This is a genomic window from Streptomyces fumanus (genome assembly GCF_014655295.1).
Classification (GTDB): Bacteria; Actinomycetota; Actinomycetes; order Streptomycetales; family Streptomycetaceae; genus Streptomyces; species Streptomyces fumanus.
The window spans coordinates 344,504-402,174 of the sequence record NZ_BNBI01000007.1 but is presented as its reverse complement, the minus strand read 5'-3'; the positions used below and the strand labels follow the sequence as shown (position 1 = coordinate 402,174).

At 73.0% G+C, this 57,671-nt stretch carries 34 protein-coding genes and 1 pseudogene (2 of these 35 running past the window's edge); 11 read left to right on the top strand and 24 right to left on the bottom strand.

Annotated features, from left to right (window positions below):
• The 7 genes and pseudogenes from IE316_RS17920 to IE316_RS17890 all read left to right on the top strand — a co-directional run.
• Positions 1-2,597, top strand: the end of a protein-coding gene (locus IE316_RS17920) for a type I polyketide synthase (RefSeq protein WP_444545390.1). It extends 3,982 nt beyond the left edge of the window; only the last 2,597 of its 6,579 coding nucleotides appear in the window; its start codon lies off the left edge, out of view; it ends in the stop codon at positions 2,595-2,597.
• Positions 2,598-2,702: 105 nt separating this feature from the next.
• Complete coding sequence (locus IE316_RS17915) at positions 2,703-8,279, top strand: type I polyketide synthase (protein WP_190205361.1); 5,577 nt, start codon at positions 2,703-2,705, stop codon at positions 8,277-8,279.
• Positions 8,280-8,315: 36 nt separating this feature from the next.
• Positions 8,316-20,356, top strand: a pseudogene (locus tag IE316_RS36400) (SDR family NAD(P)-dependent oxidoreductase); the annotation flags it as partial.
• A gap of 165 nt (positions 20,357-20,521) precedes the next feature.
• Positions 20,522-23,077, top strand: coding sequence for a type I polyketide synthase (locus tag IE316_RS36395; RefSeq protein ID WP_444545391.1), 2,556 nt, complete (start codon positions 20,522-20,524; stop codon positions 23,075-23,077).
• A 109-nt stretch (positions 23,078-23,186) separates the two neighbouring features.
• Positions 23,187-23,945, top strand: coding sequence for an arylamine N-acetyltransferase family protein (locus IE316_RS17900; protein ID WP_190205358.1), 759 nt, complete (start codon positions 23,187-23,189; stop codon positions 23,943-23,945).
• An 83-nt stretch (positions 23,946-24,028) separates the two neighbouring features.
• On the top strand, positions 24,029-25,264 hold the full coding sequence (locus IE316_RS17895) for an LLM class flavin-dependent oxidoreductase (RefSeq protein WP_190205357.1): 1,236 nt from the start codon (positions 24,029-24,031) through the stop codon (positions 25,262-25,264).
• A gap of 94 nt (positions 25,265-25,358) precedes the next feature.
• Positions 25,359-26,507: a cytochrome P450 gene (locus IE316_RS17890; RefSeq protein ID WP_190205356.1), complete on the top strand. Its 1,149-nt coding sequence runs from the start codon at positions 25,359-25,361 to the stop codon at positions 26,505-26,507.
• 209 nt (positions 26,508-26,716) lie between these two features.
• Here IE316_RS17890 and IE316_RS17885 read toward each other — a convergent pair whose 3' ends face one another.
• From IE316_RS17885 to IE316_RS17875, 3 genes are read right to left on the bottom strand one after another with little or no spacing between them, the layout of a single operon-like run.
• Positions 26,717-27,400: an HAD-IA family hydrolase gene (locus IE316_RS17885; RefSeq protein ID WP_190205355.1), complete on the bottom strand. Its 684-nt coding sequence runs from the start codon at positions 27,398-27,400 to the stop codon at positions 26,717-26,719.
• A 43-nt stretch (positions 27,401-27,443) separates the two neighbouring features.
• Positions 27,444-28,622: a Gfo/Idh/MocA family protein gene (locus IE316_RS17880; protein WP_190205354.1), complete on the bottom strand. Its 1,179-nt coding sequence runs from the start codon at positions 28,620-28,622 to the stop codon at positions 27,444-27,446.
• Complete coding sequence (locus IE316_RS17875) at positions 28,619-29,785, bottom strand: DegT/DnrJ/EryC1/StrS family aminotransferase (RefSeq protein WP_190205353.1); 1,167 nt, start codon at positions 29,783-29,785, stop codon at positions 28,619-28,621. The genes IE316_RS17880 and IE316_RS17875 overlap by 4 nt, the downstream gene beginning before the upstream one ends.
• Positions 29,786-29,991: 206 nt before the next feature.
• Between IE316_RS17875 and IE316_RS17870 the strand changes: the two genes are divergently transcribed.
• Both IE316_RS17870 and IE316_RS17865 read left to right on the top strand, forming a co-directional pair.
• Positions 29,992-30,426 (top strand): type II 3-dehydroquinate dehydratase, encoded by a 435-nt coding sequence (locus IE316_RS17870; protein ID WP_190205352.1) that lies wholly within the window; start codon positions 29,992-29,994, stop codon positions 30,424-30,426.
• Positions 30,381-31,337, top strand: a complete 957-nt coding sequence (locus IE316_RS17865; protein WP_308438931.1) for an ROK family protein — start codon at positions 30,381-30,383, stop codon at positions 31,335-31,337. The genes IE316_RS17870 and IE316_RS17865 overlap by 46 nt, the downstream gene beginning before the upstream one ends.
• A gap of 61 nt (positions 31,338-31,398) precedes the next feature.
• On the opposite strand, the gene IE316_RS17860 is transcribed toward IE316_RS17865, so the two are convergent.
• From IE316_RS17860 to IE316_RS17850, 3 genes are all read right to left on the bottom strand, one after another.
• Complete coding sequence (locus IE316_RS17860; RefSeq protein ID WP_190205351.1) at positions 31,399-32,436, bottom strand: 3-dehydroquinate synthase family protein; 1,038 nt, start codon at positions 32,434-32,436, stop codon at positions 31,399-31,401.
• A gap of 141 nt (positions 32,437-32,577) precedes the next feature.
• A complete protein-coding gene (locus IE316_RS17855) occupies positions 32,578-33,240 on the bottom strand; it encodes a response regulator transcription factor (protein WP_190205350.1) in 663 nt (220 codons plus the stop codon).
• Complete coding sequence (locus IE316_RS17850; RefSeq protein WP_190205349.1) at positions 33,237-34,502, bottom strand: sensor histidine kinase; 1,266 nt, start codon at positions 34,500-34,502, stop codon at positions 33,237-33,239. The genes IE316_RS17855 and IE316_RS17850 overlap by 4 nt, the downstream gene beginning before the upstream one ends.
• 326 nt (positions 34,503-34,828) lie before the next feature.
• On the opposite strand from IE316_RS17850, the gene IE316_RS17845 reads away from it, so the two are divergent.
• On the top strand, positions 34,829-36,304 hold the full coding sequence (locus tag IE316_RS17845) for an alpha/beta hydrolase family protein (RefSeq protein ID WP_373311223.1): 1,476 nt from the start codon (positions 34,829-34,831) through the stop codon (positions 36,302-36,304).
• Here the strand turns inward: IE316_RS17845 and IE316_RS17840 are convergent.
• Both IE316_RS17840 and IE316_RS17835 read right to left on the bottom strand, forming a co-directional pair.
• On the bottom strand, positions 36,294-37,895 hold the full coding sequence (locus IE316_RS17840) for a M48 family metalloprotease (RefSeq protein WP_190205347.1): 1,602 nt from the start codon (positions 37,893-37,895) through the stop codon (positions 36,294-36,296). The two genes, IE316_RS17845 and IE316_RS17840, sit on opposite strands and share 11 nt — an antisense overlap.
• Positions 37,896-38,017: 122 nt before the next feature.
• A complete protein-coding gene (locus tag IE316_RS17835; RefSeq protein WP_190205346.1) occupies positions 38,018-39,916 on the bottom strand; it encodes a CASTOR/POLLUX-related putative ion channel in 1,899 nt (632 codons plus the stop codon).
• Positions 39,917-40,179: 263 nt separating this feature from the next.
• Between IE316_RS17835 and lgoX the strand changes: the two genes are divergently transcribed.
• Positions 40,180-42,210: an L-glutamate oxidase LgoX gene (lgoX, locus tag IE316_RS17830; protein ID WP_190205345.1), complete on the top strand. Its 2,031-nt coding sequence runs from the start codon at positions 40,180-40,182 to the stop codon at positions 42,208-42,210.
• 166 nt (positions 42,211-42,376) lie between these two features.
• Here the strand turns inward: lgoX and IE316_RS17825 are convergent, their stop codons facing one another.
• The 16 genes from IE316_RS17825 to IE316_RS17750 form a co-directional block, all read right to left on the bottom strand.
• Positions 42,377-43,600, bottom strand: coding sequence for a S8 family serine peptidase (locus IE316_RS17825; RefSeq protein ID WP_190205344.1), 1,224 nt, complete (start codon positions 43,598-43,600; stop codon positions 42,377-42,379).
• Between the two features lie 30 nt (positions 43,601-43,630).
• Positions 43,631-44,356 carry a radical SAM/SPASM domain-containing protein gene (locus IE316_RS17820; protein ID WP_190205343.1) on the bottom strand — a complete coding sequence of 242 codons (726 nt, stop codon included), beginning with the start codon at positions 44,354-44,356 and terminating at the stop codon, positions 43,631-43,633.
• A 271-nt stretch (positions 44,357-44,627) separates the two neighbouring features.
• The gene (locus IE316_RS17815) at positions 44,628-46,070 is read right to left on the bottom strand and encodes a radical SAM/SPASM domain-containing protein (protein ID WP_190205342.1); all 1,443 of its coding nucleotides are present in this window, start codon (positions 46,068-46,070) and stop codon (positions 44,628-44,630) included.
• Entirely contained in the window at positions 46,057-46,542 is a 486-nt protein-coding gene (locus IE316_RS17810) for a hypothetical protein (RefSeq protein WP_190205341.1), read from the bottom strand. The genes IE316_RS17815 and IE316_RS17810 overlap by 14 nt, the downstream gene beginning before the upstream one ends.
• A complete protein-coding gene (locus IE316_RS17805; RefSeq protein ID WP_190205340.1) occupies positions 46,532-47,338 on the bottom strand; it encodes a glycosyltransferase family protein in 807 nt (268 codons plus the stop codon). The genes IE316_RS17810 and IE316_RS17805 overlap by 11 nt, the downstream gene beginning before the upstream one ends.
• A 249-nt stretch (positions 47,339-47,587) precedes the next feature.
• A complete protein-coding gene (locus IE316_RS17800) occupies positions 47,588-48,862 on the bottom strand; it encodes a lytic transglycosylase domain-containing protein (RefSeq protein ID WP_190205339.1) in 1,275 nt (424 codons plus the stop codon).
• Between the two features lie 37 nt (positions 48,863-48,899).
• Positions 48,900-49,640: a hypothetical protein gene (locus IE316_RS17795; protein ID WP_190205338.1), complete on the bottom strand. Its 741-nt coding sequence runs from the start codon at positions 49,638-49,640 to the stop codon at positions 48,900-48,902.
• Positions 49,641-49,667: 27 nt separating this feature from the next.
• Positions 49,668-50,216, bottom strand: a complete 549-nt coding sequence (locus tag IE316_RS17790) for an Rv1363c family protein (protein WP_190205337.1) — start codon at positions 50,214-50,216, stop codon at positions 49,668-49,670.
• 26 nt (positions 50,217-50,242) lie between these two features.
• A complete protein-coding gene (locus IE316_RS17785; protein WP_190205336.1) occupies positions 50,243-50,989 on the bottom strand; it encodes a nuclear transport factor 2 family protein in 747 nt (248 codons plus the stop codon).
• Entirely contained in the window at positions 50,986-51,504 is a 519-nt protein-coding gene (locus IE316_RS17780) for a hypothetical protein (protein ID WP_190205335.1), read from the bottom strand. The genes IE316_RS17785 and IE316_RS17780 overlap by 4 nt, the downstream gene beginning before the upstream one ends.
• Complete coding sequence (locus IE316_RS17775) at positions 51,501-52,790, bottom strand: MCE family protein (protein ID WP_190205334.1); 1,290 nt, start codon at positions 52,788-52,790, stop codon at positions 51,501-51,503. Before IE316_RS17775 ends, IE316_RS17780 begins: the two co-directional genes overlap by 4 nt.
• Positions 52,787-53,962 (bottom strand): MCE family protein, encoded by a 1,176-nt coding sequence (locus tag IE316_RS17770; RefSeq protein ID WP_190205429.1) that lies wholly within the window; start codon positions 53,960-53,962, stop codon positions 52,787-52,789. Before IE316_RS17770 ends, IE316_RS17775 begins: the two co-directional genes overlap by 4 nt.
• 152 nt (positions 53,963-54,114) lie before the next feature.
• On the bottom strand, positions 54,115-55,140 hold the full coding sequence (locus tag IE316_RS17765; RefSeq protein WP_190205333.1) for an MCE family protein: 1,026 nt from the start codon (positions 55,138-55,140) through the stop codon (positions 54,115-54,117).
• Between the two features lies 1 nt (position 55,141).
• Positions 55,142-56,236 carry an MCE family protein gene (locus IE316_RS17760; protein ID WP_190205332.1) on the bottom strand — a complete coding sequence of 365 codons (1,095 nt, stop codon included), beginning with the start codon at positions 56,234-56,236 and terminating at the stop codon, positions 55,142-55,144.
• Positions 56,233-57,309: an MCE family protein gene (locus tag IE316_RS17755; RefSeq protein ID WP_190205331.1), complete on the bottom strand. Its 1,077-nt coding sequence runs from the start codon at positions 57,307-57,309 to the stop codon at positions 56,233-56,235. Before IE316_RS17755 ends, IE316_RS17760 begins: the two co-directional genes overlap by 4 nt.
• Positions 57,306-57,671: the end of an MCE family protein gene (locus IE316_RS17750; RefSeq protein ID WP_190205330.1), read on the bottom strand. 897 nt of this gene lie beyond the right edge of the window; 366 of the gene's 1,263 nt are visible here — the last part of the coding sequence; its start codon lies beyond the right edge, outside the window — the gene reads right to left on this strand; it ends in the stop codon at positions 57,306-57,308. The genes IE316_RS17755 and IE316_RS17750 overlap by 4 nt, the downstream gene beginning before the upstream one ends.

Below are 57,671 nucleotides of genomic sequence, written 5' to 3'. Positions count from 1 at the left end.
ACACCCGGCTGCTGGTGCTCACCCACGGCGCGGTCGCCGTGCACCACGACCGCGAACTCACCGACCCCGCCGCCGCGGCCGCCCTCGGCCTGCTGCGGTCCGCGCAGGCCGAGAACCCCGACCGGATCACCCTCGTGGACACCGACGGCACCCCGGCGTCCCGCGCCCTGCTGCCCGCCGTCCTCACCGGCACCGAACCCCAGCTCGCCCTCCGCGACGGCGTGCGCTTCGCCCGCCGGCTCACCCGCGCCGACACCACCGGCACGCTCACCGCCCCCGCGGACACCACGGCGTGGCGGCTGGAGCCCGGCGGTGACGGCACCCTCGAAGGACTGGCGCTGCGCCCCTCCCCCGCCGCGCTGGAACCGCTCGCCGCCGGGCAGGTCCGCGTCGAGGTACGGGCCGCGGGCCTGAACTTCCTGGACGTCCTGGTGGCGCTCGGCATGAACAAGGTCGACGCCACCCTCGGCAACGAGGGCGCGGGCATCGTCACCGAGACCGGCCCCGGCGTCACCGCACTCGCCGTGGGCGACCGGGTGATGGGCCTGTTCCCCGACGCCGTCGGCCCGGTCGCCGTCGCCGACCAGCGCACCGTCACCAAGGTCCCGGACGGCTGGACCTTTCCGCAGGCCGCCTCCGTACCCATGGCCTTCCTCACCGCCTACTACGCCCTGCGCGACCTCGCCGGGCTGCGCGCGGGCGAGACGGTGCTCGTGCACGCCGCCGCCGGCGGGGTCGGCATGGCCGCCGTGCAGCTCGCCCGGCACTGGGGCGCCGAGGTCCTCGCCACCGCGTCCCCCGCCAAGTGGGACACGGTGCGCGCCACCGGCGTCCCCGCCGACCGCATCGCCGGCTCCCGCACCACCGAGTTCGAGCGCCGCTTCCTCGACGTCACACGGGGCCGGGGCGCCGACATCGTCCTCGATTCGCTCGCCGGTGACCTGGTCGACGCCTCCCTGCGGCTGCTGCCGCGCGGCGGGCGGTTCCTGGAGATGGGCAAGAGCGACCTGCGCGACCCCGCCGAGGTGGCGGCCGCCCACCCCGGCGTCGCCTACCGGGCGTTCTCCCTCCACGAGGCGGGCGACGACCGCATCGGGGAGATGCTGCGGGACCTGGCCGTCCTCTTCGCACAGGGCGTCCTGCGTCCGCTCCCGCTGCACACCTGGGACGTCCGGGAGGCCCCGGCCGCCTTCCGGTTCATGAGCCAGGGCCGGCACACCGGGAAGAACGTCTTCACCCTGCCCCGCCCCCTCGACCCCGACGGCACCGTACTGGTCACCGGCGGCACCGGCACCCTGGGCCGCCTGGTGGCCCGGCGCATGGTCACCGAGCACGGTGTACGCCACGTCGTGCTGGCCGGGCGGCGCGGCCGGGCCGCCGACGGCGTGCCCGAACTGGAGGACGAGCTGCGTGCCCTGGGCGCCGCCACCGTCCGCACCGTCGCCTGCGACGTGGCCGACCGGGACGCGGCGGCCGCCCTGCTCGCCTCGATCCCGCCGGAGGCCCCGCTGACCGCCGTGGTGCACGCCGCCGGCCTCCTGGACGACGGTGTGATCACCGCCCTGACCCCGGAGCGGCTGGCCGCGGCGTTCCGGCCCAAGGTGGACGCCGCGCTCAACCTGCACGAGCTGACGGCCGGGCTGCCGTTGAGCGCCTTCGTCCTCTTCTCCTCCGGAGCCGGCACCTTCGACTCCCCGGGCCAGGGCAACTACTCCGCCGCCAACGCCTTCCTCGACGCGCTCGCCCGCCACCGGCACGCCGCCGGGCTGCCCGCCACCTCCCTCGCCTGGGGGCTGTGGGGCCAGGTCACCGACATGAGCGCCCACCTCGACGACGCCGACCAGCGGCGCATGGCCAAGGGCGGCATGCTCGCCCTGTCCGTGCCCGAGGGCATGGAGTTGTTCGACGCCGCCCTGCGCACCCCCGCCGCCGTCCTGGTGCCCGCCCGCATGGACTTCGCCGCCCTGCGCGAGCTGGCCGGCACCGGCACCCTGCCCGCGCTGCTCGCCTCCCTCGTGCGGGCCCCGCGCCGGGCCGTCGACAACACGGCGGCGGGCACCGGCGACCTGACCGGCCATCTGGCCAGGGCGACCGCGGGACAGCGGCAGAAGATCCTGCTCGACCTGGTGCAGCAGGAGGCCGCCGCCGTCCTCGGCCACTCCTCCGCCGACGCCATCGACCCCCACCAGCCCTTCCGGGAGATCGGCTTCGACTCGCTCACCGCGGTCGAGCTGCGCAACCGGCTCGCCCGCCGGGCCGGCCTCCGGCTGCCCGCCACGCTCGTCTTCGACCACCCCGCGCCCACCGCCCTGGCCCGCTTCCTCCTCGCCGAGCTGGGCCAGGAGACCGACCCGGCCGAGCTGCTGCTGAGCGAACTCGACGCCGTGGCCGCGACCCTGGCCGGCACCAGCCCCGACGCGTCCACCCACGCCACCGTCCTGACCCGCCTGAACGCGCTCGTCGAGCAGTGGCGGACGGCCGCGGCACCGGCTCCCACCGGTACCGGCACTGAGGCCGATGTCGACGATTTCGACGTGGACACCGCGACCGACGAGGACATGTTCGACCTCATCGACCGGGAGTTCGGCACCCCCTGACCACCCGACCGCCCACGACCACCGCCCACGACCACCGACCCCCCACCCCGGCCCAGGCCCCGGCCCGGCGGACCTCCGACGCGTTTCCACCAGGAGCGAACTCTCATGGCAGATGACGGGAAGCTGCGCGACTACCTCAAGCGCGTGCTGGCGGACGCCCGCCGTTCCCAGCAGCGGGTCCGCGAACTGGAGGCCGCACGGTCCGAGCCGATCGCCGTGGTGGCGATGGCCTGCCGCCTCCCGGGCGGCGTCACCTCCCCCGAGGACCTGTGGGACCTGGTACGCCGCGGCCATGACGGCATCACGCCCTTCCCCGAGAACCGCGGCTGGGACCTGGCCGGCCTCTTCCACCCCGACCCCGACCACCACGGCACCAGCTACGTCCGCGAGGGCGGCTTCCTGCACGACGCGGGCGACTTCGACGCCGCCTTCTTCGGCATCTCCCCGCGCGAAGCGGTCACCATGGACCCGCAGCAGCGCCTCCTGCTCGAACTGTCCTGGGAGACCTTCGAACGCGCGGGCCTCGACCCGACCGCCTGGCGCGGCACGGACGTCGGGGTCTTCGCCGGCTTCGCGGGCAGCGACTACGGCAGCGAACTCGCCGGACTCCCGGAGGAGTTGGAGAGCTATCTGATGACCTCCGGGGCGGGCAGCGTCCTGTCCGGCCGGATCTCCTACACCTTCGGCTTCGAGGGCCCCGCCGTCACCGTCGACACCGCCTGCTCGGCCTCCCTGGTGGCCCTCCACCTCGCGGCCCGGGCCCTGCGCGCGGGCGACTGCTCCATGGCCCTGGCCGCGGGGGTCACCGTCCTCGGCACCCCCCGCGCCTACATCGGTTTCTCCCGGCAGCGCGGCCTGGCCGCCGACGCCCGCTGCAAGGCGTTCGCCGCCGCCGCGGACGGCACGATCTTCGCCGAGGGCGCGGGCGTCCTGCTCCTCGAACGGCTGTCGGACGCCCAGCGCCTGGGCCATCGGGTGCTGGCGGTGCTGCGCGGCAGCGCGGTCAACCAGGACGGCGCCTCCAACGGCCTCACCGCCCCCAACGGCCCGGCCCAGCAACGCGTCATCCGCCAGGCCCTCGCCGACGCCCGCCTCACCGCGTCCGACGTCGACGCGGTCGAGGCGCACGGCACGGGCACCGCCCTCGGCGACCCCATCGAGGCGCAGGCCCTGCTGGCCACCTATGGACAGGGCCGCCCCGCGGACCGGCCGCTGTGGCTGGGCTCGCTGAAGTCCAACATCGGGCACACCCAGGGCGCCGCGGGCGTCGCGGGCGTCATCAAGACCGTACTGGCCCTCCAGCACGGCATCCTGCCGCGCACCCTGCACGTCGACACCCCCACCCCCCAGGTCGACTGGTCGGCGGGCGCGGTGGAACTGCTGACGGAGGAACGGGACTGGCCACGGGCGGACCGTCCGCGCCGGGCGGGTGTCTCCGGCTTCGGCGTCAGCGGCACCAACGCCCACGTCATCCTCGAACAGGCCCCGGAACAGACGCCGGCCCCGGCACCCGGCCCGGCCGCCCTCCCCCTGGTGCCGCTGCTCCTCTCCGGACACGGCACGGCGGCCTTACGGGCCCAGGCACGCCGGATACGGGACCACGCCGAGGCCCGCCCGGGGGCGGACCTGCCCGAGCTGGGCGCCGCGCTGGCCCTGGGCCGGGCCGCGCTACCGGACCGCGCGGTGATCCTGGCCGACGACCGCGACGAGGCGCTGACCGGCCTGGACGCGGTGGCGCGGGGCGAGACGGCACCCGGCGTCGTGACGGGCACGGTGACGCGCGGACGGCTGGCGGTGCTGTTCACCGGGCAGGGCTCCCAACGGCTCGGCATGGGGCGCGAGCTGTACGAAGCGTTCCCCGTGTACCGCGAGGCGTTCGACGAGGTGTGCGCGGCTCTCGGTGACGCGACACGCGACGTGGTGTTCGGTGACGACCCGGACCGTCTCCACCAGACCCTGCACACGCAGGCCGCACTCTTCGCCCTGGAAGTCGCCCTCTACCGGCTCATCACGTCCTGGGGCATCACCCCCGACATCGTCGGCGGACACTCCATCGGTGAGATCACCGCCGCACACGTAGCAGGGGTCCTGTCGTTGGAGGACGCGGCCACTCTGGTCACCACCCGCGGACGCCTGATGCAAGCACTGCCCGAAGGCGGCGCCATGATCGCCGTCGCCGCCCCCGAACACGACCTCCCCACCTGGCCGGGTGTCGACATCGCGGCCGTCAACGGCCCTACCGCCACCGTCCTGTCCGGCGACGAAGAACCCGTACTTGAAGCAGCACAGGAACTGGCCGCACAGGGCATCCGCACCCGGCGCCTGACCGTCTCCCACGCCTTCCACTCCACCCGCATGGAACCCATGCTGGCCGACTTCGAAGAGATACTGGCCGGCCTGACCTTCCACACCCCCACCCTCCCCCTCCTGTCCAACATCACCGGACAGCTCGCCGACCCCGACACCCTGACCACCCCCGCTTACTGGGCCCACCACGCACGCGCGACCGTCCGCTTCGCCGACGGCATCAAGACACTGACCGCCTACGGCGTGACCACGTACCTCGAACTCGGCCCGGACGGCACGCTGTCCGCGATGGGCCGCGACTGCCTCGGCTCCGGTGCGGAGAGCCGGGCGGTGTTCGTGCCCGCGCTGCGCCGCGAGGGCGACGAGGTGCGTGCCGTCCTCACGGCGCTGGCCGTCTGCCACACCCGGGGCGTCCCGGTCGACCGGTCCGCGCTGCTGGGCCGGACGGACCCCGGCCGGGCCGACCTGCCGACGTACCCGTTCCAGCGGGAGACCTACTGGCTGACGGCGGACGGCACGGCGGCCGGCGATGTGACGGCGGCGGGCCTGGAGGAGGCCGGTCACCCGTTGCTGGGCGCGGTGGTGGAGGTGCCGGAGTCGGAGGAGGTGCTGTTCACGTCCCGGCTGTCGCTGGCCACCCACCCGTGGCTGGCCGACCACGTCGCGGCCGGGGCCGTACTGCTGCCCGGCGCGGCCTTCGTGGAACTGGCCGTGCGGGCCGGTGACGAGGTGGGGTGCGGCACGGTCGAGGAACTGGTCATGGAGACACCGCTGCCGCTGGCCGAGGGCACCGGGGTGCACCTGCGGGTGAGCGTGGGGGCGGCCGGGGAGGACGGCCGGCGCACGGTACGGATGCACTCACGGGCCGAGGAGGCGGGCGCCGCCTGGGTCCGGCACGTCTCGGGGACGCTGCGTCCGGTGTCCGCGCCGGGGACGGCATCGGGTACGGCGCCGGAGGCCGTGGACCTGTCGGTGTGGCCGCCGGAGGGTGCCGTCGCCGTGGACCCGGCGGAGGTGGCGGCGCTGTACGACGGTCTGGAGCAGGCCGGGTACCGGTACGGGCCGGTGTTCCAGGGGGTGCGGGCGGCCTGGCGCGCGGACGGCGCGGTGTACGCCGAGGTGGCCCTGCCCGACGAGCACGAGGACCGGGCGGCGGCCTTCGGACTGCACCCGGCGCTTCTGGACGCCGCCCTGCACGCGGCCGACTTCCAGCACCGCGCCGACCGTACCGGCGCGCACACGGCACTGCCGTACGTGTGGCGCGATGTCACCCTGCACGCCACGGGTGCCACGGCCGTGCGGGTACGGGTGGTCGCGACCGGCGGGGACAGCATGTCGCTGCACCTGGCCGACGGGACCGGCGCCCCCGTCGCGTCCGTGGGTTCGATGGTGTCCCGGCCGGTCGAGCCCGCGCGATTGGCCGGCGGCCCGGCCGGCGAGCACCTGCTGCGCCCGGACTGGGAGGAGACGACGCCGACGGCACCGTCCGCCCCGGACGAGGTCACGGAGTCCGTGGCGGTACCGGTCGGCTCGGCGGCGGACGTCCGCGCACTGGCCGCCCGCGGCGGCGGCCTCACCGGCACACTGACGGTCGAGCTGACCGAACCCGGCGCCCTGCGCGAGCTGACCGAACCGGAGGCCCTGCGCGAGCTGACCGGCCGTCTGCTGGCCGTCGTCCAGGCGTGGTCGGCCGAACCGGCCCTGGACGGCACGCGGCTGGCCGTGATCACCCGGGGCGCGGTGGCGGTGGCACCGGGCGAGGACACCGACCCCGCGCTCGGCGCCCTGTGGGGTCTGGCCGGGACCGCGCAGTCGGAGAACGCCGGACGCGTCGCCCTGGTCGACATCGACGACGCCCCGTCCTCGCGCACGGCACTGAGCACCCTCGTACCCGCCCTGTTCGCCGCCGACGAGACGCAGGCCGCGGTCCGCGAGGGGCGGTGCTTCCTGCGCCGGCTCGTGCGCGCCGAGGCCCCGGCTGAGGCACCCGGGACCCGTGGCACACCGCTCGGCGACGGCACGGTGCTCGTCACGGGCGGCACGGGGGCGCTCGGCGCGGTGGTGGCCCGGCACCTGGTGCGTACGCACGGAGCGCGCAGCCTCGTCCTGGCCGGCAGGAGCGGACCCGCGGCGCCCGGCGCGGCCGGACTGGCGGCGGAACTGGAGGCGGCCGGGGCCCGCGTCCACGTGCTCGCCTGCGACATCGGGGACCGGGCGGCGGTGGCCGGGCTGCTGGCCGGGATACCGGCCGACGCGCCGCTGACGGCGGTGGTGCACACGGCCGGCGTGCTGGACGACGGCGTGCTGACGGCGCTGGCGCCGGACCGCATGGACACGGTGCTGCGCCCGAAGGCGGACGGCGCCCGCCACCTCCACGAACTGACCGCCGGCCTGGACCTCTCCGCCTTCGTCCTGTTCTCCTCCGCGGCCGGTACCTTCGGCAGCTCGGGGCAGGGCAACTACGCCGCCGCCAACGCCTATCTGGACGCCCTGGCACAGCACCGCGCCGCCCGGGGACTCCCCGCGCTCTCCCTCGGCTGGGGCATGTGGGCCCAGGACGCCGGCATGACGGCCGGACTCGACGCCACCGACCGCCGCAGGCTCGCCCGCGACGGCATGGCACCGCTGTCGGCGGCCGAGGGCATGGCGCTGTTCGACGCCGCACTGCGCGGCGGCGCACCCGTGCTGCTCCCCATGAAGCTGGACCTGGGCGCCCTGCGTGCCCAGGCCGCCGACGGACCGGTCCCCCCGCTGCTGCGCGGTCTGGTTCCCCGGCCCCGGCGCGGGCGGCAACGGGCCAGGCGGGCACCGGCCGACGGCGCGGACGCGCTCAAGACCCGGCTGGCGGGCGTGGGCGCCGCCGACCGGCAGGCGATCCTCCTCGATCTGGTCCGGCAGGAAGCGGCCCACGTCCTCGGGCACACCTCCGCCGGCCGCATCGGCCACGGGGCCGCCTTCACCGATGTCGGCTTCGACTCGCTCACGGTGATCGAACTGCGCGACCGGCTCCTCGCCCGTACCGGGCTGCGCCTGCCCGCCACCTTCGCCTTCGACTTCCCGACACCCGTGGCCCTCGCCGACCACCTGAACACCCTGCTGGACACCGGCACCGCGGAGGACCCGCTGCTGGGCGAGCTGGCCCGGCTGGAGGACCTGGTGGCGGCCCGTCCGGCCGACCGTGCCAAGGACACCGTCGCCGCCGCCCGGCTCCGGGTGCTGGCGGCCCGGCTCAGCACCGTCGCCCCCGGACCGGCCGGCGGCACCGACAGTGTCCAGACGACGCTCGACACGGCGTCCGTCGACGACGTTCTGGCCTTCATCGACGAGGAGTTCGGGATCGTCGACCCGTCGGATTCCAGCCGCGCCCACGAGTGAAGAGGAAGGTGACCCCCGGTGGACAATGACGAGAAACTGGTCCGGTATCTGAAGCGGGTGACCGCCGACCTGCACGAGACCCGGCAGCGGCTCGGCCGGATCGAGGCCGCGCGTACGGAACCCGTCGCCATCGTCGGCATGGCCTGCCGCCTGCCGGGCGGGGTCGCCTCCCCGGAGGACCTGTGGAACCTGGTGGCGGCCGGTGGCGACGCCGTCGGCGCCTTCCCCGAGGACCGCGACTGGGACCTGGACCACCTCTTCGACCCGGACCCCGACCACCCCGGCACCAGCTATGTCCGTGAGGGCGGCTTCCTGCGTGACGCGGGCGGCTTCGACGCGGCCTTCTTCGGCATCTCCCCGCGCGAGGCCCTGGCCATGGACCCGCAGCAACGGCTGCTCCTGGAAACGTCCTGGGAGGCGTTCGAACGGGCCGGCATCGACCCGACCACCCTGCGCGGCGAGAATGTCGGCGTCTACTTCGGCACCCTCAACCAGGATTACGCCACCGATGTCGACGCGGTTCCCGACGGCGTCGAGGGCTACCTGATGACGGGCAGCTCGGCGAGCGTGCTCACCGGCCGGGTGTCGTACGTGCTCGGCTTCGAGGGCCCCGCGGTGACCGTGGACACGGCCTGCTCGTCCTCCCTGGTGTGCCTGCACCTGGCGGCCCAGGCCCTCCGGTCCGGCGAGTGCTCGATGGCCCTGGTGGGCGGCGCCACCGTCATGTCGACGCCCAGCGTCTTCGTCGGCTTCTCCCGGCAGCGCGGCATGGCCGAGGACGGCCGCTGCAAGGCGTACGGCGCGGCGGCGGACGGCACGGGCTGGGCGGAGGGTGTGGGCGTGCTGCTGGTGGAGCGCCTGTCGGACGCGGAACGACTGGGACACCGGGTCCTGGCGGTCGTACGTGGCAGCGCCGTCAACCAAGACGGCGCCTCCAACGGCCTCACCGCCCCCAACGGCCCCTCCCAGCAACGCGTCATCCAGGACGCCCTGGCCGCCGCCCACCTCGCCCCCTCGGACATCGACGCGGTCGAAGGCCACGGCACCGGCACCCGCCTCGGCGACCCGATCGAGGTGCAGGCGCTCATGGCGACGTATGGGCAGGGGCGTGAACGGCCGCTGTGGCTGGGCTCGCTGAAGTCGAACATCGGGCATGCGCAGGCCGCCGCCGGGGTGGCCGGGGTCATCAAGATGGTGATGGCGATGCGGCACGGGGTGCTGCCTCGGACCTTGCATGTGGATGCGCCGTCGCCTCAGGTGGACTGGTCGGCGGGTGCGGTGGAACTGCTGACCGAGGAACGCGAGTGGCCGCAGACGGGGCGTCCGAGGCGGGTGGGGGTGTCGGGGTTCGGGGTGAGCGGCACCAACGCCCACGTCATCCTGGAACACGTCCCCGAACCCGCCGACACCCCTAGTCCACGCTTTGACGGTCCTCTGCCTCTGCTGGTCTCCGGAGCCGATGAGCAGGGCATCCGTGCTCAGGCACGGCAACTGGCCGACTTCCTGCACCAGCGGCCCGACATCGACCTGGGCCGGGTGGCCGGGCTCCTGGCCCACACACGCGCCGCACTGCCCAGCCGCGCGGTGATCATCGCCGAGGACCGGGCCGAAGCGCTGACCGGGCTCCAAGCCGTGGCCGAAGACACCGCAAGTGGCCGGGCAGACGTGCAGGGACGCGTGGTGTTCGTCTTTCCCGGCCAGGGCACCCAATGGGCCGGCATGGGCGCGGAACTGGCCACCGCCTCACCCGTCTTCGCCCAGGCACTGGACGAATGCGCGGCGGTGATGGACCCGCTGACCGGCTGGTCCCTCCTCGACACCATCCACGGACAGCAGCCCCTCGACCGCGTCGACATCATCCAACCAGTGACCTTCGCCGTCATGGTCGGCCTCGCGCGGGTGTGGCAGACGGCAGGCGTCCAGCCATCCGCCGTCATCGGCCACTCCCAGGGCGAGATCGCCGCAGCCCACGTAGCCGGCGCCCTCTCCCTCGCCGACGCCGCCAAAGTCGTCGTCCTGCGCAGCCAGGCCATCGCCACCCACCTCTCCGGACACGGCGGCATGATGTCCCTCGCCTGCTCCCCCGCCCAGGCCGAGGAACTCACCACCCCCTGGAACCACCGCATCCAGACAGCCGCCCTCAACGGACCAGACTCCGTCGTCGTAGCAGGCGAACCACAAGCCCTCGCAGAACTCGCCGCCACCTGCGACCAGACCGGCATCCGCGCACGCACCATCGACGTCGACTACGCCTCCCACACCACCCACGTCGAAACCATCCAAGACCACCTCACCCACACCCTCACCGACATCACCCCCACCACCTCCCACACCCCCTTCCTGTCCACCGTCGACACCGACTGGCTCGACACCACCCACCTCGACGCCACCTACTGGTACCGCAACCTCCGCAACACCGTGCACTTCACCCCCGCCATCGACCACCTCCTCACCCAGGGCTTCACCACCTTCATCGAAATCAGCGCCCACCCCGTCCTGACCACCAGCATCGAAGCCACAGCCGAACACACCCAAACCGAACCCCTCCTCATCACCGGCACCCTCCGCCGCCACCACGGCGGCACCCGACAACTCCTCACCTCCCTCGGCCACGCCTGGACCCGCGGCCTCCCCATCAACTGGACCACGCTTCTCAACCACCCCACACCCCCACACACCGCCTGGCACCTCCCCACCTACCCCTTCCAACACCAGCGGTATTGGCTGGGCCGAGGCGGAGGCACGGCCGACGCCGCGGCGCTGGGGCTGGCGCCGGTCGAGCACCCGCTGCTGGGTGCTGTGACGGAGCTGCCCGGGTCCGGCGGTGTGCTGTTCACCTCGCGGCTGTCGCTGCGTACGCATCCGTGGCTGGCCGACCACGCGGCGGCGGGGACGGTGCTGTTGCCGGGGGCGGCCTTCGTGGAGCTGGCGGTGCGGGCCGGGGACGAGGTGGGGTGCGGTGCCGTCGAGGAGCTGGTGGTGGAGGCGCCGCTGCCGCTGCCCGAGGACGAGGGTGTGCAGGTGCGGGTGACCGTGGACGCGCCGGACGGGTCCGGGCGGCGTCAGGTGTCGGTGCACTCGCGCCGTCAGGAGGCGGACTGGGTGCGGCACGTCAGCGGCACGCTGAGCCCGGAGAGCGGCCCGGTCGGCGGCGACGGCCCGGACGTACAGGACTTGACGCGGTGGCCGCCCGCCGGGGCGGTACCGGTCCCGGAGGACCGGGTGCGCGGCGTCTACGAGGAGTTGGCGGCGGACGGTTACGGGTACGGTCCCGCCTTCCGCGGCCTGCGCGCGGCGTGGCGGCGGGGCGACGAGATCTACGCGGAGGTCGCCCTGCCCGGGGAACTGACCGCCGAGGCCGCCGGGTTCGGTCTGCACCCCGCGCTGCTCGACGCGGCCCTGCACGCCACCGCGTTCCGCGACCGCACCGGCGCCGACGCCGGTCCCGCGTTGCCCTTCGCCTACCGAGGGGTGTCGCTGCACGCTTCGGGTGCGTCGGCACTGCGGGTGCGGATCACGCCTGCCGGGAAGGACGGGGTGGGTATCCGGCTGGCCGATCCGAACGGTGCGCCCGTCGCGGTGATCGAGTCGCTGGTGTCGCGGCCGGTGCCGACGGGCGGGCTGGACGCGACCGGCGGCGGGCGGTCGCCGCTGGAGCAGATGTTCCTGGTGGGCTGGGAGGAGTTGCGGGTCGCTCCCGCCGCCCCCGGGGAGACGGTCTCCGTGCGGACCGCGGCGGACGTGACGGGGGTGACCGGGCCGTCGGCGGTCCTGCTGTACGAACCCGAGGGCACGGATGTGCACCAGGTCACCCACCGCACCCTGGAGGTGCTCCAGGCGTGGCTCGGCGCCCCCGCCCTGGAGGGGACCCGTCTGGTGGTGCTGACCAGGGGTGCCGTGAGCGTGCGGGACGGTGACCGGCCGAACCCGGCGCTGGCCGCGGCGTGGGGCCTCGTCAGCACCGCGCAGTCGGAGCACCCCGGCCGCGTCCTGCTCCTCGACACGGACGCCACCGCGGCCTCCGCCGACGTACTCCCCGCCCTGCTGGCCGCCCTGCTCGACGGCGACGAACCGCAGCTCGCCCTGCGTGACGGAGTCTGCCACCAGCGGCGTCTCACCCGGGCCGGCGCCGACGACGTACTGACGGCACCCGCGGGTGAGCCGGCGTGGCGGTTGGGCACGCGGGCCCCGGGCACGCTGGACGGCCTGGCCCTGCTGCCGGCGCCGGAGGCACGGGCGGCACTGCCTCCCGGGCACGTGCGGATCGAGACGCGCGCCGCGGGCCTCAACTTCCGTGACGTCCTGATGGCGCTGGGCATGTACCCGGGTGAGATCAGCATCGGCAACGAAGGCGCCGGGGTGGTCACGGAGGTCGGTCCCGGCGTCACCCGCTTCGCGCCCGGCGACCGGGTCATGGGCCTGTTCGAGGGCGCGGGCGGCCCGGTGGCCGTGGCCGACTGCCGCACCCTCGCACCGATGCCGAGGGGCTGGTCGTTCGAACAGGCGGCCTCGGTGCCCTGCGTCTACCTCACCGCCTGGTACGGGCTGCGGGACCTGGCGGGGCTGGAGCGCGGCGAGTCGGTGCTGATCCACGCCGCCGCCGGGGGTGTCGGCATGGCCGCCGTGCAGCTCGCCCGGTACTGGGGCGCCGAGGTCTACGGCACCGCCAGTCCGGCCAAGTGGGACGCGGCGCGCGCGGCCGGCGTACCCGACGGCCGGCTCGCCAACTCCCGCACCCTGGACTTCGAGCGGCGGTTCCTCGACCTGACCGGCGGACGGGGCTTCGATGTCGTCCTGGACGCGCTCGCCGGTGACTTCGTGGACGCCTCGCTGCGCCTGCTGCCCCGGGGCGGCCGGTTCATCGAGATGGGCAAGACCGACATCCGCGACGCCACCGAGGTCGGCGCCCGGCACCCCGGCGTCACCTACCGGGCCTTCGACCTGGCCGACGCGGGCGGCGAACGCATCGGGCGGATGCTGACCGAGCTGGTCGCCCTCTTCGACCAGGGCGTGCTGACCCCGCCGCCGCTCACCGCCTGGGACATCCGGCACGCTCCGGCCGCCTTCCGGTTCATGAGCCAGGGCCGGCACATCGGCAAGAACGTGTTCACGCTGCCGCGCCGGCCCGATCCGCAGGGCACCGTGCTCGTCACCGGCGGTACCGGAGCACTCGGCAAGGTGGCGGCCCGCCGCCTGGTGACCGAGCACGGCGTACGCAACCTGCTGCTGACCAGCCGCAGCGGCCCCCGGGCCGACGGCGCCGCCGAGCTGGAACGCGAACTGACCGCCCTCGGGGCGAGGGTCCGCATCGCCGCCTGCGACGTATCCGACCGGGACGCCGTGGCCGCGCTGCTGTCGACCGTTTCCCCGGACGCCCCGCTGAACGGTGTGGTGCACAGCGCGGGCGCCCTGGACGACGGTGTACTCACCGCCCTGACCGCCGAACGACTGGACACCGTCCTCGCCGCCAAGGCCGACGCCGCACAGCACCTGCACGACCTGACCCGGCACCTGGACCTGGCGCTGTTCGTCCTGTTCTCCTCGGCCGCCGGCACCCTCGGCAGCGCCGGACAGGGCGGCTACGTCGCCGCCAACGCCTACCTGGACGCCCTCGCCCACCAGCGCCGGGCCCAGGGCCTCCCCGCCGTGTCGCTGGCCTGGGGCCTGTGGACGCAGGGCGCGGGGTCCGGCCTGACCGGCCACCTCACCACGGCCGACCAGCAGCGGATGGCACGCGGCGGAGTCATCGGGCTGTCGGAGCAGGAGGGCGCGGCCCTGTTCGACACCGCGCTGGGCCTGCCCCAGCCGGTGCTGCTGCCGATGCGACTGGACTTCGGCGCGCTGCGCGCCCAGGCCGCCACGGGGCCGGTGCCGCCGCTGCTGCGCGGCCTGGTCCGGCCACCCCGGCGCACGGCGGGCACAGCCGCCGACGCCGGGGCCTTCGCCCAGCGTCTCGGCCGTGCCACCGCCGAGGAACAGGAACAGCTCCTGCTCGGCCTGGTCCGGGAGGAGGCCGCCCGGGTCCTGGGCCACGCCACCGCCCACGCCATCGGCCCCGACCTGGCCTTCAACGAACTGGGCTTCGACTCCCTCACGGCGGTCGAACTGCGCAACCGGCTCGCCAACCACACCGGGGTCCGGCTGCCGACCACCCTCGTCTTCGACTATCCGACCCCCGTCGCCCTCGTACGTCACCTGCGCGCGGCCCTCGGCCTGGACGACATCCCCGCTCCCGCCGCACCGGACAGCGAGAAGGACCTGCGCCGCGTCCTGGCCACGACACCGCTGAGCCGCCTGCGGGAACTGGGCGTCCTCGATGCCCTCATGACCCTCACCGAGGAAGGCGAAGCGGACGCGGCGGAGTCCCCGGCGCGGGAGCAGGAGCAGGAGACGGCGATAGCCGACATGGGCGTCGACGACCTGGTGCAACGCGCCATGAGCAAAGCCGGTAAGTGATGACGATGGGGAAGAAGGCGGAGGCCGGGATGACCACTCCCGACGCGAAGGTCGTCGAAGCGCTGCGTGTCACGCTCATGGAGAACGAGCGGCTGGAACGGGAGAACGCCGACATCCGCCGAGGACTGTCCGAACCCGTCGCGATCGTCGGCATGGCCTGCCGCCTGCCGGGCGGGGTCGCCTCCCCGGAGGAACTGTGGAACCTCGTCACCACCGGCGGCGACGCCATCGGTGACTTCCCCACCGACCGGGGCTGGGACCTGGACCACCTCTTCGACGCGGACCCCGACCACCCCGGCACCAGTTACGTCCGCCAGGGCGGCTTCCTGTACGACGCGGGCGGCTTCGACGCGGCTTTCTTCGGCATCTCCCCGCGCGAGGCCCTGGCCATGGACCCGCAGCAGCGGCTCATGCTGGAGACCTCCTGGGAGGTTTTCGAACGCGCGGGCATCGACCCGACCGCCCTGCGCGGCACGGACGTCGGCGTCTTCACCGGCGTCACCTACCACAACTACGGCACCGCGGCCCGCGTCCCCGAAGAACTCGAGGCGGTCATGGGTACGGGCACCTCGGCCAGCGTCCTGTCCGGCCGCGTCTCCTACGTGCTCGGCTTCGAGGGCCCCTCGGTCACGGTGGACACGGCGTGCTCGTCGTCGCTGGTCGCCCTGCACCTGGCCGTCCAGGCGCTACGGGCCGGGGAGTGCTCGATGGCCCTGGCCGGGGGCGTCACCGTCATGGCCAACCCCGGCATCTTCGTCGGCTTCTCCCGGCAGCGAGGACTGTCCGCCGACGGCCGGTGCAAGGCGTTCGCCGCGTCGGCGGACGGCACCGGCTTCTCCGAGGGCGTGGGCGTGCTGCTGGTGGAGCGCCTGTCGGACGCGGAACGCCTGGGACACCGGGTCCTGGCGGTCGTACGTGGCTCAGCCGTCAACCAGGACGGCGCCTCCAACGGCCTCACCGCCCCCAACGGCCCCTCCCAGCAGCGGGTGATTCGGCGCGCGCTGGCGGCGGCCGGGCTGACGCCGGGCGACGTGGACGCGGTGGAAGCACACGGCACGGGCACGGCACTGGGCGACCCGATCGAGGCGCAGGCCCTGCTGGCGACCTACGGGCAGGATCGCGAACAGCCCCTGTGGCTGGGCTCGCTGAAGTCGAACATCGGGCATGCGCAGGCCGCCGCCGGGGTGGCCGGCGTCATCAAGATGGTCATGGCGATGCGGCACGGGGTGCTGCCGCGCACGCTGCATGTGGATGCGCCGTCGCCTCAGGTGGACTGGTCGGCGGGCGCGGTGGAACTGCTGACCGAGGAACGGGAATGGCCGCAGACGGGGCGTCCGAGGCGGGTAGGGGTGTCGGGCTTCGGGGTGAGCGGCACCAACGCCCACATCATCCTGGAGGGAGCGGCGGAAGAACCGGTCGCGGTGCCCGGGCCGGGAGGTGTGGTGCCGCTGGTGGTGTCGGGGCGTGGCGGAGCGGGACTGCGGGCCCAGGCACGGCAGTTGGCCGAGTTCATACGGACACGTCCTGAGCTGGATGTGGGTGCGATCGCCGCGGGACTGATGAGCGGTCGGGCGGGGTTGCCGGACCGCGCGGTGGTGGTGGCCGAGGACCGGGCCGAAGCGCTGGCCGGGCTCGAAGCCGTGGCCGAAGGCTCCAGTGGCGGCCGGGCGGACGTGCAAGGACGCGTGGCGTTCGTCTTCCCCGGCCAGGGCACCCAATGGGCTGGCATGGGCGCCGAACTCGCCACCACCTCACCCGTCTTCGCCCAGGCACTGGACGAATGCGCCGCCGTGATGGACCCGCTGACCGGCTGGTCCCTCCTGGACACCATCCACGGACACCACCCCCTCGACCGCGTCGACATCATCCAACCGGTCTCCTTCGCCGTCATGGTCGGCCTCGCGCGGGTGTGGCAGGCGGCAGGCGTCACACCGTCAGCGGTCGTAGGGCATAGCCAAGGGGAGATCGCGGCAGCCCACGTAGCCGGCGGGCTGTCCCTCGCGGACGCCGCCAAGATCGTCGTCCTGCGCAGCCAGGCCATCGCCACCCACCTCTCCGGACACGGCGGCATGATGTCCCTCGCCGTATCCCATGCCGAGGCCGAGGAACTCACCGCCCCCTGGAACCACCGCATCCAGACAGCCGCCGTCAACGGACCAGGCTCCGTCGTCGTAGCCGGGGAACCACAAGCCCTCGCGGAACTCGCCGCCACCTGCGAAGCAACCGGCATCCGCGCACGCACCATCGACGTCGACTACGCCTCCCACACCACCCACGTCGAAACCATCCAAGACCACCTCACCCACACCCTCACCGACATCACCCCCACCACCTCCCACACCCCCTTCCTCTCCACCGTCGACACCGACTGGCTCGACACCACCCACCTCAACGCCACCTACTGGTACCGCAACCTCCGCAACACCGTGAACTTCGCCCCCGCCATCCACCACCTCCTCACCCAGGGCTTCACCACCTTCATCGAAATCAGCCCCCACCCCGTCCTGACCACCAGCATCGAAGCCACAGCCGAACACACCCACACCGACCCCCTCCTCATCACCGGCACCCTCCGCCGCCACCACGGCGGCACCCGCCAACTCCTCACCTCCCTCGGCCACGCCTGGACCCGCGGCCTCCCCATCAACTGGACCACCCTTCTAGAGCACCCCACACCCCCACACACCGCCTGGCACCTCCCCACCTACCCCTTCCAACACCAGCACTACTGGCTCAGAAGCGCCACAGCCACCGACACCGCCAGTTCAGTGGCCGACCAGCTCCCGGGCCTCGCGGAACCGCCGTCGGACACCGGCGTCCTCACCGCCGACCTCGCCGGACAGTCCACGCCGGAACAGGAACGCATACTGCTGGCCACCGTCCGCCGGGAGACCGCGGCCGTCCTGGGGTTCTCCTCGCCGGACGCGATCGAACCGGACATGGTGTTCAACGAGATCGGCTTCGACTCGGCCACCGCCGTCCAACTGCGCAACCGTCTCAACGCCCTCACCGGCCGCACCCTGCCGACCACCCTCCTCTTCGACTACCCGACACCACAGGTCCTCAGCGCCTTCCTGCTGGAGGAGTTGGTCGACGACCTGCCCGCTCCCGTGGCCGTGGTGCCGACGGTCGCCCCGGCGGCGACGACGGACGAGCCGATAGCCATCGTCGGCATGGCGTGCCGGTTGCCGGGTGGCGTGACCACGCCGGAGGAACTGTGGGACCTCGTACTCGACGGCCGTGACGGCGTCAGTGACTTCCCGACGGACCGGGGTTGGGACCTGGACTCCCTCTTCCATCCCGACCCGGACCACGCCGGCACCAGCTACGCCCAGCAAGGCGGCTTCCTGCACGACGCGGGTGAGTTCGACGCCGGGTTCTTCGGTATCTCGCCCCGCGAGGCGCTGGCCATGGACCCGCAGCAGCGGCTCATGCTGGAGACGTCGTGGGAGGCGCTGGAGCGGGCCGGTCTGGACCCGACCGCCCTGCGCGGCACGGACGTCGGTGTCTTCTCCGGCGTGACCTACCACAACTACGGGTCGGGCGTGACACCCGTGCCCGCCGAGCTGGAGGGCATGCTCGGTCTCGGCGCATCGGCCAGTGTTCTGTCGGGCCGGGTGTCGTACGCGCTCGGCTTCGAGGGCCCGTCGGTCGCGGTGGACACCGCTTGTTCCTCCTCTCTCGTGGCCCTGCATCTGGCCGCCCAGGCCCTGCGGGCGGGAGAGTGCTCGATCGCGCTGGCCGGTGGTGTCACGGTGATGCCGACGCCCGGCATCTTCATCGCCTTCTCCCGGCAACGCGGCATGTCGGTGGACGGCCGTTGCAAGTCCTTCGCGGCGTCCGCCGACGGCACGGGATGGGCCGAGGGCGTGGGTGTGCTGGCCTTGGAACGGCTCTCGGACGCCCGGCGCAACGGCCACCGGGTGCTGGCGGTGGTACGTGGCTCGGCCGTCAACCAGGACGGCGCCTCCAACGGCCTGACCGCCCCCAACGGCCCCTCCCAGCAACGGGTGATCCGGCGGGCACTGGCCGAGGCCGGGCTGACGCCGGGTGACGTGGACGCGGTGGAGGCACACGGCACGGGCACGGCACTGGGCGACCCCATCGAAGCGCAAGCGGTCCTCGCCACCTACGGACAGGACCGCGAACACCCGCTCCTGCTCGGTTCGTTGAAGTCCAACATCGGACACGCCCAGGCCGCCGCGGGCGTCGCGGGCGTCATCAAGACCGTACTGGCCCTCCAGCACGGCATCCTGCCGCGCACCCTGCACATCGACACCCCCACCCCCCAGGTCGACTGGTCGGCCGGCGCGGTGGAACTGCTGACGGAGCAGCGGCCCTGGCCCGAGACCGGACGGTCCCGGCGGGCGGGTGTCTCCGCGTTCGGCGTCAGCGGCACCAACGCCCACGTCATCCTCGAACAGGCGGAGCCCGCCCCCGTCGACACGACATCGGCCTGGCCGAAGGATGTCCCGGTACTCCTGCCGCTGTCCGGCCGCGGTACGACGGCCCTGCGCGCACAGGCGCAACGGCTGCTGTCCTTCCTCGTCCGGCACCCCGAACTGGACCTGCCCGAGCTGGGCGCCGCGCTGGCCCTGGGCCGGGCCGCCCTACCGGACCGCGCGGTCGTCCTGGCCGGCGACCGCAACGAGGCACTGACCGGCCTGGACGCGGTGGCACGGGGCGAGACGGCACCCAGCGTCGTGAGAGGCACGATGACCCGCGGGCGGCTGGCGGTGCTCTTCACCGGGCAGGGCTCCCAGCGGCTCGGCATGGGGCGCGAGCTGTACGAAGCGTTCCCCGTGTACCGCGAGGCGTTCGACGAAGTCTGCACAGCCCTCGGCGACGACACACGCGACATCGTCTTCGGAGACGACCCCGACCGCCTCAACCAGACCCTGCACACGCAGGCCGCACTCTTCGCCCTGGAAGTCGCCCTCTACCGGCTCATCACCTCCTGGGGCATCACCCCCGACATCGTCGGCGGACACTCCATCGGTGAGATCACCGCCGCACACGTAGCAGGGGTCCTGTCGTTGGAGGACGCGGCCACTCTGGTCACCACCCGCGGACGCCTGATGCAAACACTGCCCGAAGGCGGCGCCATGATCGCCGTCGCCGCCCCCGAACACGACCTCCCCACCTGGCCGGGTGTCGACATCGCCGCCGTCAACAGCCCCACCTCCACCGTCCTGTCCGGCGACGAAGAACCCGTACTTGAAGCAGCACAGGAACTGGCCGCACAGGGCATCCGCACCCGACGCCTGACCGTCTCCCACGCCTTCCACTCCACCCGCATGCAACCCATGCTCACCGACTTTGAACACGCACTGGCCGGCCTGACCTTCCACACCCCCACCCTCCCCCTCCTGTCCAACATCACCGGACAGCTCGCCGACCCCGACACCCTGACCACCCCCGCCTACTGGGCCCACCACGCACGCGCAACCGTCCGCTTCGCCGACGGCATCCAAACCCTCGCCGACCAAGGCGTCACCACGTATCTGGAGCTCGGCCCCGACAGCACCCTCACCGCCCTGACCCGCGAAAACCTCGACCCCCACGCCAACACCACCCTCATCCCCGCATTACGCCGCGACCACGACGAAACCCGCACCCTCACCACCGCCCTCGCCCAACTCCACACCACCGGCACCCCCATCAACCTCAACACCCTCCACCGCACCACCACCCCACCCCCACTCACCCCCGAACTCCCCACCTACCCCTTCCAACGCACCCACTACTGGCTCACCCCCGACGACACCCCCAGCACCACCGGTGACGTGTCGGCCGCCGGGCTGGACGGCCTCGGGCATCCGCTGCTGGGTGCGGTGGTCGAAGTACCGGAGTCGGGTGAGGTGCTGTTCACGTCCCGGCTGTCGCTGGCCACGCACCCGTGGCTGGCCGACCACGTCGCGGCCGGGGCCGTACTGCTGCCCGGTGCCGCCTTCGTGGAGCTGGCGTTGCGCGCCGGTGACGAGGTCGGCTGCGGTGCCGTCGAGGAGCTGGTGATGGAGGCTCCCCTGGTCCTGGCGGAGGGCACCGCCGCGCGGATGCGTGTCAGCGTCGGGGCTGACGACGGTACCGGCCGGCGTGCGGTGCGTGTCCACTCCCGTGCCGAGGACGCCGCGTTGGGAACGCCGTGGACGCGGCACGCCTCCGGCACGCTGCGTCCCGCGAACGACACGGTGGCGGCCCCGGCCGCGTCGGTGGCCGGCCTGTCGGTCTGGCCGCCGGCCGGCGCGGTGGCCGTGGACCCGGCGGACGTCGAGGGGCTGTACGACGGTCTGGAGCAGGCCGGGTACCGGTACGGGCCCGTGTTCCAGGGACTGCGGGCGGCCTGGCGCGGTGACGGTGCCGTGTACGCGGAGGTGGCCCTCGCGGACGAGCACCGGGACCGGGCGGCGGCGTTCGGGCTGCACCCCGCGCTTCTCGACGCCGCCATGCACACCCTGGCCTTCCACGAGCGGGACGAGTCCGCGCCACGGCTGGTACTGCCCTTCGCCTACCGCGACGTGACGCTGCACGCGTCCGGTGCCTCGGCGGTGCGGGTCCGGGTGACCCTGAGCGGCACGCACACCATGTCCCTAGAACTGGCCGACGGTGCCGGTGCCCCGGTCGCGTCGCTCGGGTCGGTGGTGTCCCGGCCGGTCGACCCCGGGCAGCTCATCGGGACGGCGGACACGGCGGACCGGTTGTTCCTCGTCGCGTGGGAGGAGGTGCGGGCAGGGGGCGAGTCCCTGGCCCTGCGTCCGGTGCCGGTGGCCGACGCCGACGACGTACACCGGCTGTCCGCCGCGCCCAAGCCGCCGGACACCCTGCTGCTCGATCTCCGCACCGCGGCAGCCGCTGGACGGGAGACGGCCGACGTGCGGGAGGTGACCGGACGGGCGTTGCGGGTGGCCCGGGCCTGGCTGGCCGAGCCGTCGCTGCTGTCCAGCCGACTGGTCGTGCTGACGCGGGGTGCCGTCGCCGTCCGGGACGGCGAGCCGGTCGACCCGGCGACGGCCGCGGTCTGGGGCCTGATGGCCTCCGCGCAGGCGGAGAACCCGGGGCGGGTCCTCCTCCTCGACGTCGGCACAGGCACCGACACCGGCCCGGGGACCGGAGCGCTCGCTCAGCTCCCCGCCGCCGACGAACCGCAGTTGGCAGTGCGTGACGGGCGTTGGTTCACCCGGCGGCTCGTCCGGGCGGCGGCGGGTGAGGTGCCGGACGCCGGTCTGGGCGACGGCACCGTCCTGGTCACCGGCGGTACCGGTGCCCTCGGCGCGGTCCTGGCCCGGCACCTGGTGGCGGCGCACGGGGTGCGGAACCTGGTGCTGGCCGGGCGGCGCGGGGAGAAGGCCCCGGGTGCCGCCGGGCTCGCGGCGGAACTGGCGGCGGCGGGCGCCCGGGTACGCGTCGCGGCGTGCGATGTCGCGGACCGGGCCGCCGTGGCGGCGCTGCTGGCCGAGATCCCCGCCGACGCACCGCTGACCGCCGTGGTGCACGCGGCGGGTGTGCTGGACGACGGGGTGCTGACCGCCCTGACGCCGGAGCGGCTCGACACGGTGCTGCGGGCCAAGGCCGACGGCGCCCGCCACCTGGACGAGCTGACCCGGGAGTCCGGGCTCGCCGCGTTCGTCCTGTTCTCCTCCGCCGCCGGTGTCCTGGGCAACCCGGGGCAGGGCAATTACGCCGCCGCCAACGCCTACCTCGACGCGCTCGCGCACCGGCGCCGCGCCGCGGGCCTGCCCGCCGTGTCGCTGGCGTGGGGCATGTGGGAACAGGCCGACGGTACCGGGATGACCGGGCGGCTGGCGGCGGCCACCGGGCGGCCCGAGCGGCACCGGGCGGCACGGGGCGGTGTCGCCGCACTGGCCCCCGCCGAGGGCATGCGGCTGTTCGACGCCGCGCTGCGCACCGGCCTGTCCGTGGTGGTGCCGATGAAGCTGGACCTCGCCGCCCTGCGCGCCCAGGCCGCCGCCGGACCCGTCGCCCCGCCGATGCGGACCCTGGTGCCCCCGGCCCGACGGGCACCGGCGGTCGCCGCCGCGGAGGAGCCGATGGCCGCCCGGTTGGCCGGTCTGGACGCGGAGGAGCGGGAGGGCGTACTGCTCGACCTGGTGCGACGGGAGGCCGGGCAGGTCCTCGGCCACTCGGCCTCCGCGGCGGCCACCGCCCTCGACCCGGACCTGGTGTTCACCGAGATCGGCCTGGACTCCCTGATGGCGGTGGAACTGCGCGACCGGCTGGCCCGGCACACGGCACTGCGGCTGCCGCCCGGTTTCGTCTTCGACCACCCGACCCTGCGGATGCTGGCCCGGCAGTTGCGCGACGAACTGAGCGGCACCAACTGAACGGCACGAACTCAACGGAATCGACCGGGCGTTCCGAGTCCGGCCACGGATGCGACCCATGGCGAGCGAGCCCGATGCGAGCCGGCAGCGAACGAGAAAGGGACCGTACATGTTCAGCACCGACGCCTACCTGGCGCGACTGGGATTCGACCGGCCGCCCGAGCCCACCCTGGCGAACCTGCGGCGGCTGCACCTCAGTCACCTCATGTCCGTCCCGTACGACACCGCGCACACGCATCGGCTGAGCGCGGTGAACATGGCGGACATCGACGTCGACAAGGCGTTCGAGGCCATCGTGCCGACCGGCGCCGGCGGCATGTGCCTGGAGCTGAACACCCTGTTCGCCCGGCTCCTGCGCCAACTGGGCTACGACCTGGACGTGCTCAGCGGCGGCACCTACCTGCCCGGTGACACCTTCGCGCCCGACCCGGAGCACATGCTGATGCTCGTCCGGATCGACGGCGAGGAGTGGCTGGCCGACGTCGGACACGCCGGGCTCTGCTTCACCGAGCCGCTGCGGCTGGTGGAGGACGAGCCGCAGTGGCAGTACGGTTGCGCGTTCCGGCTGGTGCGCCGGGACGGGTTCCTCGTGCTGCAGGCCAGGACGCTGGGACACGACTGGCGCACCACCTACCGTTTCACCACTACGCCCCGGACCTACGACGCCTGGGAGGGCGTCGGCGGCGGCAACGGGCCGGCCATCCTCGCCGCGATGCGCCGGCGTCGGCGTGCCACCGAGCGGGGACAGGTGTTCCTCACCAGCAACATGTTCACGACCGTCGAGGACGGCCACGAGAAGGTGTCCGTCCTCGTCGACCCCGCCCAGCGTGCCGAGGTGATCGCCACCTACTGGGAAGGCCGCGACTGACCCGTCCGGTGCCGTCGCCCCCGTCCCGCCTCCGTTCCCGTTCCGTTCCCGGCCGACCGCCAGCAGAGGAAAGTGATGCGCCCATGAAGTTCGGCCTGTTGTACGGTGCCCAGTTGCCCCGTCCCTGGACCGAGGATTCCGAATACCGGCTCTTCCACGACATGCTGGCGGAGATAGAACTGGCCGACCGGCTGGGCTTCGACCATGTGTGGTGTCCCGAACACCACTTCCTGGAGGAGTACTCGCACATGTCCGGGCCGGAGGTGTTCCTCGGCGCGGTCAGCCAGCGCACCAGCCGTATCCGGATCGGGCACGCCGTCGCCCTGATGCCGCCGGGTTTCAACCCGACCGCGCGGATCGCCGAGCGGATCGCCACGCTGGACCTGCTGTCCGGAGGACGCGTGGAGTTCGGCACCGGCGAGTCCACCACCCCTACCGAGCTGGAGGGATTCGGGGTGGAACGTGCCGTCAAGCGGGACCAGTGGGCGGAGGCGGTGGACGCCGTGGTCCGCATGTTCGTGGAGGAGCCGTTCGCCGGGTACCACGGCAAGTACGTCTCGGCACCGGTCCGCAACGTGCTGCCCAAGACCCGGCAGAAGCCGCACCCGCCGATGTGGATGGCCTGCGGCAACCGGGAGGCCATCCGGCTCGCCGCCGCCAAGGGGCTCGGCGCGCTCAACTTCTCCTTCTTCGGCCCGGCCGAGACCAGGAAGTGGGTCGACGCCTATTACGAGGGCATCGAGTCCGCGGAGTGCGTGCCCGCCGGGTTCGCGGTCAACGCGCAGGTCGCCGCGACCATCCCGATGTTCTGCCACCAGGACGAGGCGACCGCCGTGGAACGCGGCGCCGACGGCGTCCAGTTCTTCAACTTCGGACTCGGTTTCTACGCCGGTTTCGGTGCCGCCGCCCCCGGCCGGACCCGGCTGTGGGAGACGTTCCAGCGCGACCGCGACCGCTACGGCATGGGCCGTGCCGCCTTCGGCAAGCCCGGTATGCCGCTGGGCAACCCGGCGCGCGGCGCGGTGGGCACCCCGGAGCAGATCCGGCGGTTCCTGCGCCAGCACGAGGAGGCCGGTCTCGACCAGGCGATCTTCCTGGTGCAGGGCGGCGGGACCCGGCACGAGCACGTCTGCGAGTCGCTGGAACTGTTCGCCCGCGAGGTGATGCCCGAGTTCAAGGAGCGGCACGAGCGGGCCGAGCGGGCGAAGGCCGCCCGGCTGGCGCCCGCCCTCGACGCCGCCCTGGCCCGGCGCGAGCCGCCCCGCACGGCCGACCCCTCCTACGTCATCCCCGCCCGGAGCCCCAACCCGGGCCCCTGACCAGCCCACCGCTCCGCTCACCGACCCGTTGACTCACACGTTCACACGTACTCACACGTACTCACTCGTACGCACAAGGAGACCGCGTAACACCATGGCTGAGACACCGGAAGAAGAAACCCACGTCCCCGGCCCGCCGCGGCGGGTCGAGATGCACGGCAGCGCCGCATGGCTCGTGTCCCGGTTCGACGAGGTACGTGAGTGCCTCGCGCACCCGAGGATGAGCCCGGCCGCCGCCTACGCCGCCGCGCAGGGGCAGACGACCCCGGTGAGCGGGCTGTTCCAGGACACGCTGATGGGCACCGACCCGCCCGAGCACACCCGGCTGCGCCGGCTGCTGGGCACGGCGTTCACCGCGCGCCGGGTGGAGGCCCTGCGGCCGCGCGTGCGGGAGATCACCGACAGCCTGCTGGACGCCGTCGCCGCCGACGGCCGGGCGGACCTGGTCTCCGCGCTGGCCGTCCCGCTGCCCATGCAGGTGATCTGCGAACTGCTCGGCGTGCCCCTCGCCGACCGCACCGAGTTCCACCAGTGGGCCGACCTGATGCTGCTGCCGCCCTTCGACCCGGAGTCCGCCGCCCGCTCCGCGGACGCCTCCGCGAAACTCTGGTCGTACGTGGAGAACCTGGCCGAGCAGCGGCGCGAGGACCCCAGGGACGACCTGATCAGCGCGCTGATGTCGGCGCACGAGGACGACCGGCTCAGCCACCGCGAGGTGGTCTCCACCGCCCGCATGATGCTGATCGCCGGCTACGAACTGACCGGCAGCTTCATCAGCAACGCCGTCTTCTCGCTGCTGACCCGGCCGGACCAGCTCGACCTGCTGCGCGCGGACCCCGGGCTGGCCGGGCGGAACCTGGACGAGCTGCTGCGGCACGCGGGGCCCGGCGTCCTCGTCGTACGCTTCGCCAACGAGGACGTGGAGATCGGCGGCGTCACGATAGCCGCGGGCGAGCAGGTGCTGCTGGACATGGCCGCCGCCCACGCCGACCCCGCGCACGTCACCGACGGGGAGCGACTGGACCTCACGCGGGAGAACGTGATGCACCTCCAGTTCGGCCAGGGCGTGCACTACTGCATCGGCGCGCCGCTGGCCCGGGTGGAGGCGGGGACCGCGCTGGAGAGCCTGTTCCGGCGCTTCCCCGACCTGCGGCTGGGCGTGCCGGCCACCGAGGTCGGCGCCAAGCCCAACCCGTTCATCCGCTCCCTGACCTCCCTGCCGGTGGAGTTCACGCCCCGGTGAGCACGGGCGACGGCGGTGCGGAGGACGGCCGTCCCCGTCCTCCCACCGCACCGCCGTCGGCATCTCCTGGATGTCAGGCTCCGGGGTGCCGGGCGCCCCGCGGTGCCGGGCGCCCCGCGGTGCCGGACGCCTCGCGGTGCCGGGCGCCCCGCGGTGCCGGACGCCCCGCGGTACCGGACGCCCCGCGGTGCCGGGCGCCCGGGGGGGGGTCAGGGCACCGGCACCACCGGGCACAGCGCCAGGAGTTCCGCCGGGTGCCGCAGGACGACATCGGGGTCCGCGGCGAGCAGGGTCGCCTCGTCCGTCTCGCCCCACAGCGCGGCCACCGCGGTGACACCCGCGCCGCGGGCGCTGGCGAGGTCGGTGACGGCGTCGCCGACCATCACCGTCCGCCCGGGGTCGGCGCCCAGCAGGTCCATCGCCTTGAGCACGATGTCGGGCGCCGGTTTGGCCCGCGCCACCTCGTCCGAGCCGAGGACGGCCTCGAACCGGTCGCGGATGCCGATCGTGTCCAGCAGCGAGCGGGCCCGCGGGCCGCTCTTGCCGGTGGCCACGGCCAGCCGTACCCCCCGGCGGCGCAGCTCCCCCAGCAGCTCCGGCACGCCGTCGAACACCTTCACCAGGTGGGCGAGCCGGTAGCTCTCGCGGACGAAGGGCTCCTCCATCGCCAGCGGCAGCCCCATGATGCGCATGATGTCGGGGAAGTAGCGGCCCAGGTGCCGGTTGTACTCCTCGAACGGCGGCTCGCCCGGGCCGACGACCTCCGCGTAGGCGAGGGTGAACGCCTCGCGCATCACCGCGAAACTGTTGACGAGGACGCCGTCGAGGTCGAAGACCACCGAGGTGACATCGGACGGAACAGAAGGGATGGAAGGTACGTACTGGCTGCTCATCGGGGTCTCCCCTGGAACGTGGTCGCGGCGCGCACCGGTGCGGTCACACCGGTGCGGACTCCCGGACCTCCTGGACGGCGCGGGCCGAGGTGTAGACCCGCTCGATCGCGCCGATGGTGCGGCGCGCCTCGGCGATCGCCCGGCCCTGTGCGGCCGGGTCGTGCAACAGGCCGGGCAGCAGGGCGAGCTGCCGGTCGTACTCGGCGCCGACGCGTTCCGCGGGTACGGCGAGGCGGCGCGTGGTGCCTTCGGCGGTGCGGGTCAGTACGGACTCGTCGAGGCGGTTGGGGCTGAACCCGAAGGTGCAGCGCAGGGTGGCGCTGCCCGCGCTGCCGTCGACGGTGACGCGGGTGGTGTCCACCGCCTCGTGCGAGGCCCAGCTCGCGTGCAGGGCGACGGACCGGCCGTCGTCGGTGACGAGGAAGCCGCGCGCGGTGTCCTCGACGTCGGTGCCGCCGCGCCCGGCCGCGTCGCCTGCGCCTTCGCCTGCGCCTTCGCCTGCGCCTTCGCCCTCGCCTTCGGCATCGTTGTCGTCGTCGCGCCAGGCGGCCCGGGAGGACGCCCGGGTGATGAAGTCGGCGGAGACGGTGCCGATGGCGTGCCGGAAGGCGGCGGTGCCCAGCAGGGGTGCGGCGATGTCGAGGAGGTGCCAGCCGAGGTCGACCAGTGCCCCGCCGCCCGCGAGCGACCGCCGGGTGAACCAGCCGCCCCGGTCGGGCACTCCGCGCGCCCGTACCCAGGCCAGTTCGATGTGCCGGACCTCACCCAGGCGTTCGGCGGCCCGGTACAGGCCGCGCACGTCGGCGCGGTGGCGGGCCGCGCTGCCGGCCAGTAGGACCGTGCCGCCCGCGCGTTCGGCGGCGGCCAGCCGTTCCGCCTCCTGGGAGGTCAGGCAGACCGGCTTCTCCAGGAACACCGCGATGCCCTTGGTGAGCAGTTCGCAGGCGACGGCGCAGTGCAGGTGGTTGGGGACGGCGACGACCGCGAGGTCCACCTCGGCTGGGTCGAGGCCGGCGACGCTCGCCAGTACCGACAGCCCGGTCGGGCCCGCCCCCTCGGGGCCGGTGACGGCGGCCCGGCCGCGCTCGTCGGGGTCGACGGCGGCGGTCACGGTGAAGGCGGGACTGTTCAGCAGCCGGGGCAGCCAGACCGAGCGGGCGACCCAGCCCAGGCCGACCACGGCGGTGCGGACGGGCGGCAGGGCCGGGGGCGGGGTGCTCATGCGCCGGCGAGCACGTCGGCGACGACGGCGGCGATCTCGTGCATCTGCTCCTCGCTGCCCAGCAGCGTACGGTGGTGCAGCCACACGCAGTCCCGGGTCAGGGCCTCGGAGTGCGGGCAGCGGCGGGCCAGTTCGTCCACGGTCAGCTCCGGCGCCGCGACCTCCCAGAAGGCGTCCGTACGGTAGACCGCGCGGAACCCGACGAACGCGGGCAGCCCCCGCTCGATGAGGGTGTCCACCACCCGTGCGCGCCGCTCCTCGGTGATGCCCGGCACCCGGAACATCGCCATGTAGTGCGGATTGCGGTCACCGCGGGCGTCGAGGGCCTGCGGGACGACGCCGGGGATCTCGGCCAGCAGCTTGCTCAGCACCGGCCAGCGTGCCTCGCGGGTGTCGATCTGCCCGTCGAGCCGGGCGAGCTGGGCGCGCAGCACCGACGCGGAGAACTCGTTGAGGCGGAAGTTGGAACCGGACGTGCGGTGGAAGTAGCCGCGGTCGGTGCGCGGCCGGCCGCAACTGTGCCGCACGAAGCCCTTCTCGTACCCGTCCGCGTCGGGGAAGAGCACCGCGCCGCCCTCACCGGCCGTCATCAGCTTGCCGTTCTGGAAGCTGAACGCCGCGACCGAGCCCAGCTCCCCGACCCGCTGGCCGCGCCACCGGGCGCCCTGGGCGTGGGCCGCGTCCTGGACCAGGGGGACGCCCGAGTCGGCGGAGAGTTTGCCCAGCGCGTCCATGTCGCACATCTGGCCCGCCATGTGGACCGGCATGATGGCCGCGGTCCGCGGTCCGATCGCGGCCTCCACCGCCGCCGGGTCGACGCAGTACGTCCCCGGGTCGACGTCGACCGGGACGGCCACCGCGCCCAGCCGCTGCGCGGCCTGCGAGGAGGAGATGAAGGTGAACGCCGGGACGATGACTTCGGAGCCGGCGCCGACGCCGAGCACTTCGAGGGCGAGTTCCAGCGCGTGGGTGCCGTTGGTGACCGCCAGGGCGTGCGGACTGCCGTGCGCGGCGGCGAACTCGGCCTCGAAGGCGTCCACCTCGCCGCCGCCGATCCGCCACCACTGGCCCTGTTCCAGCGCCCGTATCAGTCCCTCGCGTTCCGCGTCGTCGTACTGCGGCCAGCCGGGCAGCTCGGATTTCAGACGCACACCTTTGCTCATGCCTTCCCCACTTCCCTCGACGCGATATGCAGAGGCGATCGCTTTACCACGCTAACCGTCCGGCAGCAGCCGCGCCATTCCCCCTCAACACCCCCCTAGAAACCCCTTAAAACGGCTTCCGGGGATTTCGCGGGTATTCGGCGCGGTGTGCGCCGGGCGGCCCGTGCTATAGATGGAAGTCCGTGACGAGCCGGGTGAGGTGCGCTGTGAGCAGGCTGTTGTTGGTGAACGGGCCGAATCTCGGAATACTCGGAACCCGCCAGCCCGAAATTTACGGAACCGATACCTTGCAGGACATCGAACGCTGGGTGGGAGAAGAGGTCGCGGAACGCGGCTGGAAAGTGGACTCCTATCAGTTCGACGGTGAGGCGGAGATCATCCGCACCATTCAGGGGAACTACGACACCGTCGGCGCCATCATCAATCCGGCCGCCCTGATGATGGCCGGCTGGGGTCTGCGGGACGCCCTGGCGAACTATCCGCGGCCCTGGATCGAAGTGCACCTGTCGAATGTCTGGGCCCGTGAGCGGTTCCGCCACGAGTCGGTGACCGGGCCGCTGGCGTCCGGCGTCATCTTCGGGCTCGGCGCGCTGGGATACCGGCTCGCCGCCCGCGCCCTGCTCGAAAAGGTGCCGGGCTGACCGCCGGGGCCGCCGGCCTGCTGGGCGTCGACATCGGCGGTACGAAGGTGGCGCTGCGCGTCGAGCACGACGACGGCGGCGTGGCGGAGTCGTCCTTCCGGTGGGCCGGCCCGGCCGCCCGCCCCGAGGACGATCTCGCCCTGCTGGCCCGGCACGTCGGGGAGTTGTGCGGGGGGCGCCCGCGGGGGCTGCGCGGCGTCGGGGTCGCCGTGCCCGCCACGCTCGACGCCGCCGGCGCGGTCACCGTCTGGCCGGGCCGCCCCGCCTGGGCCGGGTTCGCTCTGGGCGACGCCCTGTCCGCGCTCTTCGGTGCCGCCCAGGTGGCGTGCGCCGACGACGGTGATCTGGCCGCCCTCGCCGAGGCGGACGCGGCCGGCTGCGCGGACCTGCTCTACCTCGGGGTCGGCACCGGTGTCGGTGGCGGTCTGGTGCTGGCCGGGCGTCCCGTTCCCGGCGTGGGGCGCGGGTCCTGCGAGGTCGGCCATCTCGTCGTCGACCGCGACGGGCCGCTGTGCGACTGCGGGCGGCGCGGCTGTGTGCAGGCGGCGGCCTCGGGCCCGGCGACGCTGCGCCGCGCCGCCCGGCGCCGGGGGACGGAGGTGCCGTTCCCCGCGTTCCGGCGGGCCGTGTCCGAGGGCGAGCCGTGGGCGGTGGCCGCGCTGCGGGAGAGCTGCGCCGCGCTCGCCGCGGCCGTGACCGGCATCAGCGAACTGACGCGCCCCGCGCTGGTCCTCATCGGCGGCGGCTTCGCCGCGGCCGTGCCGGAGCTGGTACCGATGGTGGCCGAGCGGACCGCGGCCCTCCAGCGCCCCGGACACCCGCCGCCCCCGGTACGGCCCGCGCTGCTGGGCGGGCTGTCCTCCCTGCACGGCGCGGTACTGCTGGCCCGGAGCCTGCCGGCGGCCGGGTAGTTCAGTCCGGCGCCCGGTCCATCGCGGCCAGGGCCGAGGCGGGCCGGCGGCCGGGGGGAGTTCAGTCCGGTGCCCGGTCCATCGCGGCCAGGGCCGAGGCGACGGTCCGCTCGGGCACCCCGGACACCAGCCCGGGGCCGTCCGGGCCGTCCAGGACGAAGGTCAGCCCGTCCGTCGCCTTCTTGTCCAGCTTCATCACCTCGATCAGGCGCCGCGCGTCGACCCCGGCCGGCAGCGCGGTCGGCAGGCCGTAACTCCGTACCACCTGGAGGTGCTCGGCCGCCCGTGCCGCGTCGATCCGGCCGAGGGCCAGCGCGAGACGGCCCGCGAACACCGTGCCGATCGCCACCCCCTCGCCGTGCTTCAGCGCGAAGCCGGTCACGATCTCCAGGGCGTGTCCCAGGGTGTGGCCGTAGTTGAGGATGTGCCGGCGCCCGGAGTCCCGTTCGTCGGCGGCGACCACCGACGCCTTGAGCGCCACGCTCGCCGCGATCTGCTCGGGCAGCGGCAGCCCGCGCAGATCGCCGGCGCCGATGAAGTGGCAGCGGGCTATCTCTCCGTATCCGTTGAGCATCTCCCGCTCGGGCAGGGTGCGCAGGCAGTCGGTGTCGCACAGCACGGCGGCCGGCTGCCAGTAGGCGCCGAGCAGGTTCTTGCCCTCGGGGAGGTTGACCGCCGTCTTGCCGCCCACGCTGGCGTCCACCTGGGCGAGCAGGGTCGTCGGCAGGTGCACCACGGGCACCCCCCGGTGGTACAGCGCGGCGGCCAGTCCCACGACGTCGGTGGTGGTGCCGCCGCCGCAGGAGACGACCGCGTCGGAGCGGGTCAGCCCGAACCGCACGAAGGCCCGGCCCAGTTCCTCCACGGTGGCCAGTGTCTTGTCCGCCTCGCCGTCCCGGGCCCGCAGCACCACCGACGGCACCCCCGGGTCCGGCAGCCACTCCTCGGGCCGCGCGGACACCATCGCCACCCGCCGCGCGCCGAGCCCGGCGAGGACGCCGGCCAGCGTGTGCCGGACGCCCGGCCCGATGTCGACGGGGTAGGAGCGCTCGCCGAGTTCGACCATGACACGGGTGTGCGGCTGACCCGACGCCGTCATGCGCGGTCCGTCCTTCCTCGTACCGTCCCCGGCCGCCCACCGGCACCGGTCCCGCCCATGCCTACCCGGACGAGCGCGGCGGTCAACCGCGCGATCCGCCCGGTGCGGTGGAGCCGCGACGACGGAGCGCGGGCGGTGGCGTCACGCCGGGTGGATGAGGCGGCTCTCGTAGGTGAAGACCACGGCTTGTATCCGGTCGCGGAGTTCGAGCTTGTGCAGGATGCGCCCCAGGTGGGACTTCACGGTCGCCTCCGCGAGGTGCAGGGTGGCCGCGATCTCGGCGTTGGACAGGCCGCGGCCCACCTGGACGAGGACTTCGCGCTCACGGGCGCTGAGCCGGCTCAGCCGCTCGTCGTGTGCGGTGCCGCCGGCGCCGGGGAGGTGCGGGCGGAAGGTCTCCAGCAGGCGGCGGGTGATCCGCGGGGAGACCACCGCGTCGCCCGCGGCCACGCTGCGGATGGCGGTGAGCAGTTCCTCGGGTCTGGTGTTCTTCAGCAGGAAGCCCGAGGCTCCGGCGTCGAGTCCGGCGAACGCGTAGGCGTCGAGGTCGAAGGTGGTGAGGATCAGCACTCTGCTGTGCGGGGAGTCCCGGACGACCTGCCGGGTCGCCTCGATCCCGTCGGTCCCGGGCATACGGACGTCCATGAGGACGACGTCGGGCCGCAGTTCCCGGGCGAGGCGTACGGCCTGGACGCCGTCCGCGGCCTCGCCGACCGGTGCCATGTCGGGCTGGGACTCCAGGACCGTACTGAAGGCCATCCGGAGCAGTGCCTCGTCGTCGGCGATCAGGATGCGGATCGTCATGCGGACGCGGCTCCCCCGCTGCCGAGGCGGAGGCGGGTGTGGACGCGCCAGCCGCCGCCCGGGAGCGGTCCGGCCACCAGTGTCCCCCCGTAGGCGGCCGCGCGCTCGCGCATGCCGGGGATGCCGTGGCCGGGCGGTGGGGTGCCGGGAAGCGGCGGGCCGTCGTCGGTGACGTCCACGGTGACGGTCTCGGCCGAGCACCGCACCCGGACCCGCGCGTGGGTGCCGGCGGGTGTGTGCCGGAAGGTGTTGGTCAAGGCTTCCTGTACCAGGCGGTAGACGGTGAGTTGGGCGGTGGCGGGTACGCGGGTCCGGTCGCCCCGGACTTCGAGGCGGGTCGGCAGTCCGGCGGCGCACATCTGGTCGGCGAGGGTGCGCAGGTGGGCGATGCCGGGCGGCGGGTGGCGCTCCGCGTCCGGTTCGTCGGTCCGCAGGATGCCCAGCGAGCGCCGCATGTCGGTCAGGGCCTGCCGGCCCGTCTCGGAGATCTGGAGCATCGCGGTGGTGGCCTTGTCGGGCGACCGGTGCTGGGCGTAGCGGGCGGCGTCGGTGAGCGCGACCATGACGGACAGGTTGTGGGTGACGATGTCGTGCATCTCCCGGGCGATACGTGTCCGCTCCTCGGCGACGGCCAGCCTCGCCTGCTGGTCCTGCTGCTGCTCCAGGCGCGCGGCGCGTTCTTCCAGGGCCGCGAGGTAGGCGCGCGTGGTGCGCACGTTCATCCCCAGCACGGCGGCGCAGACGACGGTCGCGGTCACCGCGACGAAGGGGGCGAGGAACGCGCCGTCCGTCGTCCAGCGCAGACAGGCCGGCAGGGCCCCCGCCGCCACGACGGCCCCGGCGACGAGCGTGCCGCGCCGTCCCGAGGTCGCGGCCACCGTGTAGAGCGCCACCAGCAGGGCGATGTCCGCCGGCAGGGGCACGTTCACCAGCCACTGGACGAAGGCCGCGGCCGCCACCGCGGCGAACACCGTGCGCGGGGCCAGGCGCCGCCACACCAGGGGCAGCGTGAGGGCAGCGGTCAGGGCCGCGGTCACCGGCAGCTCCCGCGGCGCGCGCGTGGTCACGATGTGGAGCAGCAGCAGCGCCGGCCACAGCGAGTCCCCCACCATGGGCGGCATCCGCGCGCCCCAGCGCCGGGCGGCTCGCACCAGTCGCACCGCCGCCGGTACGGGGGCCGGCCGTACGGCGTTCCGCGGGTGCCGCACGCGATCCTGGCGCACCGGTTGGGCCCGGCCCGGCCCCGCGTCCGCCTCGGTCATCACACGTCCCTGTCGGTTCAGCGCCACAGCGGCCCCGGCGGGGGCCAGCACCGCGTATCGCCCCCGAGCGGGTCGGCCCAGGAGCGCGCACCTTGCGCCGCCCGGTGTGAAACACGGCCCTGTCACGGTAGGCGGCGAACCCGCGAAACACATGAGACCAGCGTCTGATGGCACCGCGCCGGGGTACGACCGCAGGAGGAGTCCCGCTGCCTACCGGGGTCGCAAAGGAGCCGTTGACCTGGCGTGCCGGATTGCGACTCCGGTGGCATGCGGGAGCGACCCCCGGATCGATGCGGCCTCCCGTGCCCGGCCCTGAGGATGGCCGGGTGACCGAGATCATCACGGGGCTGTACATGTCCCCCCTGGAACTCCTCGCCCTGGCCGGTGCCGTCGCGCTGGTGGTGGCGCGCTGGCTGCCCCCCTCGGCCCGCCCGCGCGTCACGATCGCGGCGGGGACGGTTCTCGTGCTGTCCGTGCTCGTGCTGAGTGCGGTGGGGCTCCGCTGGCAGATGCTGCCGGTGCTGGCGGGCGCGGCCGGCGCGTCGCCGTTCGCGCTCGCTCCCCTGCTGCGCCGCCGTACCGGCCGGCCGGCGCGGCGGGCCCGCTGGTGGCTGGCGCTGCCGGGGTCGGTGGCCTGCGCCGTCCTGCTGGCCATGGGCCCGGTGGCCGCCTGGGCGTTTCCGGTACCCGTGTTCCCGGAACCGTCCGGTGAGTTCGCGGTCGGCACCCGCGTGGTGCAGTGGACCGACCCGCACCGCCCCGAGACCTTCACCGCCGACCCGCACGACCGGCGCACGGTCGTGGTCCAGCTCTGGTACCCCGCGCGCAAGAGCCCCGAGGGCGCGCCCCGGGCCCAGTACCTCGGACGCACGGAGCGCGAGGCGCGCACCGTCTCCGACGCCCTCGCCCGCCAGGTCGGCCTGCCCGGCTTCCTGGTCGACGGCGTCCCGCGGGCCCGCACGCACTCGGTGTTCGACGCCCCGGTGGCCGGTGGGGGCGGACGGTTCCCCGTCGTGCTGTTCTCTCCCGGGTCGGGCGGGGTGCGGACCCAGAACACCGCCTGGGCGGAGGAACTGGCCAGCCACGGCTATGTGGTGGCCGCCCTCGACCACCCGTACGACTCCGCCGCCGTCGTCCTCACCGACGGCCGGACGCTGCGCACCGAGACCGTCTCCACGGGCGACCGCGACGAGGACGACCGGGCGGCGGCCGGCTGGACGGCGGTCCGGGCCGCCGACCTCGGCTTCGTCCTCACCCGACTGGACCGGCTGGGCCGGGGTGGGACCACCGACCCGCTGGCCGGACGCCTGGACACCGGCCGGGTCGCGGTGACCGGCCACTCCATGGGGGGTGCCGCCGCCCTGCAAGCGGCCCGGCACGACCCCCGGTTCGACGCCGTCATCGACCTGGACGGCTACCCCCACGGCCCCGCCTCCCCCGCCCTCCGCCAGCCGGCACTCGCGCTCACCCAGGCCGTCACCCCCGCAACGGACCCGCGCTACCTGCCCCGCCTCACCGAGGCCCTCGCGCGCAACACCGCACCGAGCTACCGGCTCACCGTCCCCGGCGCCGCGCACCTCACCTTCATGGACGGCCCCCTGTACCTGCCGCCGGTGCCCTCGATCGTCGGCTCCCTGGGCCGCACCGAGAGCCCGCACGTCGTCGCCGCGGCCACGCTCGCCTTCCTCGACACCACCTTGCGGCACACACCCGGTGACCCGGCCGCCGCCCTGTCGGCCTACGGCGACCTCAGCGTCCACCACACGCAGGCCGCCGGTCGGTGGCGGCCGGTCACGGGGTGAGCACCAGCTTGCGCAGGGGCTCGGTGTCGGGCTGGTCCGCGACGACCGCGTCCAGGGCCGGGCCGAGCCGGTCCTCGAAGCCGTCGGCGGGATAGCGCAGGGTGGTGACCGTGTCGGACCAGGACAACTGCCAGCGGGCGGCGCCGCGGGCCGTCAGTTCCATGACGGCCATCTGGTGCAGGGCCCGCCGCAGTGTGAGGCGGGGGGACTCGTGGGCCGCGCCGCCGGTCGTGGCCGCCGCCTGCTCGGACTCCGGGAACCGGTCGGCGATCCGCCCGCGCACGGCCGGGTCGGCGTCGATCGCGTCGAGCAGGGCCTGGAGGCCGGGGCCCGTGCCCTCGGCGGCGAGGGCCGCACGGAGGTCCGCCGCGCCCTGGACGACGTACCGGGTCATCGACTCGTGGACCAGGTCCTCCCAGTCCACCCGCCTGAGCGCGAGTGCCTCCGGGGTGAGGACGGCCCGCTCCAGCGCGGCCGGCACCGCGTCCGGGTCGGCCAGCAGCTCCAGAGCGGACCGCGCCGCCCGCCGGCCCCGGCCGTCGTCGGGCAGGGCCTCGATCCGGGCCACCCGCTCGGCGAGCGAGGGATGGGAGTCGTACGGGGAGGGCGGCTCGGTCGGCAGTTCCCGGCGCAGCTCCTCCAGTTCGGCCGAGCGGGCGTCCAGGAGCCGGCGCAGGCCGCCGAAGACCTCGCCCGGCCGGGGCAGCAGACCGGCGCCGACGCCGAGGGTGGCGTACGCGTCCATGTAGAACGCGTTCACCGCGTTCAGGGCGTTGACCTCGCGCAGCGCGGACACCGCGGAGTCGCGTCCGGCCACCCGGACCGAGGCCAGGTCGGCGGCGAGCTCCTGGCGGCGGGTGGTGGTGCGGGTGGCGCGCAGGAAGAAGGTGCCGTACGCCGAGTAGATCCTGGCCATGCCGCGGTACGTCGCGCCCAGGCCCGGGGTGTCGACCATCAGGGTCTTCCTGCCCTTGGCCGCCCGCTTGGCGGCCTTGTTCCACTGCCGCTCGCGCTCCTTGGCCTGCTTGTGGTCGGAGCGCTCGTGGAAGTGGGCGACGGTGCGGATCAGCCGGTCGCGGCCGCGGGCGATCAGCGGGGTGAGGCGGGTGTCGTAGTGGGCGTAGTGGCCCATCTCGTGGGCGAGTACGGCACGGAGCTGCCTCTCGTCCAGGCCCATCATCAGCGGCAGGCCGAGGTAGAGGCGACGGGCACCGGGCCGCAGGCCCAGCAGCGCGGAGTCCTCGGTGACGGCCGCGTTCACGCGCTCGATCAGCACGATCTCGTCGGGCGCTCGGGTGCCGACCTGGCGTGCCACATCGCGCACGGCCTCCCACAGCGCGGGCTCCTGAGCCTCGCCGACGGTGAGGCCGGCCGGCGGCTCGGCCTCGGGCACGCGCAGCATGAACAGGGAGCGTACGACCGGGATCGCGAGGACGACGGAGAAGACGACCACGCTGTCGGCGATGGCCTCCGGCCCGCCGCTGACCACGGCGTAGTCGATGCCGGCCAGCACCGCCAGCAGGAGGACGCCCAGCAGATAGAAGCCCGCGAGCAGGACGAGGGCGCGCAGAGCGCGCAGCGGAGCGCCCATGTGGACAGATCCCCCCGGGGTGAAGTGCGGTGCGGATCCGCATCATCCGGCCCCGGAGGCACTCACGGCAACTCGATCGGCGGGCCGTTGCCCCTGGTGGGGCCCCGGGCGGCCGCGGGCGGTCAGTCGTCGCCGATGACGACCACTTCGTCCTCCGCTGTCCAGTGGCGGCGTTCGTGCTTGGGCGGGTTGATGCGTACGCCGTAGGCGGGGCTGATCGACGCGTGCCGGTGGCTGCGGTAGCCGATGACGCATTCGCCGCGCTGCCGGGCCGCGGCGACCACGGTGGCGAAGGCCGTTTCGGATCCGGGCCGTACGTAGTCGGTGGCCGGTTTCATGCGGACGCTGGTGCCGCCGCCGGAGAACAGTTCCTCGAACACCGCCGCCAGGTGCCGGTTCTGCGAGATCTGGGCCATCAGCAGGCCGATGAGCTTGCCGCTGATGATGACGTCGGCGCCGGGGGCGATGGGGGCGAGCGGCCGGTTGCGGTCGTCGACCAGTTCGGTGACGACCGGCAGTTCGCGGCCGGTGGCCTCCTCCAGTTGCCGCAGCAGCAGGAGGGTGACGAGCGTGCGGTTGTCGGGTTCGTCCGGTGACTGCCCGGGCAGCGGGTCCCGGCCGAGCACGATCACGCTGTCGTACGAGTGGACGTCCAGGCGCCGCAGGGTCTCGGGGCGGGTGGTGTCGCCGTGGTGCAGGGTCACGCTCAGCCCGGTGCCGCCGTCCGCGTCGGCCTCGCTCACCTGCCGGGCCGTCGCCTCGCCCGGGTCCGCCACCACGTCGACGGCCGATCCGGGCCGGGCCCGGCGGCGCAGTTGGTCGACTATGAGCGGGGCCCGGCGGTTCCAGCCCAGCAGCAGGACCCGCTCCGCCCGGGTGGGGGTCGGGGGGCCGGTCGCCATCGCCGCCTCCTCGACCGAGTCCGCGCAGTCGCCGAGCACGGCCGTGTCGTCGTCCCGGGTGATGACCACGAGCAGGTCGCCGGGTGCGACGGTGGTCGTCGGCGGCGGGTTGAGCAGGGGGGTGCCGCCGCGCACCAGCCCGACGACGCTGGAGGTCGGGTAGGCCAGCAGCGCCTCGCCGAACGGGCGGCCGGTCAGGGCCGGTTCGCCGATCAGGTAGAACTCGTCGCCGGCGAAGTCGAGGAGTTCCCGGTGCACGAGGGAGAGGCCGGGCCGGCGGGTGGCCTGGACGATCAGCCGGGCGGTGACGGTGTCGCTCTCCAGGACGACGCCGGACGGTCCGGCGGCGAGCCGGGCGGCCAGCAGGTACCGGTCGTCGCGGACGGCGGCGACGACGGGCGGCCGGGTCTCCTGCCCGGCCAGGGCCGCCCGCAGCGCCAGCAGGGTCTTGACCACCTCGGCGTCGGCCTCGGGCTGGTCGTGCGGCAGGACCACCACGACACCGGCCGTGGCCGGGCTGGTCAGGGGGAGCACGGTCGGGTCGGTGGTGGGGCCGCTGCGGCAGATCAGCCGTGTCCGGCCGGTGGCGCCCACCTTGGTGCTCAGGGCCTCTTCCATCAGGGTCTTGTCCCGGTCCGCCAGCACCGCCACCGCGGCCCGCCGCTGGTTGGCGTTGGCGGCCACCAGTTCGCCCACCACCGTGAAGACCTGCTCCGACCATCCCAGGACCACGGCGTGGCCCTGTTCCAGCACGGTGGAACGGCCGCGCCGCAACGCGGTGAGCCGCTCGGTGAGCGCCGTCGTGATCAGACCGACGAGCGTCGACACGTACACGAGCGTGACCAGGGCCAGCAGCACCGACACCAGCACTTGCAGCGGGGTGCCCGTGGCCCCGCCCAGCCGCAGTGTCTGCCCGGTGAGGTGCCACACCCGCGCCAGACGGCCCGTCAGGGACGCCGGGACATCGGGGTCGGTCCACACCAGCACGGCGCTGGCCGGGACGACGACCGCCAGGCACAGCAGCGCCATCCAGCCGACGAGAGCGGCGGCACCGCGGGCCAGCGTGCTGTCGAACCAGTAGCGGACCCGGTCACCGAACGGAGCGCGCCGCTGCGCCATCCATCCCCCCTTCGCCCCGCGTGCTCTCCGGCGGGCCGCGCGGCCCGCCGGGAAGCACGGATGTGGATGCCTCGTCGCAGTGTGCGGGACCGCACGGGCGGGACGGCGGGGTTCGCGCCGCGTTCACCCCATAGGGTTCCCCCGGGTTATCGCACGTCGGCGTCTTCGCGCGGCGTCAGTGTTTCGCCGCCGCTTCGCTCCTTCGGGTCAACGCCCGAGCGAAGGGCGGACGGCCCGTCGGGGCCGCCGGTACAAAGACCGGCATGACTGAAGATCACACAACGGCGGGTGCGGCGAACGGCATGTCCCGGCGGAGTTTCACGGCGGTGGCCGGTACGGCCACGGTGGCCACGGCCCTGGGCGACGGTACCGCCGCGGCCCTGCCCGCCCCGGCCGCCCCGGCCGCTCCCGGCACCCCGGGCACCCAGGCCGCCGCGGGTGACGACCGGAAGGCCGGCTTAGACCGGTCCCTGGCCGTCGCCCGCGCCCTCCTCGTCCTGGACTCCGACGACCGTCCCCTCGTCCCCCGGTACCGCACCGTCCTCCAGAAGGGACTGCCGGCCCGGGGTAAGACCCGGCCCAAGAAGGTCCTGGTCATCGGCGCCGGACCGGCCGGTCTGGTGACCGCCTGGCTGCTGAAGCGGGCGGGCCACCGGGTCACCGTGCTGGAGGCCAACGGCAACCGGGCGGGCGGACGCGTCAAGACCTTCCGCAAGGGCGGCCACGAGCACGCCGAGCAGCCCTTCGCCGACCCCCGCCAGTACGCCGAGGCGGGCGCGATGCGCCTCCCCGGCAGCCACCCCCTGGTGATGGAGCTGATCGACCAGTTCGGCCTGAAGAAGCGGCCCTTCTACTACGTCGACGTCGACGCCGACGGACGCCCGGCCAACCGCACCTGGATCCACGTCAACGGCATCCGGGTGCGGCGCGCCGACTACGCCCGCTCGCCGCGGCGCGTGAACCGGTCGTTCGGCGTCCCCGAAGCCCACTGGGACACCCCCGCCGCCGCCATCCTGCGCGCCGCGCTGGACCCGGTGCGCGACGAGTTCAGCGTCGTCGGCCGGGACGGCAAGCGCGTCGGCAAGCCGCTGCCCGAGCAACTGCGCGGCTGGGCCCGGGTGGTGCGGCGGTTCGGCGACTGGTCGATGTTCCGCTTCCTGACCGAGCACGCCGGTCTGGACGAGCGGACCATCGACCTGATCGGCACCCTGGAGAACCTCACCTCCCGGCTGCCGCTGTCCTTCATCCACAGCTTCATCGGCTCCTCCCTGATCAGCCCCGACACGCCCTTCTACGAACTGGAGGGCGGCACCGCCGTCCTGCCGGACGCGCTGCTCGAACGCGTCCGCGCGGAGGTGCGGTTCGACCGCCGGGTCACCCGCCTCCAGTACCACCACCCCGACCGCCCCGCCGCCGACCCGGGGCACGTCGGCGCCAAGGGCCCGCAGGTGTGGGTGGACACCGTGTCGGAGGGCCGCGGCGGACCCGTCGTGCGCGAGCAGTTCACCGCGGACGCCGCCGTGGTCACGGTGCCGTTCTCCGGGCTGCGCCACGTCCAGATCGAGCCGGCCCTGTCGTACCGCAAGCGCCGGGCGATCAGCGAACTGCACTACGACAGCGCGACCAAGGTCCTGCTGGAGTTCAGCCGCCGCTGGTGGGAGTTCGACGAAGCCGACTGGAAGCGCGAGCTGCGGGCCATCGACCCGGGCCTGTACGACGCCTACCGCAAGGGCCGCGCCCCCGCCGACGGCAGCCTGCTCGGCGCCCACCCCTCCGTGCCCGGCGGGCACATCACCCCGGCTCAGCGCACCCACTACGCCGCCCACCGCTCGATCAGCCGCGACCAGCCGGAGGCCGTCGACGTCGTGGGCGGCGGCTCGGTGTCGGACAACGCCAACCGGTTCATGTACCACCCGTCCCATCCGGTGCCGGGCAGCGCGGGCGGCGTGGTCCTGGCCTCCTACAGTTGGGCGGACGACGCCGCGCGCTGGGACTCCCTGGACGACGACGCGCGGTACCCCAACGCCCTGTGCGGCCTCCAGCAGGTCTACGGGCAGCGCATCGAGGTCTTCTACACCGGAGCGGGCCGCACCCAGAGCTGGCTGCGCGACCCCTACGCCTACGGGGAGGCGTCCGTACTGCTGCCCGGGCAGCACACGGAACTGCTGCCGGACATCCCGGTGGCCGAGGGGCCGTTGCACTTCGCCGGGGACCATACGTCGGTCAAACCGGCCTGGATCGAGGGGGCGCTGGAGTCCGCCGTGCGCGCCGCCCTGGAGATCCACGGCGCATGAGCCGCGCGGTCCGCTGGTAGTGCTTCGCTACGTCGGGTGACCTCGCTTGGTGGTGGGCATCTTCCTCGTCATGAGGTCGGGGGAGGTGGTACGGCTCCGGGGTGAGTTGTCGGAGTTCGTTGCCGATGTGTTCGGGCCCGCCACCGCACCAGTCGATGACCTGGTGTCAACCCATGGTCTGCCAGGTCTGGGCCGCTGTCACGGCGCGGAGGGCGTCTACTTTGCCGTTGCCGAACCATGGGCTCCACCCGGTTTCGTTGAAGGATCCACGCCTGCACCGCCGGACAGGGGGGTGGTCCCAGGCAGCGTCGGGCGACGTGGGCGGGGGCACGTCGTAACCCGTGTGGCTCAGGTCTTTCGAGGCCGTAGACTGCAGGATCCGGCAGACCTCCGAGGCGGAGAGGCTGGGGTTTGCGCTCAAGACCAAGGCGGCTACTCCGGCTACCAGAGCCGCCGCGCCCGACGTGCCCTTGAATCGGTTGGTCGGCTTCTCCGGGTCCCCTGTCGACGTTGTCAGGCCCAACCCGCTCAAGGCATCGCCACGGAAGGCACGCGAATTACTAGATGGCGCACAGAGATCGATTCCCGGACCGTAACAGGAGTAGTGACATCGCTGCGCCAGACTGGAGATCGAGCTCACGTGCAAGACGCCAGGCAGGGAGGCGAGAACGTTTCGAAAGGTTCTGGAGGTTTTGATGAGCGGCTCGGCCTGGGCATCGCCGGCGAACACGACTTCGTAGGGCACGGCAACGTCGGCGTCGATGTCGATAGGACAGTTGGAATTTCCTGCGGCACAAACGATCACCAGCCCGCTACCGCGACGCCCGCCACTGGAGGTCAACTCCTCGACTCGATCGACGACGGATTTCGACAGGATGAAGTGCGGCAGTTTCGACCACGGAAGCAACAGCACGTCCGCCCGTTCCGACACGTAGTCGAGGATGCGGTGCATCGCGTACTCAGAGACGCGCGCGCGATTCGCTTCGGTCTGGAGCCTGATCGGAAGCAGCCGGCAGCCGGGCGCGACCCCGAGCGGGTGGCTGCGCCCGACCGCCCCCGAAGTCAACGCGCACATCGACGTTCCATGATGCGCGCCCGGCAGATACATCCTGGCGGCGGAGCTGACCGGCATGCCCATCGTCCGCAATTCCCCGCCGTCGAAGTATCCCCACCCGGCGAACTTGTCCTTCCCGCCGAAGGCGGGATGGGCGAGGTTACACCCGCTGTCGGCGGCAGCGACCACTACCCGGGGGTCGCCGACGCCTGCCAACCTGGACCATGCCTCGTCGCAGCGCAGGGAGGAGCGAACATCCACCTCGACGTGCTCGAACCCAGTGTGCAGATGCCATTGCCGCGCGTAGTACGGGTTGTCGACACCGATATTTCGCACCGCGCCTCCACGACAAGCGACAATCACCAATCACCGATGCCGATAGGCGCCGGGAAGTCCGTACTCGCACCGGCGGCAGAGAATGGTCGAGTCCGGATCTGCGAGCATGGCCATGATGCGCTGGAAACCAGGGCCTTCCACGATCTCCTGATAGGTCTGCGTTCCGAGATTGCCGAGCTTGTGCTCCAGGCCGTAGTCCATGCAGCAGAGCTGAACGTCACCGTTGGGCAGGAGAACGTTGGCGAAGATGCGGTCCTTGCGGCAGATCAGACTGGTGTGGCCGTTCCGCTCGGCGATCTCCGTGGCGCTGAATGCCGTGCCGACCGTCGTGGCGGACAGATCGACATTGCCCGCGCGGCTGTGAACGCGGCGGGTCGACGGCATTCTGCCAAGCTCGGCGGCTATCGCCGGATGTGGAATGCCGATGGTGTGGAACTGAAGGTTGGAAATCCCGCTCGACGCCAGCGAAGTCAGGAGCGAAACGTAGTCCGCGGTCACTTTTTTCCGCATCTCACCGCCGTTGTCGGGCAGATGCACCAGGAATCTCTTGAACGGGATGTCCGCAAGTGGCTTCACCTGCTCGTGCGTCATCCGGTCCGCCGTCGTGAAAACGGCTGTCGGATGACCGCGCCGGTGTGCGATCCGGATCATGTCCAGGCAGTCGCCTGCATGGAAGGGCTCACTGAAGCCGGAGAAGTGGACGTGCACGGACGACGGAACCGTCTCGATATAGGCCGCGAACAACTCCCGCGTCATGGTGCGGACCGAAGCTCCCACAGCAGTTCCCCTAAGAGCTGCCGCTTCTCGGTAGGCACCGGTGACCGTCGACTGCGGACAGTAGGAGCACTGCAGTCGACAGCCGATGTTGGTGGTCACCTCGAGGACACGTCCGGGGGACATGCGGTCTCCGGTCGCTGCGCCAGCAGGGTGAGCTGAATCCGCCGGGGGTTGTGTTCCATGTGTCGGGCCGACACTCGGTGTCCCGCGCGGTTGGACCGGATCCGAGAGGTACACCCGGTCCGCACCCTCATCCAAGCGGATCCCCCACTCTCTGCTCGATGGAGAATTTCAACAGCTCCCTGGTGAGATCGCACAGCGGGCCGCTCTGCGAAATCCCTTGGCGGCTCACCCGTGCCGACAGGCAGCCGCCCGCACAGTTCCACCGCGCCATGCACGAGGTGCACTCGGGGAATGAATGAACGTCGATGGCCCGCAGGGCGTTCACTCGGTCGATGTCGAACTGGAAGCGACTGCCGTCGTATCGTCCGATGCGGAACAGATCGTATCCGTCGTGCTCGTCCTTGCTGTAGCGGTGGCACCCGGAAACGATCCCTTCGGGTGTCACGGAAAACTCTGCGTTGCAGAACCGGGAGCTTCTCCTCAGCGTGTTCTGGAACATCTTGCAGGTAACGTCGATGCCCAGCTCGCGGCCGAGTCGATAAGCCTCCTTGAACGACTCGACGAACTCCTGCTGCAGTGGCTTGGCCATGCCTTGCGTCACCGAACGCCCGATTTCGGCCATCGGCTCGAAGCGCACGCTTGCGGCGCCGGTGTTGTCGTGGACGAACTTCACCATATCGACCAGCCGGGCCGCGCCCTGCGCGGATACCGTCGTCCGCAGGTGGAAGTCAACGCCCTGTTCCACCAACTCCCTGATGACCTTTACCAGCTTGCTGTGGCTGCTTCGGCCATCGGCGTAGGACCGTTGCGCCTGCAGCTCGGGCAGGATGTCGAAGGACAGAGTCACGAACTGGATGTTGTCGCGGATCCATGCCACTCGGTCCGGCGTCAGCAGGGTGCCGTTGGTGATGAGTCGAATACGATATCGAACACCCGTGGCCTGTGATGCCGACCGGATGTAGTCGGTCACGGACTGCAGGAGCTTCCACTCCATGGTAGGTTCGCCGCCGCCGATGTAGCGGATCAGTGCCAGGTTCTCATCTGTCTTGCTTGCGTTCTGGAGAACGAGATCGACTGCTGCCCGGGCGATCTCCTCGCTCATCGGCGGAGACTTCTGCGGCAAGGAGCTGGCGTAGCAGTAGGTGCACCCGAGATTGCAGCTCTCGGTTAAGATGAGAGTGGCCTCGATGGGGCGGAACTCCTGGAGCGGCCGCGTCGTCGGCTCCGGCTCCATTTCTCCGCCGATGATTCCCATCTTGTCGAGTACGGCGAGAACTCTCGCGCTGACGTCGTCCTCCGGAAGCTCTTGTCCGGCGACGATTTTCTCGATGATCCGCCTGGTGCGTTCGTCGACGCGGAATGCCCGGCCCTTCAGCGGAAGGTGAACTACGGCGCCTCCGTCGGACGCATCGAAGATCGACACTTCGGTGTTGACCACGCTGTCGCCGGCCGCTCGGGCAACTCCTCCGACCACGCCTTGGCTTGCTTCTGCGGCGCGCTTGGGCGGCGGCATAGCAGGCCAGGGCAGGTCGACGCGCGGGGCGCCTCCGCTGCTGCTATCCACGTCCATGTTCCGGCTCCTCGTCGGCTCGATGGGTCCCCAAGCGCCGTGCGACGTAATCGTGTGCCAGCACCTCGGCCTTCTCGACGGAGTACTTCTCGGCGATCCACTCGAGCGCGCCTTCGAAGGTGAGATCCTGCAACCTCATCAGCAACTCGAAAGCCTTTCTTCCGGAGTGCAGTACGTCATCACCTCGAATGATCGCGAACTCTCCGCCGAGCACCTTGATCTCGATCCTGGTCTCAGAGTCGTAGTCGAAGGTGATGATGTCGCTGACCACCCGGCCCGGGTTCCCCGTCATGTCGTAGACCAGCTCGGCCGCCGTCAGCCAGTTATCCGTCGAGCCCCCGCCGCCGGAGGTCCCGCCGCCGGACGGATGGCCGCAGCATAATAGCTGGTAGTCGCTGTTTTCTACGTAGACCTGACGGCTCAGATCGACCGGTTCCGAGATGTACACCCGGTCCGCGCCCTCATTCGACATGTGAATACCTCCATCGTGCCAACTCTTTGATGCATTTCGACAATTGTGGCGGGACAGGTCTGCCGAGGTCCCGACTCGCCGTACGAGCCGCGGTGTGGCGCTTGCCCAGCAGACAGTGGAGATGAAAGTGGAACGGTCCGTCCAAGGCTTGGAAGCGCCAATGCGGATGGCCGCGGAACGTGACGCCGCAATGCCGGGTGATGTTGGCGTACCGCTGCGATGCGATCGGACAGAGCTCGAACCTCTTGGCCAGGCGACTGCGCCATATCCTGGTGTGCGGATCGAGGAGTCGCCTTCCGCCGACGTCTCTTTCCAGGCGCGGCTCGTACCAGTGGCTCCTCTCGGAGGTCAGCGTGTAACACGAACAGCTCACGGCGTCGAATCTCTCGTCGAGTTGCGCCACCGCGGTGATGACATCGGGGTTGTAGTAGTCATCGGCATCGAACTGGAACACCCACTCCACGCCGATGTCTTCGAGCAGGTCCAAGGCGAAATTGCGGGCGGAGAGCTGGTCGTAGCCGCCGTCGGCGAGGCTCTTGGAATACCCCTCGCCGAAATTACGGTGAACTTCCCGGACATTGGCGAAGCGAGCGGCGAGAGCGCCGTAGTCGTGTGGGCGGCGAACTCCGGTGTGGAGTACGAGGGCGATGCCGACCCTGTCGTGTTCCAGCAGATTCCGCATGGTGAGTCCGAGCAACGGATAATCCGCTTCCGACACCGCACACCAGATCCCTACCGACGTCATCCCGGGACCATCCTTCAGGCGATATTCCAGTTGACGACGGCGCCCATGCATGTACTAACGGCACGGAGCTCGCGGTCGTCGCACGGAGTGCCAACTGACGCACAGAACAAGTGACTTCGGAGGTCACCTATCGTGCCACGCTGAGCGTGCCCTCCGACCTGGAGAACCTGATAGCCACTCGAAAGGATGAAGCCGAGCGTTTCCTGGCGGCTACTCATCCCCTGGGACCAGCCGGTCATGGTGCAGGAAGCCGCCAGTCGCTCACGATCAGCCGTGATCACTCAACGTAACGAAGCACTACTAGGCCGGGCAGGTCGGTTCGCTTCCGGGCGTGGTCGGATCGGGGGTGGGCGACGCGTCGGTGCCGGAGGAGGGACTCGCCGAGTCGGTCGGGCAGTTCTCCGGCGTGGACGGGTCGGGGGCCGGCGTGGACGGATCGGTGGGGGTCGGGGTGGGCGAGGGGTCCTGGGTCGGGGAGGGGTCGGGGTCCGGTGCCGTGGTGGAGGGTGACGGCGAGGGCGGCACCGAGCGGGTGGGAGAGGGGGACGGGGTGGGCGTACCGGGGTCGGGGCCGATGATGATGCCCTCGCCGCCACCGCCCTTGCCGTCGCCACCGCCCTTGCCGTCGTCGTCCCGGCCGCCCCGGCCGTCCCGGTCGCCGGCGGTTCCGCCGCGGTCCTTGTCGGCAGGTTCCGTCGCCGGGGTGGTACCGCCGGCCCCCGGGGACCGGGGCACGGCACCCGTGCCGTCGGGCACCGGGTGCACGCCCCTGCGGTAGAACTCCAGCCAGTGGCGGACCAGGTCCAGGTAGGCACGTGAATTGTTGTAGCTGAGCACCGCCCGGTCCAGGTCGGCGGCCCGCCTCAGGTCGCGGTCCCCGGCGCACAGGTAGTGCCCGGCGGCGAGGGCCGCGTCGAAGATGTTGTTGGGGTCGGCGCGGCCGTCGCCGTTGCCGTCCGCGCCCCACCGGGCCCAGGTCGACGGCAGGAACTGCATCGGCCCCACCGCCCGGTCGTACACCGTGTCCCCGTCGTGGACGCCGTCGTCGGTGTCCAGGATCAGGGCGAAGTGGACGCCGTCGAGCGCCGGGCCGGTGATCCGGCCGAGGGTGGTGCCGTCCCGGTCCACCGCGCCGCCGCGCGCCTGCCCGGACTCCACCTTGCCGATCGCCGCGAGCAGTTCCCAGGGCAGCCCGCAGCCGGGGTCCGTGCGGCCCACCGACCGCTCCGCCGCCCGGTAGGCGCGCAGCACGGTGCCCGGGATGCCGGCCTGGGCGCGCGCCCGGGCGGCCGGCGTCGAGGGCGCCGGCACGTCCGGGGAGACCAGCGGCGGCAGTTCGGTGTGGTACGAGCCGTCGTCGGGCGGCGGGGCGGCCTCGGCGGCGTACGGGGCCCCCGCGGCGGGGGCGGGAGCGGGGCGGTCGTCGGCGGCGGGCGCCGGGCGGACGCGTTCGGGCTGGGCCGGTCCGTGGGCCTGCGAGGCGGTGAGCGCCGCCACCGCGGTCACGGCGGCGGCGGTGGCCCGCAGCCTTCGCCGGGTCCGGGCGGATACGCGTCGGGCGCGCTGCTCGGGCATGGTCGGTCACTCCCTGGGGGTGAGGCGCGTACGGGGTTCAGCGGCCGAAGGTGTCGATGCCCGAGACCAGCCAGCGGCCCTTGTGCCGTTCGAGGTCGAGGGCGAGCATCGCCCCGGCGTAGGTGCCGTCGTCGTCGGCCTTCTTGTCGCCCGCGGTGCTGACGCTGCTCTGGTCGGCGTAGACCAGGACCCGGGCCCGGTCGCCCTCGATGCGCTCGACCGCGCTGTCGGTGACGGTGGTGGTGATCACGGCCTTCTGCTGTGCGGCCCGGGTGCGGATGGCGCCGAACAGCTTCCGGTGCTCGGCGACGGCGGGTCCCGTCAGCCATTGCCCGGCGGCCCGGTCGAGGGCCTCGGGGTCGGCGTGGTCGTACGAGAAGAGCGCGGCGACGGCCTTGGTCGTCTGTCCCTTGATCTGGCTGGTGCGGGCGGTGTCGGAGAGGGCGGTGTCGCGGGCGGCCGGGGTGTCCCGGAGGGCTTCGGCGCGGGAGTGCGCCCAGCCGGCGAAGCCGCCGAGGAGGAGGGTGAGCAGGCAGAGGGCCACGAGGGCGCGGGATGGGCGTGGGCGGGGGGTCCGCTGCCGTGGGGGGTCGGTGTCCGCGCCGGGCGGGGGCGGTGCGTCGCGGACGACCGGTGTCGTGGCGCGCGGTGCGGCGGGCCGGGGACGGGCGGGCGGTTCCGCGCGGTCCCGGGGGGTGTCGGTGGCGACCGGGGTGCGCAGGGCGGCGCGGGCCTGGCGGCGGCGGGCGTTGTTCAGGTGGTGGCGGGTCGTCGGCATCGTGGTGTCGTCCTCTCCTGCTGACGGTCAGTTCGCCGGGTTGCCGCCCACCGGGGCCTGGCCCAGGGCGCTGAGCTTCCAGTGGCCGTCGGTGCGGGTCAGTTCGCCGAGCATGCGGCTGTCCTTGTCGGTGCTCGCCTCGCCCGGTGCCTTCACGGTCACCCGCAGCGCGACCATCACCCGGGCCCGGCCGGCCCGGTCGTCGAGTTCGGTGAGCGCGCCGGAGAGCACCTTCGCGGTGGTCACCGTCTTGGCCGTCTTCACCTGCTCGGCGAACGCGTCCCGCCCGGAGACCAGTTGGTCGTGCAGCTCCCCGGTGGTGGAGGACTCCCACAGGTCCAGGCCCCGGTCGAGGCTGCGGTGGTCGAGGGTGTTGAGGTTCTGGACGGCCTGTTCACCGGCGGCCAGGGCCGCGTCGCGCTGCTCGGCGTACGCCACGGTGTCGTCGTGGGCCGCGTCGTACCAGTCCCAGCCCGCCCACCCGGCGAAGCCGCCCGCGATCAGCGCGAGGACGAGGGCCAGGGCCGTGACCGGGGGCCTCCGCGTCCGGGCCGGTGTGCTGGTCGCGCGTTCCATCCGTGTTCCCCTCTCCCCGCGCCCGTTCAGCGGGTCCTGATGTCGACGATCCGCCACTGGTCCTCCTGCCGGCGCGCGGTGACGGTGAGCTGGGCCGCCGCGGAGGTGGCGCCCGCCTTGCCGCGGTGCGTGATCTGGTCGAGGAAGACCAGCAACCGCGCGCGGTCACCGTCGAGTTCGATCACTCCGGTGCGGACCGCCTGGGTACTCAGGGTGACCCGCTGCTCGGCCAGGTCCGCGCGGATCCGGCCCATCAGCTCCGTGTACTGGCGCTGCGCCCGCCCCGCGAGGACGGAGCGCGCCGCGCGTTCGGTGGCGTCCAGACCGTCCGGCGTGTACGAGAAGACGCGGGCGAGGCCGTTGCCGACCTCCCCGGCGACGCGGGCGGTCTCCTCGGCGTCGGTCAGCGCGTGGTTCCCGGCCGAGGGGGTGGCTCTGAGCTGGTGGGCGCCGTAGAGGAAGCCGCCCCCGGCGAGGACGAGCAGGGCCGCGCCCACCGCGGGGAGGAGGCGCCGGGCCGGGACACGGGGGCGCGGCGGCTCCTCGGGGGGCGTGTCGGTGCCGGGGTCCGGGGTGGCGTCGGTGCCGGGCTCCGCGTGGGCATCCGTACCGAACCCCGCGTGGGCATCCGTACCGGGCTCCGGGTGAGCGTCGGTGCCGGGCTCTGCATAGGCATCCGTACCGGACTCCACGCGAGCGTCCGCGCCGGGCTCCCCGTGGGCGTCCGCGCCGGTGGCCGCCCGGGACCGGGCGACGTGCCGCAGCCGTGTCATCGGCTCTCGTCCTCCTCCGCCGTCCGCGCCAGCGGTACCGCGCTCAGTGACTTCACCTTCCACTCCCCCTCGCCCGTGCGGGCCAGCACCGCCTCCAGGCGCTTGCGGTCCGTGGCCGGCGCCTTCGCCCCGGCGGACGTCACCTCGACGCGCACGGTGGCGATGAGCTTGGCGGTGCCCGCGCGGGTGTCCAGGGCGGTGAGCGCGGCCTCCGTGACCGTGCCCCGTGCCGAAGCGCCCTGCCGGGGCACCGTGGCGCCGAGTTCGTCCCGGAGCGGACCGGTCGAGGCGGCCCGCCAGTCCTGGATGCCGGCCCGTGCCCGCTCCCGGGACGAGGCGTCGAGGGTGGTGAGGACGGCGAGCCGGTCGCGTCCGTCGGCCAGCGCCTCGTCGCGTGCGCGGCCGTACGCGAGGGAGTCGTCGCCCCGCGCCTGGGCGTACGTCCACGCCCCGGTGCCGCAGAACGCCAGCGCCAGTGCCACTGCGGCGCCGGTCAGGACGCGTGCCCGTCTCATCGGCCCGCCTCCGGGTCCGCGCCGAGCAGCCCCGGCAGTCCGGTCACCGGCGTGCCGCCCGGGTCCGGCAGGGACAACGCGCCCGGCAGGTCGGCGGTGGACCCGGCCGGGGCCGCGGTGGTCCGGTCCGTGCTGCCGGAAGGCAGGGAGCCGGGTCTGGCCGGGTCGGGTACGGCGCCGCCCCGGGGCGCGTGGGCGGACCCCCGTACGTTGACCCCGCTGGCGGCCGGTGCGGTGCAGGCGGCGCCGGTGTTGAGGGCCGGTGCGGTGCCGAGGTCCAGGCCGGTGCGGTAGCGGGTGCCGCCGTAGCCGTCGGTGCAGGGCAGGGGCTGGAAGAAGGTGACGGCCAGGCCGAGTTTCATGGTTCCTCCGTCGACGGCGGTGGCACCGGCCGAGACGGCCGCCGGGTACTTCACGAGGAGTTCCTCGATGCCGCGCTGCCGGGTGACGGCGATCTCGGAGGTGGTGAGCAGGTTGGCGAGGACCACGCCGAGGCTGGGGTCCAGGTCCCGCAGCAACCCGCTGACCTGGGTGGCGGCCTCGGGTGTGACGGCCAGCAGGCGGCGCAGGTCGGCGTCGGAGTTCTTGAGGGTGCGGGCCAGTTCGGTGGCGCCGTCGGCGAAGCCGCGGATGGCGTCCGCCTCCTCGGCCTGGGTGCGCAGCACGGTCTCGCCGTCGGTGAGCAGGCGGGTGGTGGCGGGCAGGTTGCGGTCGGCGGCCTCGATGAAGGCGCTGCCGTTGTCCAGCAGCTTCTGCAGGTCGTCGCCGTGTCCTTCGAAGGCTTTGCCGAACTCGTCGACGACCGTGCGCAGGTCCTCCAGCGGCACGGACCTGGTGAGGTCGTTCAGGCTGGTGAGGACGTCGGTGACGGGGGCGGGCACCTCGGTGTCGGGTTGTTCGATGCGGCTGCCGTCGGCGAGGTAGGGGCCGGTGTCGCTCTCCGGCCGCAGGTCGATGTACTGCTCGCCGACCGCGGAGAGCCCGGCGACCACGGCCCGGGTGTCGGCCGGGATGCGCGGCGCGGACTTCTTGATGCGCAACTGGGCGACCACCCCGTCGGCGGTGAGGTCGATCCGGCCGACCCGGCCCACCGAGACGCCCCGGTAGGTGACGTCGGAGTGGGTGAACAGGCCGCCGGTGCGCGGGAGTTCGACCTCGACTATGTAGTGGTCGGCGACGCCGACGTACCGGCCGAGGTCGGCGTAGCGGATGCCGAGGAAGCCGAGGACGAGGACGGCGATGAGCAGGAAGGCGAGGTTCTTCAGGCGTACGGCGAGGGTGATCATCGGTGGGTGCCTCCGTCCCCGGGTCCGTGGGTGGGCGTCGCCACGGAGGGCAGGGGCAGCGGTGCCGCCGGGGAGGCCGAGGTCCCGGTGCCGGACCGCTTCCGGGATGCGGCGGTGTCCCGTCCGGCCTGCGGGGTGGCGGTCGGCGAAAGGGTGCTGCCGGGTATCAGGGGCGGGATGATCTGGGTCCCCGGCTCGGCGGTCATGCTCAGGTACACGTTGAGGTAGTCGCCCTTGACGCCGTTGAGCACCTCGTCGGTGAACGGGTAGGTGAGCAGCACCTGGAGGGAGTCGGGCAGGTCGTTCCCCGCGTCGGCGAGGGCCTTGAGAGTGGGGGCGAGGGCCTTGAGGTCGGCGACCATGTCGTCCTTGCTGGCTTCGACGGTGGAGACGGCGACCCCGGACAGGGTGTCCAGGGAGCGCAGCATGGTCAGCAGGGAGCCGCGCTGTTCGTGCAGGGTCTTCAGGCCGGGCGAGAGGTCGCTCACGACGGTGCGGATGTCGTCGTCACGGCCGGCGAGGGTGGCGGAGAGCCGGTTGACGCTGTCCAGGGCGTCGGTGATGTCACCGCGGTGGTCGTCGAGGTCCGCGACGAGTTCCTCGACCCGTTTCAGCATGGAGCGCACCTGGGGTTCGCGTCCGCCGAGGGCCTGGTTGAGTTCCCGGGTGATGGTCTTGAGCTGGTTGACGCCGCCGCCGTTGAGCAGCAGGGACAGGGCGCCGAACACCTCCTCGACCTCGGTGTCGCGGCCGGTGCGGGAGAGCGGGATGACACCGCCGTCGCCGAGTCTGCCGGCGGCGGCGGACTTGGCCGGGGCGACCAGTTGGACGTACTTCTCGCCGAGCAGGCTGGACTGTTCCAGGCGGGCCCCGGTGTCGCGGGGCAGGTCGATGTCGCCGTTGATCTCCATGGTGACCCGGGCGGCCCAGGTGTCGCCGTCGAGGCGGATGCCGGTGACCCGGCCCACGGCGACGTCGTTGACCTTGACCGCGGCGTGCGGCACCAGACTGAGGGCGTCGTCCAGTTCGGCGGTGACGGTGTAGGGGTGCGGGCCGAGGTCGGCGCCGCCCGGCAGGGGCAGGTCCTCGATGCCGTCGAAGCGCGGGGCGGTGACGGAGAACGCGCCGAGGGCCAGGGAGAAGCCGAGGCCGAGGGCGAGGAGCCCGCCGATCCCGGTGCCGAGGGCGGCTCCGGTGCCGAGCGCCCGGCGCCGTACCGTGCCGTGCGGGGGTTCGACGCGGTCCGCCTCGGCGGTCTCCACCTGGTCCGTGCCCGGGGTGTGCTCCGGTTCGGACGTCCTTCCCCGGCGTCCCACGACCCGCTTCACCGCTGCCCCTTCCCGGTGCCGGAGGTCGCCGAGCCGCCGGTGGCCGGCAGGGGCAGCAGCGGGCCGCCCATGCTGATCTCGTTGAGGTCGGCGCGGCCGTCGATCCTGCCGGTGTCGGGGTCGTAGGCGTCGACGAGGTTGCCGGCGGCCAGCGGGGCGACGTCCAGGGCCTCGGCCAGGGAGGCGCGTTGGCGGACCAGGGTCTGGGTGATCGGGACGAGCCGTTCGACGTTCTTCTTCAGTTCGCCGCGGTTGTCCTTGATGAAGGTCTTCACCTGGCCGAGTGCCGTGCCGAGTTCGTCCAGCGCGCCGGCGAGGTCGTCCTTGTTGTCGGCGAAGTAGCCGACGACCGTGTCCAGCCGTTCCTGGGCGGTGCGGACATCGGTGTCCTTCTCGGCCAGCATCGTGGTGACGGTCTGCAGGCTGCGGAGGGTGGCGAACAGGTCGTCGCCGGAGCCGTCGAGGGTCTTGGCGGCCTTCCCGAACTCCTCGACGCTGTCGCCGATCGCCTCGCCGTTGCCGTCGAGGTTGGCGGCGCCGGTCTTCAGCAGGTCGGACAGGGCGCCGGAGGAGTTGGCGCCGTCCGGACCGAGTGCCTTGCTCAGCTCGGTGATCGAGGCGTAGAGCTGGTCGATCTCGACCGGGGTGCGGTTGCGGGAGGCGGGCAGGACGGCGCCGTCGGCGAGGGCGGGGCCGGCGCGGTAGGCCGGGGTGAGCTGGACGTAGCGGTCGGCGACGATGCTCGGCGCGACCACCAGGGCCCGCGCCGACTTCGGTACCCGTACGCCGTCGTCCAGGGCGAGCTCGACCCGTACCCGGGTGCCCTGGGGGCGGACCGAGGCGACCTCGCCGACGCGGACGCCGAGGATGCGCAGGTCGGAGCCGGCGTAGATGCCGACGGCGCGGTCGAAGTAGGCGGTGAGGCGGGTGCCGGCCCGGTCCAGGGCGCGGGCGGTGACGAGTCCGGCGGCGACCACGGCGAGGGCGACAGCGGTCGCGAGGAGTCTTCTGCGTCTGCTCATGTCACTCACCGCTCCCCCGGGCCGGCTGCTTGGGCGGCATGCACGACGTCTTGGGCTGGGACTGGGCGGGCAGGTAGTCGCGGGGCACCACTCCGCACAGGTAGCTGTCGAACCAGCGGCCGTTGCCGAGGGTGTTGCCCAGAAGCCGGTAGTAGGGGCCGACCAGGGCGAGGGTCCGGTCCAGCCGGGTGCTGTTGCGCTCCAGGACGGTGGTGACCCGGCCGAGCGCCTTCAGGGTGGGGCCGAGCCGTGTCCCGTTGTCCTTCACCAGGCCGGTGAGTTCGGTGCTGAGGTCGCGGCTGCCCTTGAGCAGGGCGGTGATGGCGTCGCGGCGGTCCTTCAGTTCGCCGAGCAGGGGCCCGGCGTCCTCGATGAGGGTCTCGAAGCTGGACTTCTTGTCCTCCAGTGTCTTGGTGAACCGGGCGCTGCTCTTGAGGAGTTCGGCCAGTTCGCGGTCGCGTTTTGAGACGGTGCGGGAGAGGTCGGAGAGTCCGGTGACGGCCTTGCGGACGTGCGGCGGCGAGTCCTCGAAGGTCCGGGAGATGGTCTCGAAGCTCTTGGCCAGTTGCCGGGTGTCGAGGGCGTCGACGGTGGAGCTGAGGTCCTGGAACGCCTGGGTGACGTCGTACGGCGAGGTGGTCCGGGTCCGCGGGATGCGGTGGCCGGGGTCCTGTGCCGCGGTGCCGAGCGGGTCGAGGGCCAGGTACTTGTCGCCGAGCAGGGTCTTGATGGCGATGGCGGCGGTGGTCCGGTCGCCGATCCAGGCGTCCTCGACCGCGAAGGTGACCTTCACCCGGTCGCCGTCCAGGGCCACGCCGGTCACCTCGCCGACCTTGACGCCGGCGACGCGCACCTCGTCGCCCTCGTCGAGGCCGGCGGCCTCGGTGAAGTCGGCGGTGTAGGTGGTGCCGCCGCCGGTGAGGGAGAACCGGTCGGCGTTGTAGGCGAGGACGGTCAGCAGGGCCAGCAGGAGCAGGCCGACCAGGGCCACGGCGACCGGGTCGCGGTCCCTGACCGGCTTCAGGCGCGGCGGGCGGGAGCGGCGGGGCGCGGGGGCCGGGGCGGCGCCGCGCGCGGGCCGTTGCAGCAGGGTCATGCGCCGCACCTCGCTTCGGTGACGGCGATGCCGGTGGGCGGTTTCTCGCCGGTGGAGGTGGTCACGCCGGCCACGCGGGCCTCGCAGAGGTAGAGATTGAACCAGGAGCCGTAGGAGGACAGGCGGCCCAGGGCGGTCAGTTTGGCGGGGGTGCGCTCCAGGAAGTCCTCGATCCCCGGGGTGGCGTCGGCGAGGTTGCCGGAGAGCCGTCCCAGTTGGCGGATGTCCTCCTTCAGCGGCGCGCGTCCGTCCTCGAGGAGGCCGGCGGTGACGGTGGTCAGGTCGCCCATGGCGGCGACGGCCCTGCCGAGCGGCTCGCGGTCGTCGTTGAAGCCGGTGACGAGTTTCCGCAGGGTGTCGACGAGGTCGTCGAAGTCGGCCTCGCGGTCGTTGAGGGTGGTCAGGACCGTGGTGAGGTTCTTGACCACCTCGCCGATCACCTGGTCCTTGGCGGCGACCGTGGTGCTGAGCGAGCCGATGTGCCGCAGGAGGCTGTCGACGGTGCCGCCCTCGCCCTGGAGGACCTGCACGATGGAGCCGGCGAGTTCGTTGACGTCCTTCGGGGAGAGGCCCTCGAAGAGCGGCTTGAAGCCGTTGAAGAGCAGGGTGAGGTCGAGCGCGGGGGCGGTGCGGTCCAGGGGGATGGTGTCGCCGGCGTCGAGGGAGCCGGTGAGGTCGCCGCTGCCCCGGTCCAGGGCGAGGTAGCGCTGCCCGACCATGTTGAGGTACTTCACGGCGGCGGTGGTCGACGCGGGCAGGGTGCGGTCGTCGCGGACGGTGAAGGTGACCTGGGCGGTGCGCCGGTCGACGACGCGTACGTCGGTGACCTCGCCGACCTCGACGCCGGAGATGCGGACGCTGTCGCCGTCGGTGACTCCGGTGGCGTCGGTGAACAGCGCCTTGTAGGTGACGCTGTCCTCGCCGACGCCGGTGCCGGAGACGCTCAGTCCGAGGACGGTGGTGGCCAGCGCGGTGACCACCAGGAAGGCGAGGGACTTCAGCAGCGGTCCGGTGAGCGGCCGGCGGCGGGTGTGGGCCGTGCGCCGGGTTCCGGCGGGGTACCGGGGGGTCATCGCAGGGTCACCTCCGTGCCGCGCAGGGCCGGTCCGGCCAGCAGGCTGCTCCACTCGGGCAGGTCGGCGGGGGACTTTCCGGCGGCGGGTGCGAGGAGTTCGTTGACGAGGTCGTTCTCCTGCGGGGAGTTGGCCGGCCCCAGGTCCTGCCCGGCCGCCGCGGGCACCTGGGCGGCCGGTCGCGCGGCGACACCGAGGTAGGGCACGGGGTAGCAGCGGGGGCCGCCGCCGGCGTCGTAGGAGGGGGTGTCGGTGCCGGGGCGGTAGGCGCCGTGCGAGGGCACGGTGGTGACGTCGACGCGCAGGCCGGGGCGGTCGGTGCCCTTGCCGAGGGCCCGGTCCATGGCGGGGACGAAGTCGGC

What these genes read in the sequence shown, in the direction of transcription:
- IE316_RS17895 (WP_190205357.1), top strand. Translation starts at nt 24,029, where the DNA reads ATGAAGTTCGGCCTGTTGTACGGTGCCCAGTTGCCCCGTCCCTGGACC.
- IE316_RS17785 (WP_190205336.1), bottom strand. Translation starts at nt 50,989, where the DNA reads ATGACACGGCTGCGGCACGTCGCCCGGTCCCGGGCGGCCACCGGCGCG.
- IE316_RS17860 (WP_190205351.1), bottom strand. Translation starts at nt 32,436, where the DNA reads ATGACGGCGTCGGGTCAGCCGCACACCCGTGTCATGGTCGAACTCGGC.
- IE316_RS17835 (WP_190205346.1), bottom strand. Translation starts at nt 39,916, where the DNA reads ATGGCGCAGCGGCGCGCTCCGTTCGGTGACCGGGTCCGCTACTGGTTC.
- IE316_RS17780 (WP_190205335.1), bottom strand. Translation starts at nt 51,504, where the DNA reads ATGAGACGGGCACGCGTCCTGACCGGCGCCGCAGTGGCACTGGCGCTG.
- IE316_RS17815 (WP_190205342.1), bottom strand. Translation starts at nt 46,070, where the DNA reads ATGGACGTGGATAGCAGCAGCGGAGGCGCCCCGCGCGTCGACCTGCCC.
- IE316_RS17890 (WP_190205356.1), top strand. Translation starts at nt 25,359, where the DNA reads ATGGCTGAGACACCGGAAGAAGAAACCCACGTCCCCGGCCCGCCGCGG.
- IE316_RS17760 (WP_190205332.1), bottom strand. Translation starts at nt 56,236, where the DNA reads ATGACCCTGCTGCAACGGCCCGCGCGCGGCGCCGCCCCGGCCCCCGCG.
- IE316_RS17900 (WP_190205358.1), top strand. Translation starts at nt 23,187, where the DNA reads ATGTTCAGCACCGACGCCTACCTGGCGCGACTGGGATTCGACCGGCCG.
- IE316_RS17875 (WP_190205353.1), bottom strand. Translation starts at nt 29,785, where the DNA reads ATGAGCAAAGGTGTGCGTCTGAAATCCGAGCTGCCCGGCTGGCCGCAG.
- IE316_RS17880 (WP_190205354.1), bottom strand. Translation starts at nt 28,622, where the DNA reads ATGAGCACCCCGCCCCCGGCCCTGCCGCCCGTCCGCACCGCCGTGGTC.
- IE316_RS17850 (WP_190205349.1), bottom strand. Translation starts at nt 34,502, where the DNA reads ATGACCGAGGCGGACGCGGGGCCGGGCCGGGCCCAACCGGTGCGCCAG.
- IE316_RS17855 (WP_190205350.1), bottom strand. Translation starts at nt 33,240, where the DNA reads ATGACGATCCGCATCCTGATCGCCGACGACGAGGCACTGCTCCGGATG.
- IE316_RS17790 (WP_190205337.1), bottom strand. Translation starts at nt 50,216, where the DNA reads ATGGAACGCGCGACCAGCACACCGGCCCGGACGCGGAGGCCCCCGGTC.
- IE316_RS17775 (WP_190205334.1), bottom strand. Translation starts at nt 52,790, where the DNA reads ATGATCACCCTCGCCGTACGCCTGAAGAACCTCGCCTTCCTGCTCATC.
- IE316_RS17795 (WP_190205338.1), bottom strand. Translation starts at nt 49,640, where the DNA reads ATGCCGACGACCCGCCACCACCTGAACAACGCCCGCCGCCGCCAGGCC.
- IE316_RS17805 (WP_190205340.1), bottom strand. Translation starts at nt 47,338, where the DNA reads ATGCATGGGCGCCGTCGTCAACTGGAATATCGCCTGAAGGATGGTCCC.
- lgoX (WP_190205345.1), top strand. Translation starts at nt 40,180, where the DNA reads ATGACTGAAGATCACACAACGGCGGGTGCGGCGAACGGCATGTCCCGG.
- IE316_RS17800 (WP_190205339.1), bottom strand. Translation starts at nt 48,862, where the DNA reads ATGCCCGAGCAGCGCGCCCGACGCGTATCCGCCCGGACCCGGCGAAGG.
- IE316_RS17840 (WP_190205347.1), bottom strand. Translation starts at nt 37,895, where the DNA reads ATGGGCGCTCCGCTGCGCGCTCTGCGCGCCCTCGTCCTGCTCGCGGGC.
- IE316_RS17885 (WP_190205355.1), bottom strand. Translation starts at nt 27,400, where the DNA reads ATGAGCAGCCAGTACGTACCTTCCATCCCTTCTGTTCCGTCCGATGTC.
- IE316_RS17915 (WP_190205361.1), top strand. Translation starts at nt 2,703, where the DNA reads ATGGCAGATGACGGGAAGCTGCGCGACTACCTCAAGCGCGTGCTGGCG.
- IE316_RS17820 (WP_190205343.1), bottom strand. Translation starts at nt 44,356, where the DNA reads ATGACGCGGGAGTTGTTCGCGGCCTATATCGAGACGGTTCCGTCGTCC.
- IE316_RS17755 (WP_190205331.1), bottom strand. Translation starts at nt 57,309, where the DNA reads ATGACCCCCCGGTACCCCGCCGGAACCCGGCGCACGGCCCACACCCGC.
- IE316_RS17765 (WP_190205333.1), bottom strand. Translation starts at nt 55,140, where the DNA reads ATGAGCAGACGCAGAAGACTCCTCGCGACCGCTGTCGCCCTCGCCGTG.
- IE316_RS17810 (WP_190205341.1), bottom strand. Translation starts at nt 46,542, where the DNA reads ATGTCGAATGAGGGCGCGGACCGGGTGTACATCTCGGAACCGGTCGAT.